Raw genomic sequence first — 57,671 nt, 5'->3', positions numbered from 1 at the left:
CGTTTTGAGAATGAGTATGATGCAACGCTGGTCGCTACCGGTACCCGTATCTCGAAAAAAGTCTATTGTGACAATGAGCGTCCTGAAATCCAAGGATATTGGGGTGCCATCGACTTTTTGGATAAAGTGAACCTCCAAGTTAAATACGACATCATGGTTCCCGAAGCCGATCAAAAACGTCATATGCTACCGGCGGATTTCGTTGATTTAACCGGTAAAACACTGGTGTGTGTCGGGGGCGGATTTACCTCTATGGACGTTGTCCGCTGTGCAATCCGTGCAAATGCCAAAAAAGTGGTGATGTTGTACCGTCGTGATGAAGCGACAATTATTAAAAATACGACGTATGAAGAGTATCACGAAGCGGTCGAAGAGGGTGTTGAATTTATTTTCCACTCTGCCGTTGCGGCGATGAAGGATGAGAATGATGTTCTCAAATCATTGATCGTTGATCGTTTTGAACTGGTTCCCGATCCGAACGGCGGACGTCCGACATTGGAAAAAGTGGAAGGGGCAAGCTTTGAGATGGAGTGCGATTATCTCATCCCTGCCGTTTCTCAAAGTGCCGATTTGAAACTTCTCCCTGAAGAGTGGGAGATCGAGCGTACCTCATGGGCGACGATCAAAACGAATGGAAAAGATTATATGACCTCACGTAAAGGAATCTTTGCGGCGGGGGATTGTGAATACGGTCCGATGACGATTGTTAATGCCGTCGGTCAGGCCAAGCGTGCCGCATCGGTCATGTCACGCTATGTGCTAAGCGGTGAAATCACTCTAAGTGATGATGAGATTATGGAAGATCACCTCCGTAAACTCAAAGTCTATGATAAAAAAGAGAAAATTCAAGGGTGGCTTCCAGGCTTGCCGCGCCAACACAGTGAAGTGCTCACGGTGGATGAACGGCGCGATAACAATCGTGAAGTGAAATACGGTTTTACACAAGAAGAGGCACTCGCAGAGGCGGAACGCTGTATGCGTTGTTACTATATTGCGATGGTCGCACATTAAGGGGGGATGGATGATTAACTTTACGATTAACAATCAACCCGTAACGGCACAAAAAGGGGAGACTATTCTCCAAGCGGCACGGAAAGCTGGATTTTATATCCCGACGATGTGTTATTTGGAAAAAACAACCCCATGTGCATCATGTCGTTTGTGCGTGGTGGAAACCGATAAAACCGACGGACTGATTCTCAGCTGTCAAACTCCTCCGACCGAGGGGCTAGCCGTTACCATCGATTCGGATCGTTTAAAAACCGAACGAACGAATATTATGCGTCTTTATGATGTGAATCATCCGTTAGAGTGCGGCGTGTGTGACAAATCGGGTGCGTGTGATCTTCAAAATAAAACATTAGAGTTCGGCGTTTCGGCACAGCACTTCAGTGCGAAAGATCAGCTCCGCCACATCGAGCATTGGGGATTGATCAACTACGATCCCTCATTGTGTATTTTATGCGAAAAATGTGTCCACGTCTGTAATGAAATTATCGGTGACGATGCAATTACCCTTCAATTTGGGGGATACAAATCTTCCGTCATACCGAAAAACAGCGATGTTCTCGATTGTACGTTTTGCGGCGAATGCATCGCGGTATGTCCGGTGGGTGCATTGGTCAGTTCGGAATTTCAGTATAGTGCGAATGCATGGGAACTTTCTCAAGTACCTGCTACGTGTGTTCATTGTTCGGCAGGGTGTTCATTGAGCTATGAGGTAAAACACACCTCGACGAGCAACGGAGAAGATCGTATCTACCGTGTTACCAATGATTTTGAACACACGACCCTTTGCGGTGCGGGACGATTCGGTTTTGATTTCGATCACCAAGCCTCTAAAGACGAAGCGGAATTTGCAAAGGCAATCCATGCGATAAAGAGCGCCGAAGCGATTCGTTTCAGTTCACTCATTACCAACGAAGAGGCTTTGATTCTTCAACGCCTCAAAGAAAAAACGGGGCTTAAGCTCTACAACGAAGAAGCACGTGCGTATCAGAGTTTTATGGCGGCTTACAGTTCAATCAGCGGTAAGAGCGGATTCGGCGGAACTCTTGATGCCATTACCCAAAGCGACGGGATCATTGTTCTCGGTGGACGTATCAGCACCGATAATCCGGTCGTCCGTTATGCTGTAACGACGGCAGCACGTCATAGAGGTGCAAAAGTCGTTTATATGCATCCGCTTGAAGATGAACTGCTTCAAAACGTTGTAACCCAGTTTGTGAAATACGAAGTGGGAACTGAAGAGGGTGTCGTTGCCATGTTAGCTTCAACCCTCCTTGAGGGTGCAGATATCAGCGAAGAGAACCGTGAGTATTTCAAAGAACTTGACGAGGGGTATTTGTGCGCTGAGAGCAATGTCGGTGATGAAGAGTTTACGCGAATTGCCCAATCGATGAAGAGAGCGAAACGAAAAACTCTTGTGATCGGAAGCGATGTATTGAACCATAAACGCTCCTCCAATATTGCACGTCTTTGTGCCATGATTGAGACTTATACCGAGTTTTCGGTTGTGGTAATACCTACAAATGTCAATACCGTCGGTGTATCGCTTATCTGTGATTTGGATGTAGATAATGGCAACGGAAATGTTGTCGGTTACAATGCAGCGGGAAGCTACACGATAGGCTCATTCGGGGATGCGATGCTTCCGCTTGCAGCACTCAACAGCCAAGAGGGGACATTCGTCAGTATCAACTATCACGTATTGCCGACCAATGTAGCGGTAGCATTTAAGGGGTACACCCTCAACGACCTTGCAAATGCCCTCGGTGTTAAAGCAGAAAACACCATTGATTACACCATTGAACTGCCTCGTGAAAAAGGATTTGAGAGAAAATCATTCGATGATTTGGGTAATTTCTACAGTGTGTTGGGTGATGATAATCGAGGCTATATGCTCGAAAATTGTGATGTCGACACAAACGGTAAGCTCGAAGAGATTGCCGATTTACCGGAGTTTAACGGAACGGTTGTCTATCGCTGTAATCCGGTGAACCAGTTTAACAGTTATACGGCGCGCACTGAACAGCTTGAAAAAGATACAACTTTACGCGGTTCCGCACAGTTTGCCGCTGCTGCAAAAATCGGTGATGGTGATAAAATTCAAATTGAGTTTGCCGGTAAGACGCAAGAGAGGATTTTTAAACTCGATACTTCATTAAAAGGGACAGTAGCGTTGGTTCCGACATACGATGAAGAATTCGGTGCGCTAAGCGAACAATACCGTTTTGAAAAGGTGAAAATTATGAAGATGGGGAGTGGATCATGAATGAAATCACGATTACCATAGACGGTCGTAGTGTTCAGACGCAAGAGGGTGAATATATCCTCAATGCGGCGCGAGCCAACGGGATATTTATCCCTGCGATTTGCTATCTGACACGATGTTCACCGACATTGGCGTGTCGTATTTGTTTGGTTGAAGCCGATGGCAAGCAAGTCTATGCGTGTAATGCCAAAGCCAAAGAGGGGATGGATATTACGACCACCACACCGAATATTTTGGCAGAGCGCAGAGCCATTATGGAAGTTTACGATGTAAACCATCCTCTAGAGTGCGGCGTGTGCGACCAATCGGGTGAGTGCGAGCTTCAAAACTATACGCTTGAAGTGGGTGTTGATTCACAAACGTATTCGATCAAAGATACCCATAAACCGGCACAAGACTGGGGCTTAATCCACTATGATCCGGCTTTGTGTATTATGTGTGAGCGTTGTATTACCGTCTGTAAAGATATGATCGGGGATGCGGCACTCTCTACCGTTGCACGCGGCTCTGAGGCAATTGAGGCTGAATTTAAAGAGTCTATGCCTAAAGACGCCTACGCGATGTGGAACAAACTCAACAAATCGCTTATTGCTCCAAACGGCGGCGACAGACTTGATTGTACCAACTGCGGTGAGTGTACGTCAGTATGTCCGGTCGGGGCATTGGTGAGCAGTGATTATCAGTACACCTCCAATGCGTGGGAACATACCCAGATCCCTGCAACATGCGCCCATTGTTCGGCAGGGTGCCAGCTCAGCTACGATATCAAACATACCAGTATCACAGATCCTGAGAAGAAAATTTACCGTGTCAAAAATGAGTGGAACTATGTATCCCTCTGCGGTGCTGGGCGTTACGGATACGATTTCGAGAATCGCGATGTGGTTAAAAATGCGGCAGCCTTTGATGCAGCGATTGCAGCCTTTAAAAAAGCCGATACCATCGCATTTACTTCGACGATCACCAACGAAGAGGCATTGATTCTTCAACGTTTGAGCGATAAATACGGCTACAGATTGGTGAATAACGAAGCGCTGGCACTTAAAAAGTTTTTGAGCAGCTACAGCACGATCAGCGGAAAATCACTTTACGGCGGTGATTTGAAACAGGTTCACGAATCGGATTTCGTTGTCTCTATCGGAAGTGCACTCAAAACGGATAACCCGAATGCCCGTTTCGCGATGAACAATGCCCTCTCCATGAACAAAGGGGCAGGGTTGTATTTTCACCCGATTAACGATCCCGTTATCGCCGATATGTCTAAAAACGTGACGCAGTTTAACCATGCACCGATGATGGAAGAGGCGGCTTTGTATTTGATGCTCGATCTTTTCGGGGATAAAGCGGCAATGCCATCAAGTATCACCGAATATTTGGCAACGTTCCATTCGATGAAAACCGTTACGGTTGAAGAGACAGTGGATGAGAAAGTGACCGAAACGGTTGTCAAAAAAGTACTCAACGAAGAGAGCGGCATCGAAGAAGAGGTGAGCGAAGAGGTCACTAAAACCATCAAGAAAAAAATCTCAAAAGAGGTGGAAGTGGATGAAAATAGTCTCTTCGATCTCGTGAGCGCTCCGAGCGGATTTGCCGATACCCTTACCAAATATTTGGCGAAAAAAGAGATGTTTAGCCTGATGGTGGGACCTGATTTGTATACCCATCCACATTCTGAGAATTGTGCACGTCTTGTGGCATTGATTGAAAAATACACACCGTTTAGTGTCACAATGATCCCGAATCTCTCCAATACTCTCGGTGTTGCGATGATATGTGACCTTGAAAATACACGTGGAAGTTACACTATCGGTTACAACACAGCAGGTGATTTCACCCTCAGTGCAATGGGCGGCGGCGATTTGGATATGCCGTCTCTGAATCAGCAAGAGGGGACATTACTCAGCATCGATAAACGGGTGAATCCGACCAATGCCGCACTCGGTTACGGCGGATATGTTCTGAATGATTTAGCTAATGCTCTTGGCGTAAACTCGAAATTCACTGTTGATTATACGGCGCAGCTTCCTGAAAATAGAGGATTCAAGGCAATGGCATTTGATACCCTTCCGAACCATTTCACCAATACCGGCGAAGAGATTCGCGGATACCTGCTAGAGAATATCGCAGTACATGTCAGCGGAGATGAAAGCGTAACACCGTTTAATGCAGATTCGGCAATCACGGATAAAGTGGTTTACTTGGCAAATCCGGTACTCCAATTTTCACCGTTTACGGCAATGTCACACCAGCTTAAAGGCTCGGGTGGTTTATACGTATCTGCTTCAGCTATGGAAAGCAACGGATGGAATGAAGGAGACATGGTGAGGGTTAAAACCGCACGCGGTGAGCTAAGCGTTAGCGTTATCACAGACGGTAAAATCGAGGGAGACATTTCGTATCTTCCGACATTTGATACCGCTATCAATTCTGAGGCACTGTTTGACGGTTACCGTTTTACGTGCGTATCAATTCAAAAGGTGTAAAGCATGGATGTAGCATTCATTATAGAGACGATCGTTAAAATCGTTGTCATCTTGTTAATTTTCTCTGCGCTTGCGGGTCTTGGAACCTACTTTGAGCGTAAGGTGCTGGCGTTTATGCAACGCCGTCTTGGACCGATGCATGTTGGGCCGTTCGGTTTGCTTCAAGTTGCGGCGGATGGGATTAAACTCTTTACCAAAGAGGATATTATCCCTCAAAACGTTGTGAAGCCGATTTTTAAAATTGCTCCAGTTATTACAGCAGCAACGGCATTTATGGCCTCTGCTGCGATTCCGTTTTGGCCTCAGTTTACGGTATTCGGATACACAGTGCATCCGATTGTCGCTGATATCAATGTCGGTATCCTCTACGTTTTAGGGGTAATGGCCATCGGATTGTACGGACCGCTTCTTGGGGGTATGGCATCGGCGAACAAATGGTCGTTGATCTCTGCTGCCCGTAGTGCCGCCATCTTCATTTCGTATGAGGTTATTTCGGGATTATCGCTATTGGCACCCCTTATGATGGTGGGGTCATTGTCGTTAATTGACATTAATAACTACCAAGCGGGTGGAATCGGCAATTGGATCGTATGGTCACAACCGGTAGCGTTTATCCTTTTCTGGATTGCCGCTTTTGCTGAGACGGGACGTACACCGTTCCATCTTGTTGCGAACGACCACGAAATCATCGACGGTTTCGGTACGGAGTATTCGGGTATGCGTTGGGGACTTTTCTTCATCGGTGAATACGCCAATATGTTCTTCATCTCGTTTGTAATCGCCATCATTTTCTTGGGCGGTTTTGGTGACGGTACGATTGCCGGGGCTATTCAGCTTCTGTTAAAAGTAGCGTTTTTCTTTTTCTTTTTCCTATGGACACGCGCTGCATGGCCGGATGTCCGACCTGACCAATTGATGTGGTTGTGTTGGAAAGTATTAATGCCGATTGCGGTGATCAACATTGTGATCACCGGTATCGTGATGATGTTCTAAGGAGGTTGGGTTATGCATCATGAAGAACCATTTACGAATCGTAACGTGAGCGAGTCATCTGCTTACTATTACGTCGATATCGAAACCTATCCGACTGAAGGATGGGATAAATTTAAGCAGGTTGTTAAACGTACGTTCAACGGAGAACTCTTTGTAGGTCTTTGGGTTGTACTACGTGAGATGATTAAATTCGATATTCACACGCTTCAATACCCGCTTGAAAAACTCCCGATCGGGCCGCGTTACCGTGCGGTACACAAACTATTACGTTTGTGGGAATCGGGATATGAGCGTTGTATCGGATGCGGATTGTGCGAAAAAATTTGTATCTCCGATTGTATCCGTATGGACACCCGTATCGATGAGAACAGCCGTAAAGAGGTTACCGAGTACAGTATTAATCTCGGGCGTTGTATTTTTTGCGGCTACTGTGCCGAAGTATGTCCGGAACTCGCGATCGTTCATGGCGGACGTTACGAGAATGCTTCAGAACAACGTGCCCATTTCGTCATTAAAGACGATATGCTGACTCCGCTTGATCTTTTAAAAGCGGGTGAACAAGCAGAATACCCAGGCTTCGGAGCCATTATCCCAGGAAGCGACGCGTCGGTCAAAAAGACCCCGTTGGCGTATTAAGGAGTCAAAGTATGTTTGAAGCAATCGCTTTTTATCTGTTTGCGGCCCTCACAATCGTGATGTTTACTATCACCGTTATGACGAGCCAAGCGCTGTATGCGATTACCGCAATGGCGGCAGGGATGATTTTCATCTCCGCATTTTTCTTTATTTTGGGTGCCGACTTTTTGGGTGCGATCCAAATCATCGTCTATACCGGTGCGGTAATGGCGTTGTATGCCTTCGGTATGATGTTCTTCGATACAACGCGTGATGTTGTTGAAAAACGGACCAATCCTCAGATCGTTTTTGTTCTTGGGGTCTTGGCAGCAGTCATGGTAGTAGCAATTTTCGTTGCACCGATCGTATCCAATAATATTCAAGCCCTCTACCCGATCCAAGAAGGAGTCGGTAACTCACAAGCGGTAGGTATGGTTCTTTTTACAAAATACCTGGTTCCGTTTGAGCTTGCAGCCGTTATGTTGCTTGTTTCGATGATCGGCGGAATTATTTTAGCCGGTAAAAAAATGGACAAATCGTTAACCTTGATGGCAGAAGAAGATATCAGCACGATGGATGACGGTTTTGAACCACAAGCAGGGGGACACTAATGGAAATTACATTATCCCATTATCTTGTATTATCCACTATTTTATTTGCTATCGGTTTGGTCGGGGTTATGCGCCGTAAAAATCTTTTGATGCTCTTTTTTGCAACCGAAATTTTGCTTAATGCAACCAACATCGCATTTGCGGCGATCTCTCACTATATCGGCGATTTGAGCGGACAAATGTTTGCATTTTTCATTATTGCGATTGCGGCATCGGAAGTAGCGATCGGGTTGGGTCTCCTCATCGTATGGTACAAACGTACCGGTAAGATCGACCTAGATCAAATGAATTCAATGCGAGGATAGGCTATGGAACTTTATTTATATATTGCACTCTTTGCTCCGCTGGTAGGGTCGCTTTACGCTGCTCTTTTCGGTGGATCACCTAAATCGCAGCATGTCGGTATTGTGGCATCGGGATTACTCTTTACCTCGTTTGTGAGCAGTGCACTTTTGCTCTCTTACGTATTGGGCGGTCACACTGTTCATGTCGAGATGATGACATGGATAGCAACGGGGGATCTTTATATTCCGTTTGGATTTGTCGTTGATCAAGTGAGTGTTGTGATGATGATGGTCGTTACCATCGTCTCCACAGTTGTTCATATCTACTCTATCGGGTATATGGATCATGACAAAGGATTCAACCGTTTCTTCTCATGGCTTTCGGCATTCGTTTTCTCGATGATGGTACTCGTTATGAGTGACAACTTCGCAGGACTCTTTATCGGATGGGAAGGGGTCGGTCTTTGTTCATGGGGACTCATCGGTTTTTGGTATCACAAAGAGTCGGCGACATGGGCGGCAAACGAAGCGTTCATTATGAACCGTATCGCCGACCTTGGTATGTTGATCGGTATCTTCTTGTTGTACTGGAATACGGGTTCACTTCAATACGACGTCGTGTTTGCTGAAATCGGAAACCTTCCGTTAGTGGTTACAACGTGGATCGGTATTTTCCTCTTTATCGGTGCAATGGGTAAATCGGCGCAGTTTCCGCTCCATACATGGCTTGCCGATGCGATGGAAGGCCCAACACCTGTCTCTGCGTTGATTCACGCGGCGACGATGGTTACCGCTGGGGTTTATCTGGTCGTTCGTGCCAATCCGATTTATGATTTGATTCCTAATGTCGGGATCTTTATCGCAAGTCTCGGTGCATTTGTAGCATTGTTTGCCGCTTCTATGGCACTCGTAAATCGTGATATGAAACGTATCATTGCTTACTCTACCCTCTCGCAGCTGGGATATATGTTCGTAGCGGCTGGGCTGGGTGCGTACTGGGTAGCGTTATTTCACCTTATGGCGCACGCATTTTTCAAAGCACTCCTTTTCCTCGGTGCGGGTAACGTGATGCACGCGATGCACGATGAACTTGATCCGTTCAAAATGGGTGGCTTGCGCAAAGTGATGAAAGGGACGTTTATCATGATGACCCTTGCCTCCGTTGCATTAGCAGGTATCTATCCGTTTGCCGGATTCTTCTCAAAAGATCTGATCTTAGAGGTCGGGTTTGTTGAACACCATTATGTTATCTATACTGTCTTGTTGTTGACTGCCGGTCTGACGGCATTCTATTCATTCCGTCTTGTCGCGTTAATCTTCCACGGGGAAGAACGTTATAAACTTTTCGGTATTCATCCGCATGAGGCATACAAATTTATGTTGGTTGCGATGTCACCGCTTTTGGTATTGGCGATCATTGCCGGTTCATTTAAAATGACCTATTATCAATTGGTTACCTCATTGCTTCCATCGACTCAATACCATGTTCATGGTGAAATGACTTATTGGATTATGACGATCGGAACACAGTTGTTTGTAATTGCCGCTATTGTGTTTGCGTATAAAAAATACAGCAACTGGAACAGTGTTCCGGATGGCTCTTCCAAACTGGAAAATAGTTTTGGCTATAAACTACTCTGGAATCAATATTACATTCCAAAATTTTATGATGAAGTGTTTTCTAAACCGTATTTGGAACTCTCTAAAATCGCATGGAAACAGATCGATCTTAAAATCGTTGATGCAACGGTCGATGGAATCGCAAATATCATCTACAAAACGGGTGAGAATACACGCGATATCCAAAATGGAAATCTCTCCACGATGCTTCGTTGGATGGTTATCGGCTTAGTCGTTTTAATAACACTAGCCGTTGCCTTTACCGTCGGATACAACGCGGTTGGCGCTTAAGGAGTAATGATGATAGATCATATTTTAACACTTTTAATTTTCTTTCCGGCATTGGCTGCAATGCTCGGATTTGTCGTCACAAAGGACAGTATGAGAGCGTACGGAATTGCCGTAGCATTCATTGAATTTGTCCTCTCTTTGTGGTTGTGGTATGCGTACGATCCGATGATTTCGGGGATGCAGTTTATGGAGTCAATGCCGTTAATTCCGCAGTTTGGTATTAATTACCTCTTAGGTGTCGATGGTATTTCGCTTTTCATTATTATTCTTTCAACTTTTTTCACGTTGATCGGTATTGCGTCATTGACCGAAACACGCCGTATTAAAGATTTAATTATTACGTTGTTATTTCTTGAGATGACGATGGTCGGTGTATTCGCAGCACTTGATGCTATCGTGTTTTACGTATTTTGGGAACTCTCTCTTGTACCGATGCTCTATATCATCGGAGCATGGGGCGGGCCTCTTCGTATTTATGCGTCGATCAAATTTTTCCTTTACACCTTTACAGGTTCATTGGTTATGCTTGTTGGTATGCTCTTTATGGCCTATTTCTATTATCAAGCAACAGGACAGTGGAGCTTCTCGATCCTTGAGTGGTACCGTTTGATTTTGCCGGAAAATTTCCAGCTGTGGTTATTTGTAGCATTTTTCTTGGGCTTTGCGATCAAAGTTCCGATGTTCCCGTTCCATACCTGGTTACCGTACGCTCACGGACAGGCACCGACCATCGGTTCGGTTATTTTGGCGGCGATTTTGCTTAAAATGGGAACCTATGCATTTGTCCGTTTCTCATTGCCGTTGTTTCCGGATGCATCAGTGTTTTTCATGTTCCCGATCGCTATTATCGCTATCATCATGATTATTTATACGGCGATGGTAGCCTATGCGCAAGAGGATATTAAACAAGTCGTAGCGTATAGCTCCGTTTCTCACATGGGGGTTATTATCCTCGGAACGTTCGCTTTGAACGTTGAGGGTGTCAGCGGTTCGGTATTCCTGATGCTAGCACACGGTGTTGTATCGGGGGCGCTGTTCTTGCTTGTCGGCGTTATCTATGATCGCCGTCATACAAAATTAATGTCTGAATTCGGCGGGCTTGCATCGGTTATGCCGCGTTATGCGACGATTTTCGGAATTATGATGATGGCATCGGTTGGCTTGCCTCTTACGATCAATTTCGTCGGAGAATTTTTGTCTCTTTTAGGTTTTTATAAACAATCACACATGTTAACACTGACTGCCGGAGTCGCGATTATTGTCGGAGCTATTTATATGCTTGCGGCCTATAAAAAGATGTTCTTTGGCACCGTAATGAATGAAAAAAATAAAAATCTCAAAGATTTGAATAGAACAGAGTACTTAGGACTTATTCCTCTTGTTATTGTTGCTATTTGGTTAGGGGTTTATCCGAAACCGGTATTAGAGCCGATTAACAACAGTGTTGAATCGGTCATTCAGTTGATGCACGATAAAGCGCAAAGCCAAGAGGCAAAAGCGCGTATTCCTGATCTCTCAGGCAAAAATGAGATTATTCCAATGCAGGAGGCGCACTAATGTTGGAGCCGATTAATGTTTCACTAGCGTCGCTCAATTTAGCGACCTTAGCTCCGATGCTGATAGCCATCGTCGGTGCGTTGGCAATTTTGGTGATCGATATGGTGAAAGGGGGATTGCATAAATCATTATACGTGATGATCAGTCTCCTTTTCTTGCTCCTTGATTTGGGAGCATTGGTCGATTTTGCCGGTCTATTTATGAAAAACGGAACCGTATTAGGGTTCTTTGATGTCATGTTGATGGATGGGATCGCAATTTTGTCCCAAATTATCATCGTTGCGGGTTCGATGCTCTTCATCCCGTTGGCATTGACCTCTAAACGTTTCCATGAGTATAACTATCCGGAATATTTTGCTCTTTTCTTGTTTATGATTGCAGGGTTCCAATTTATGGTAGCTACCGATAACCTTATCTTGATCTTTGTCGGTCTTGAGACGGCATCATTGGCACTGTATACTCTTATCGCATTGCATAATCGTAAAAAATCGTTTGAAGCGGCAGTGAAGTATTTTACAATGGGTGCTTTAGCGGCAGGTTTTTATGCATTCGGATCGATGATTTTGTATGCGATCAGCGGCTCGGTTGAGATTAACCAAATTGCTACTGTATTGGCGGAAGATCATTACAGCAATATCGGTTATGTCCTTGTATCCATGGCGTTTATGATAGCGGCATTCGGATTTAAACTCTCTATGGTTCCGTTTCATACATGGACACCTGACGTGTATGAGGGCTCATCCGCAGCATTGGCCGGATATATGTCTATCGTTCCGAAAATCGCAGGATTTGTCGTCGCAATGAGGCTGTTTGAATTTTTGGTTCATAGCGGTGTCGTATGGCTCCAAGTGATCCTCTATATCGGTGTGGTTGTTACGATGACGGCATCCAATATTTGGGCATTGGTACAAACCGATGTTAAGCGTATGTTGGCTTACAGTTCGATCTCGCATGCCGGTTTTGTCATGGCCGCTATTTTGATCGGTACGACGCAAGCCAATACGGGACTTTTCTTGTATTGGGCTCTCTTTAGCTTTACCAATTTGGGAGCCTTTACGATGCTATGGGTCAACCGTCAAAAAAATCTTTTGCCGGGACAAAGTTCGGATCATCCGTATGAAAAATTCTCAGGTATGGTAAAAACAATGCCGATGGCTGCGGTCATGATGGCACTGTTTATGCTTTCACTTGCAGGGATTCCTCCTTTTGGTTTATTTTGGGGCAAAATATATATGATCGGTTCTGCCGTCAGTGCCGGTTATACGGTCTTAGCTCTCATTATGGCGCTTAACTCTGCAATCGCGGGATATTACTACCTTAAACTGATCGTTTTCATGTTTATGAAAGAGCCGATGGTGGGATACGATCAATTCTATTTTATGAATGCATCACTCTCCCTTAAAACCATTATCGGTATTGCGGCAGTCGGAACGATATTCGCCGTCTTTACTGTAAACCCTCTCTTGGAAGTTATTACGCTATTCGTGTATAATAGCGGTTATTAAAAGGAAAGAAAAAGGGGGAAGGCTTGAGATACTGGATCGCACTATCTCTTTGTCTTCCCCTGTTTGGCTTGGAACTATCCCTTCAAAGCGGTAAAGAGGAGGGAGAAAAGTTCAGTATTCTTCATCTCCGCCACACTGCCCCTTTTGTATGTCAGGCAACAAACAATGAATTCGGTGAGACACGTCGCGTTGATTGCCGTTTTTCAACTGCTCCAAAACAATCTTTATCCCCTATTGACAATGGACTTTTAAGCGTTAGTGCCTCTTCAACACCCAAAGGGTACACAATAACCATCATCCCTAAATCAAAGATGATGCTGGTGCCGGAAATGTTTGACCTCTCCAAAGAGTCGCAGACGTATCAAAGCGACGTGAAAAAAGCGCGACACTGGAATGTTGTCGGATATACTAAAACACTTCCACTGATGAATCTTTCTACCCCTTCTGCATTATCCATTAATTTTCCAGTTAAAGTGCAAAAAAACGTCCCACCTTATGTCGGCGGACTTGATTTAAAAGGGAACCCCATCAAAATTAGACGGGTACAGGATGTAACCGACTATATGGAGATGAAAAAAGCATATGCCGCAAATGATTATCATAAAGTGATCGATCGTGCAAAAAATACCCTTCAAGAGTATCCCAATACCGTCTTTAAAAATGAATTGATACTTTATCAAATCCGTTCCTACCATCAGCTTGGAGAATATGAAAAGCTTCTTGAATTATCTAAGAAATTTTTACGCGAATACTCTGCGGATACAAGTGTCGCCGAAGTATTGGCATACACGGCAAATGCCTATAGCAAAATAGGGCAAATACTTGATGCCGATTACTTTTTTGATCGACTTTTTGATGAGCAAATCGATAGTCCGTTTGCGGCACAGGGGATGATTTTTAAAGCCGAGCAGTCAGAGTCTTCCGGAGATTTGAAAAAAGCAATGATGTTTTATCAAAAAGCACTTGCATCGACATCGGATATGGCGGTTGCGTCCAAAGCGGCATTTAAATTGGCTCAACTTGAAATGCTCGAGGGTAATACCAAAAAGTCGGCAGAGTACATTGATAAGATAGCGACTGTTAATCCTAACTATTTCAGTGAAGTCTACGATCATGCAATGGAAATAGCAGATGCATTTGTGAATCGGAAGGATCCCAAAACGGCTGCCCGTATTACTGAAGCTTTATTGAACAATACCGATAAAAAATTGGATAAGCACCAATTACTATTGAAAAACCTTGGAATGCAACTGGCGAAAGCGGGCAAACGAAATGAAGCGCTCAAACGGTTTAATGAATACCTTGAAACCTATAAATACGGTGAATTTGTTGAAGAGATCCGACGGGCTAAAGACGGTTTGTTTTTTGAAGAGGGTGACAACAATACGACCAAAGAGATTAAAAAATACAACGATTTGATTGAACGCTACGGAAATGACAGTGTCGGACGAAAAGCGTTGTACAAAAAAGCGCAACTTTTATTAAAAGAGAAAAAATACAAAGAGATATTGGACATCGAGAGTGATCTTTATCGTTTGGATTCTGCTGAGTACCCTGAGACGAATGCCATTATTTCAAAAAGTGCGATCGGGTTAGAAAAAGTCCATTTAAAAGAGGGAAAATGTACGGAGGCTATGAAGCTTCAGAAGATGTATAAAATAAAACTTCTTCCCGAATGGGATGAGGCATTGTTTAATTGTGCCCTCAAAACAACCCAATATGAAAATGCCAAAAAAATAGCTCAAAGACATCTCAAATCAAAATCAATCCAAGAGCGTCAAGTTTGGCTTTTGCGCATGGTAAAAACACAATTTGGTCTTGGAGATTACAAGGGGGCGATCAAGGGTGGAAATGAGTTAATTACCCTCTTAGCTGCCGAAAAAAATCCACCTCTCAATGATATCTACCGTACTATGTTTGACGCCGCACAGAGAGTGGGAGACGGTGAGGGGATGATTCGTCATATCAAATCGATTGAAGCGTCCTACCCGAATGCTTTTAAAGATATTGAACGCTATACTCAAATGGTAAGCTTGGGTCTGAAACGTAAAGATGAAGCCCTCACACAGACCTATGCCCGCAAAGTTATGGTGTTGCAAGAGCGGACTAAAACCTATACCCAAAGCCCTTATATTGAGTTCACGTTGGCAGAATCGTATCAAAACTTAGGAAAAGACGGCGATGCATTAAAAGTGCTAAGAGCATTAAACGCTCGTAAAATGACCAATGAAAAACGTTCTCGTCAGCAGTATTTGATCGGAGCTATTGAGCAAAAATTGGGGAATAAACGCCAAGCCAGAGAGGCATTTAATGCCAGTATCAAAGCCGATCAAAACTCCGCGTGGGGCAAATTAGCTAAAGATGCATTAGCACTATTTTAAAAGAGTGATCGCAGCCTTGTAGAGTTCATCTGCTGTACCGCTTGCACTCAATTCAAACTGATGGGCATTAAAGGTTTGTTGCCGTTTGGCCAACTGAGCGGTATGGGTTGCAATGTGCTCAATCAGCTCCGATTTTGTAACTTTAGCGTCTAAATACTCTAACGTCTCGATAATTCCAATCGCTTTCATGCTGTTGGGACTTCTTCCATAAAGTCGTTCCAACTCGGCTACTTCATCGATCAAACCGGAATCTGCCATTTTTTGCGTTCGCATCGAAATACGTTGGCGTAAAATATCGCGATCAACGTGTAAATTGAGTATCGGACACTCTGCGATAATGGGAGTGGGGGGATTATTTCTAAACCATTCAGATGGGGCAACACCGGCTTCGAGATAGATGAGGAGCATTTTTTCGATTCGATAAGCATCTGTCGGAGCGATTTTATCCATCGTGATCGGATCAATACCATTCAAAAGACGATAGCATTTATCCAAATCATGGAGCATGTTCTTTGTTTGATAAAGGGTATCGGGAGAATAATTTGGAATTGGCGAGAGCCCTTCAATCATACTTTTGAGATAAAAACTGCTTCCGCCGACAATAATAATATTTTTGTCTTCAGCTAAAGCTTTTTCACGAAGGCGGCGGTATTCGTCGATAAAGGTTATGACACTAGCGTTCTCATCCGGACGGAGCCGATCGATCCCAAAATGCTCTAGGGAAGCGAGTTCGGTTTTAGAAGGTTTAGCAGAGGCTATGTCGATCTCCTGATAGATACTGAGTGAATCAATTGATAATATAAGGGCATTATTCTCTAGTGCAAGGGTTAAAGCGAGATCGCTTTTTCCGGAAGCAGTGGAACCGATGAGTGCAATTTGTTTCATTAGCGTTATTATACCCGCACCCTTAAAGAGTTTTTACGATAAAATAAAGAGATTATGATTGAAAAGGGCTTGTGTGAAACGATTGGCGAGAAGATTACAAAATTTCAATGAGCTGGTGATGTTTCAGCACAGCGTCTTTTCCCTCCCTTTTATTTTTATTGCGATGATTGTTGCGTCCAATGGATGGTTCGGGTTTAAACTCCTTATTTTAGGAGCGTTAGCGGCGATCAGCGCCCGCAACGCTGCCATGGGATTTAATCGTTACGTCGATCGCGCTTTCGATATTCATAACCCCCGCACGGCAGGACGACCGAGTGTCGATGGCCGTTTAGATGGCTCTTCCATCGCCATTTTTACTGCGGTCAATGCGTTAGTATTTATGGCCGTTGCCTATTTTATCAACGATCTGGCATTTTATCTGAGTCTCCCTGTTCTTGTTGTACTCCTCAGCTATTCGTATTTCAAGCGGTTTAGTTCAATGGCACATATTGTTTTGGGGATATCGTTGGGTCTTGCACCGATGGCAGGGGCAATAGCGGTATTGGGGGCTGTGCCGTTATGGTCACTGCTGCTCAGTATCGGAGTTGTGTTTTGGGTAGCGGGATTTGATCTGCTTTATTCGCTGCAAGATATGGAGTTTGATAAAATAAACGGGCTCCACTCTATCCCCTCTCGATTTGGTGCTAGAGCGACGCTCAAAATTTCGTTGCTGTTTCATATGCTAACTATTTTGTTTTGGGGATGGTTTGTAAACGAGGCGGGACTGGGGATATTCGCTAGTGCTGCCGTTGTGTTTTCAGCCCTGATGCTGACGTATGAGCACTATTTGGTACGACGTGATTTTACAAAAATTGATCGGGCATTTTTTACGGTGAACGGCTATTTGGGATTTGTTTTTATAGGATTGATTATTTTAGATAAGGTGAGTCTATGAGTGATGTACGATTGATTGAAGCTCCGTTGGATATCGGATTTGAAATAGAAAATGTTAATTCGGTCGAATTTGAGCGAGAATATATTCAATTAAGTGAAGCGGACAATGATGCAATCGCCCAGTGGCTCCGAAATGCAAAAGGGAAAGGGGAGATGGGCGATAGCGATGGAATTGTCGTCCAATTGCTGGTAGAACTTTATCGTAAAATTGATCGCTTAGAGCAGGCATTGCTTCACACCGCCCCGAAGAGAATTCCGCTGTCAAATAACGCTAAGATAGGACGAATAGGGTATGAGTATTTTGAGCTTCTTGAACCGCAATTGGTAAGTGGGACCTATTACTATGGGCGACTTGAAATGCCGGTTCATCCTATGAGAGAAGCGGGATTTTATTTTGAGGCCCAAAGTCCTACATTAGCTAAAATTGTCCGGATGCATCAGAAAGATATCAATGAATGGGGAATCTATATGATGGCACGTGAGCGGGCAATCATTCGTCACCTAAAGGGGTATGAATGAATTATACCATTGAGATAGCACTTATTGCTCTGGCGGTTATGGTTGTGGGGCTTATCTACTATGTTATTACGAAAGAGGGGGAAGTCTCCTCTCAAATCCGTTCTATTGCAAAAGCGGTCGATGATCTGCACCGTGAGCTTTTTGTAATGGACAAACGGCTGAAGCAAGAGCTGGAAATCATTACATCACTTCAAGAGAGTGTTCCTCGTGAACAAACATCACTCCACGCCGAACTCGGTCGTGAGGTTAATGAACTTTCTGTCCCGATTTTGGAATCGTTGACCCATATTGAAGAGAGCTTTAGCGGGTACAAGGAAAAAACGGAAAATCGTTTGCGCTACCTCGAAGAGCGGATACGAAATCTATCTCTTCCCACCTCGATCAGCGGGCTAGATGATGAGAAAGTCATTAGCCGTTACAATCAGGGGATAGAAATCGATACAATCGCCAAAGAACTTCGTTTATCGAAAGCAGAAGTAGAATTCGTCCTTAAAATTAACCAACTCAGATAGTTATAAGCTTTATCAGCTATAATTTCGTTCTCTTTAAAAGATGCGTCCGTAGCTCAGCTGGATAGAGCACCGGTTTGCGGTACCGGCGGTCAGGGATTCGAATTCCTTCGGGCGCACCATCTTTCAAAATTCCTCATTTCTACATTCATCCGTTAAATCAACTAAACTAATAGAAAAATTTTATCTATTAACAAACAACTAAACTATTTCAAGGTAAAGTTTAAAACCATTACTTATTACACTAGGACAAAGTATGTCGGATATAGAAATAGCTCAAAATGCCAAAATGAAACCTATTGTAAATTTGGTAAAAGAGAGCTATGGAATTCCTTTTGAACACTTAGACCCGTATGGGCACTATAAAGCGAAGCTCTCTTTAGAATATGTTGACACTCTTTCTCATCAGGTAGAAGAGGGGAAGCTAATCCTCGTTTCCGCTATCAGCCCGACTCCGGCAGGAGAAGGAAAAACTACTACTACCGTGGGACTTGGCGATGCCATGAACCGTTTGGGTAAAAAAACGATTATATGTTTGCGTGAACCTTCTTTGGGCCCATGTTTCGGCTTAAAAGGTGGGGCGGCAGGAGGCGGATACTCCCAAGTTGTTCCTATGGAAGATATTAACCTTCATTTTACAGGTGATTTTCATGCTATAGCTGTAGCACACAACCTGTTAGCTGCGATGATTGATAACCACATCCATCACGGTAATGCTTTAGGGATAGATTCACGTCGTATCAAATGGAAGCGTGTCGTTGATATGAATGATCGTGCATTGCGTGAAATTACGATAGGGCATGGAGGCTCTTCAAACGGTTATTTACGTGAAGACGGCTTTGATATTGTTGTAGCTTCTGAAGTGATGGCAATTTTGTGCTTGGCTGTCAATCGGGCAGATTTAAAAGAGCGTTTAGGACGCATTATAATTGCCTATAAATCGGATAAATCAACTCCGATATATGCCAGCGATTTAAAAGCACATGGCGCGATGGCAGCCGTTTTAAAAGATGCCATTAAACCGAATCTGGTACAAACCTTGGAAAATAATATCGCTATTGTACATGGCGGACCATTTGCTAATATCGCACATGGGTGCAACTCTGTTATCGCCACTAAAACAGCTTTAAAACTGGCGGACTATGTGGTAACGGAAGCAGGATTCGGAGCAGATTTAGGGGCGGAAAAATTTTTGAATATTAAATGCCGTAGTGCAAAGTTAGCCCCTTCGGCTGTAGTATTGGTCGCTACGATTCGTGCCTTGAAATTTCATGGCGGTATTGAACTAGATCATCTGAATCAAGAAAATTTAGGAGCATTAGAGGCTGGATTTGCAAATTTGGAACGTCATATATCCAATATAAAGATTCACTATGGATTGCCGGCTGTCGTGTGTGTTAACCACTTTACCTTTGATTCAGATGCTGAAACTGCTCTATTGCAAGAGAAATGTGAATCGTTGGGTGTTAAATGTATTGTTTCCAAACACTGGGCTGAGGGAGGAAAAGGTGCCGAAGCGTTGGCACAAGAAGTATTGGATGTCGTCGATAATTATTCGGAAGGGTTTAATTATTTATACGATAATGCATTGCCTTTATGGGATAAAATCAAAACGGTTGCTACTAAAATATATGGCGCTGAAGGTATAACGGCCAGTGCGAGTATTCGCAATGAAATTGAAAGGCTTCAGCAGCATTATGGAGAGTTACCTATTTGTATGGCAAAAACGCAAATGTCGTTTTCTACAGATGCTAGTTTAAGAGGGGCACCTGAAGGGCATACAGTTGAAATAAGCGGCATTAAGCTGGAAAACGGTGCAGGGTTTATCGTTGCAATTGCCGGTAATATGATGACGATGCCGGGTTTACCGAAAGTGCCGACGGCAGAATATATTGATATTGATAATGATGGGGTTATTACCGGACTTTTCTAAAACAAATCCATTTTAGATATACCCTTTCACTTTTCCCCATAACAATCCAAGATACTCATGAAATGCATTTTCAGATATTGCCAACCCCGATGTTGATGGAAATTGCCATAACGATTCTTCTTTTTTAACTTTAAAATCTGTCGGAGCTTCTGTAACATTGATACCGTTTTGTCTAAACAGTAATGATGCACGTACCATATGCGATGCGGATGTCACTAATATAAGAGGTTTTTTCCCTACGATTTTTTTGACGGCGATCGCTTCATCCTGTGTATCTTTCGGTGACTCTAGAATCATAATATCTTTAGGATCAACTCCCAATGCCATAGCCATTTGAGCATTTTTACGAGCATTACTGATTGGATCATCGCCTCCGTATCCGCTGAAAATAAGTTTCATATTCGGATAACTTTTATAAAGTATGACCCCCTCATTGATACGTGCGAGAGATACAAGAGCTAGCTCGGAGGAGAGAGGGAGATTCGGATTTGTGGTATGACCGTTTCCCAAAACATGGATGTAGTGAGGATGAACAGAAGTTAAGTTTACTTTCGGATAAGCGTTTTCGAGCGGTTGTAGTAACAGTGCTGAAAAAGGGGGATAGGATAAAAGGGTTATCCAAGCAAAAGCAAAGAGGAAAAATTTTTTGGCTCGGGAGTAATACCCTCGGTACCAAAGATAGATTCCGATCCCTATTGCTATAAAAAAGAGAGGAAAAGGCATAAGAACGGAGGATATAGCCTTTTTAATTACAAACATGCAGTCTGCTCTGCAGATTATGCTTTATTTTTGCGTGCGGTAATCTCACCCAAAAAGCTTTCTAAATCGTATTTAACACGGTATTGCGGTGTCAAAATATGAACGAGAATATCTCCTAAATCGATAGCGACCCAATCACCGCTCTCATCAACATATAAAAATTGCTCATCAGGCTTAAGCCCTTTTTTAAGGTGATCAAGGAGTGCTATCGTATGGCGCTCTCCCAAAGATGATGCGAGAATAACGTAATCGGCGAAATAATCACCGCCTTGAAGATCGAATACTTCGATAGCTTCAGCTTTATTTTGATCGAGAATTGCACTGATCTTTTCAATTCGTGGGTTCACTGGTGTTCCTTGTAGTATGTAATAATTTTTTTTTCGATGTTCGGTTCCAATCCTAAAGAGGAGAAAGAGGTGCGAATATCGGTTGAACTGATCGGTACGTCGATATTGAGCCGAATCATGTTCTGAGGGATTTCTCGACCCTCGCGCGTCGCGACGACCCAATGGACCATCGCGTTTAATTCATAAAAGCAGTGCCATGAAGACAACTTTTCAAGATTATCTGCTCCAATGATGAGGTAAAGTTCATCACACACAGGTGCATAATGTTTGACCGTTTCAATCGTGTAGACACTGCGCTGCTGTGCGATTTCAAAATCGCTGATCTCAACTTTTTCATAGGGGCTGAAAATTTCCCTCAGCCACTCATACCGTATCGTCCCCTCTACAGCGGCAAAAGGTTTGAATGGATTGCGCGATGCAGGGACGATTATAAGCTTATCAATGCTCAAAACTTCTAAAGCTTTCAATACCACAGCAACGTGTCCGGCATGCGGCGGATCGAAAGTTCCGCCATAGAGTGCAAGCTTCATAAGCCTTAACTTCTTTTAATCGAAATTATAACCGATTTTTGGTAAAATAGCCCCTTATATTTGTGGTTAGGATTAGGTAATGGCGTTGAAGATTGCACTAAACGGGTTTGGACGTATCGGACGTTGTGTTACCCGTCTCATCGCTATGCGTAATGATGTCGAACTTGTCGCTATTAATGACATGGCATCGATGGATATGATTCTTTATCTGTTGCAAAATGATTCTGTACATGGTTCGTTCACGGTTGATGCCGCAATAATAGATAATGAGTATCTCCAAATCGGAAAAAATAAAGTTCGTGTATTGTGTGAAAAAGATCCTGAAAATGTCAATTTCGGTGTACTAGGGGCAGATGTTGTTTTTGAGTGCAGTGGCCTATTCTTGAGTGGAGCGGCGACAAAACACCATCTCGAAAAAGGGGTTAAAAAGGTCATTCTTTCCGCTCCGACACAAGATAGCGCAATACCGACGTTTGTACTTGGGGTTAATGAGCATTTGTATGAAGGTCAGGATATACTCTCGAATGCTTCATGTACGACGAACTGCTTAGGACCGATTGCCCGAATCTTGGATGAAGCGTTCGGAATCGAAAAAGGGTTGATGACAACTATTCATGCGTATACAAACGGACAAGCGATTATTGATTCTGCACACGGCAGTGATATGCGCCGCTCACGAGCGGCAGCACTGAATATGATCCCTACCACGACCGGTGCGGCAAAAGCGATTAGTCTTGTTCTGCCCAATCTGGAAGGGAAGCTACACGGGCAAAGTGTTCGTGTCCCGACTCCGGATGTATCTATGGTTGATTTAAATGTTTTAGTAAGTCGATCCACCACTAAAGAGGAACTGAGTCGTCTTTTTAAATCGTATGCAAAGAAGGAAATGAAAGGGATTTTGGAAGTGGATGAGCGTTATCGTGTTTCTCAAGATTTTGTCGGATCACCGTACAGTGCCACAGTGGCGGACGATTTGATTCAAGTTATCGATGGAAATATGATTAAAGTTATGGCGTGGTACGATAACGAATGGGGTTATTCCAATCGTCTTATCGAAATGGCATTGTATATCAGTCAAAAATAAATTTATCAATCTTACAGTAAGAGGAAAAAATGGAATTATTGAATATTAAAGAGTGTGACATTTACGGTAAAAAGGTATTTATCCGATGTGATTTTAATGTCCCGATGGATGACTACGGCAATATTACCGATGATCGTCGTATCCGTTCGGCACTTTCAACTATCAGTTATTGTTTGGATCAAAAGTGTGCGATTATTTTAGCATCCCATTTCGGTCGTCCAAAAGGGGAACCGGATGAGAAATATTCTCTTTCTCCTATTGCAAGACGGCTTCATCAACTTCTAAAAATTGATATTCAAATGGCAGAGGATGTTGTCGGTGAGAGCGCGAAGAAACTCTCTTCCGAACTCAAAGGGGGAGAAATCTTATTGTTGGAGAACCTCCGCTTTGAAAAAGGGGAGACGAAAAACGATCCGGAACTCAGCACACTCTTGGCTCACATGGCAGAAGTTTACATTAACGATGCATTTGGGGTGAGTCACCGTGCGCATGCTTCAGTCGAGGGGATTACGGAACATTTTGATCAAGCTCATAAGGCTGCGGGATTCTTACTCCAAAAAGAGATTCAATTTTTCGGAACCTTGTTGGAAAACCCTACTCGGCCGTTTGCGGCAATTGTCGGAGGATCGAAAGTTTCCGGTAAACTTGAAGCACTGATCAACTTGTTACCGAAAGTTGATAAAGTGCTGATTGGCGGAGGGATGGCATTTACGTTTCTCAAAGCATTAGGTCACGATGTCGGAAACTCGTTGGTGGAAGATGATTTACTGGGTGAAGCAATCAATATTATGGATGAAGCGAAGCGGTTAGGGGTGAAATTCTACCTTCCCGTCGATGTGGTTGCCGCTGAGAAATTTGCACCGGATGCTATGAGCCGCCTGTGCAGTATCCAAGAAATTCCATCGGGCTGGATGGGCTTGGATATCGGGCCGGCAACGGTGAGATTGTATCGTCAGATTTTAGCTGATGTACAAACGATTCTTTGGAATGGTCCGATGGGGGTTTACGAGATGGATCGCTTTGCACGCGGATCCAATAAAATCGCCCATTTTGTAGCCGATTCCTATGCAACTACCGTAGTGGGCGGCGGTGACACCGCGGATTTGGTTCAGCGTATCGGCCTTGATGAAGAGATTACGTTTATCTCTACCGGCGGCGGAGCATCTTTGGAGTTGTTGGAAGGAAAAATTCTTCCGGGTGTTAAACCGTTGTTGAAATAAAAAATGAGAGCTTAGAAGGAGTTCGTTGTGATAGTGTGTGCCAACTTTAAAGCGAATAAAACGCGTCAAGAGACACGTGCCTATATGGCAGTCGTGGAGTCATTTGTCAGTGCGAACGATATCTCGGATACGATCATTGTATTTCCTCCGTTTACGGCATTGGAAGACCTTTCCCGTAATATACTGATTGGAGTACAAAACGGCTATCCCGTCATAAACGGTGCGTATACCGGAGAGATTGCCTTAGAGCAGCTCGAAGAGTTTGGAATCAAAACGATCCTTATCGGACACAGTGAACGCCGTCATATACTCGGTGAGACGCAAGAGCAGATAGCGGCAAAATTTCGTTTCTTTGCCGAGCAGGGGTTTGCGATCGTTTATTGTGTCGGTGAACCTCTTGAGATTCGTGAAGAGGGGAATGCGTCATTAATGGCGTATATCGAAAAACAATTTGTGGGTATTGATCTGAATTATCCTGATCTCATCCTTGCGTATGAACCGGTATGGGCTATCGGCACGGGGCTGACTCCGACAAATGGCGACATTGAACTCTTGCATGGAGCACTTCGGGCAAAAACGTCCGCACCTCTTTTATACGGGGGAAGCGTAAAAGTAGAAAACGCCGGCGAAATCATGGCATTGGAGAATGTAGACGGTGTTCTTGTCGGCTCAGCTGCACTCAGTGCCAACGATTTTTGCGAGATGATCGCACAAGCAGCAGAATTAAACACAGAAAAAGGGGAATAATAGATGTTAATGCAAGGTAAAAAGGGGTTGATCGTCGGATTGGCCAACGATAAATCGATCGCATACGGGATTGCGCAAGCACTTCATGCTCAAGGGGCGCAAATGGCGTTTACCTATCTTAACGAAGCGTTGCAAAAGCGTGTAGAGCCTATTGCTGCGGGTTTTAATAACTCTCCCGTTTACAAACTCGATGTATCGGATGAGGCAGATATGGCCTCTATCGCTGAAAAAGTACGTGCCGATTTCGGAGAAATTGATTTTCTTGTCCATTCGGTTGCCTTTGCACCGAAAGAGGCATTAACGGAAGGCTTTATGAAAACGTCTAAAAGTGCGTTCCAAATTGCCATGGATATCTCGGTCTACTCGTTGATCGATTTGACGAACCGTTTGGAGAGTGTTTTAGCTCCGGGTGCATCTATTATCACCCTCAGTTACCTCGGAGGACCGAAATACATCCCGAATTATAATGTTATGGGTGTTGCGAAAGCGGCGCTAGAGTCAACCGTCCGTTATATGGCGGTAGAACTGGGTGCACTCAAAGGCCAACGCGTTAATGCTATCAGTGCTGGACCGATTAAAACTTTGGCTGCGAGCGGTATCGGTGATTTTAAACAAATTCTCAATTGGAATGAGTCCAATGCGCCATTACGTAAAAATGTGACGATCGAAGAGGTTGGTAATTCTGCAATGTATCTTCTCAGTGATTTATCAAGCGGTGTGAGCGGTGAAGTTCATTACGTCGATGCGGGCTATAACATTATGGGAATGGCGGCAGTTGAGAAAAACAGTGAAGGAAAAAGCGTTTTCGTCTGGGATGAAAGAAATTAATTGACTATTCCGCACATTGCGGAATAACCATGTTACGAAACGTTACTTACCAACAACAGGAAGAGTCCCCATCATTTCGATATGGGAAGGTGCTTTCGGCTTCCCTTCCATCATCTTCGCTTTACTTTCATGATAGACTTTCCACTTATCCGCATATTTTTGCAATGTAAAAGATTCATTACTATCAGTTTCAGGCACTTCAACCATTGTGGTAGTCGTTACAACAGTTCCATCCGGAGCCGTTGTTTTAGTTTCAACAGGGACAATTTTCGTCATAGGTGTCCACTCTTCCTTGAGCCAGCTGTCAAGGGAATGCTGCATTGCACCACCCTCGCTCGCGGCAGTTGTACTAGGTGAAATAGAATGTAATGAACTATTTTGAGAAGGGGCTACCCCTTCACGATTAGCACAACCGGAGAGGATTAAAAGTGAAGCTGTAGCCGTGACAAGAAGAGATACTTGGGACATGTGAGAATCCTTTGAGTTATTTGATAAAATAATACTAAATTGAACTATACCATAAAGAGGCTCAGATTTATGAGGATTATTCATTTTAAAAATCTTACAAAAATGTCATACTCCGTAAAATAGGGATTTTTAATCGGTAAATAGAAAGTAAACAAAATATTTTTTTTACAGCTATGTTTAAGAATAGCGGCGTTACAATTAACTCCGACGAAACAAAACATAAGGTCAAGCTTAACCTAAGGAGAATCAATGAAGTTAGTTAAAATGAGTCTTGCAGCAGCAGTGTTGCTCGGAGCGAGCGCATTTGCGTTAGACAATGTAAAAGTAAATGGTGACGCTAAAGTTTATTACAATACAAGTAACTTGGATCAAGTTACACCGGCAAGCGATAGCATGTTCGGTAAAGATAATAGTGCGGCAGATACTGCACTTCGTCTTGGTGTAACAGGTGATTTGCTTAAAGGTGTATCATTCGGTGTAACCGGCTATGCGGTTAGTACTCTTGGTTTAGAAAATAACATGGTAGCAAATACTTGGACATCTGGGCACACTAACGGTGTAGAAGATAACTCATGGATTAGTGAACTTTGGTTGGCGGGAACAATCGGTAAAACTACGGCTAAACTTGGTCGCATGGAACTTGATACTCCGTTAGCGTTTTCTGAAAAATGGTCAGTTGCAGCAAATACATTTGATGCAGCGGTATTGATCAACCAAGATCTTCCTGATACTACTTTGGTAGCTGCTTGGGTTGGAAAAGGGAACGGTGTTAACCACTTGGCGCCATTGGCTGGATTAGGTGAAGTAGCTGCAACGAAAGATAACGGCTCGGCTGTAGGTCTTGATGCTTATATGGCTACAGGTGCTAAATACAGTACATTCGGTGAAGCAGGAGCATACGCAGTTGCGGCTGTCAATAACTCATTCAAACCTCTTACTGCACAAGCATGGTATTACAATGTATCAAGTGTAGCGGATGCTTATTGGTTGCAAGCGGATATTAATTGTGAGTTAGTTAAAGGTGTAAAAATCGGTGCTCAACTTGCGAAGATCGATCCTAAGGGTGTAGTTAACGGTATCGTTCCTAATGCTAAAGATTCTGATGCTTATGCGTTCAAACTTGGATACGAAGGTGTTCAAAACTTGAAAGTATCAGTAGCTTATTCTGATGTTGATGAAGACGGTGTATTGAACATCGCAAATACTGCAACGAATAACCTTGTTGCTGGACAATCTAAATTGTACACAGAAGCATGGTGGAACTATGGGTATGTTGGTGCTCCGGGTGCAACATCATGGAATGTAACGGCTGAGTACGATGCCGGTTTCGCAAAACTAGGTACATACTATACAAATGTTTCAGTTGATAACACTGGCAACGCTGTTATTGCTACATTAAGAAGTTTAGGTGCAAGTAGAGCTGATAATACTAATATGACTGAAGTCGCAGTTACTGCTTCTAAATCTTTCGGTCCTTTGGATGCAACTTTGGCATATATCTCTACAGATGCTGATGATCAAAATACAAATGTAAATGCTGACGGTTCACGTTACGATTCAGTTCAAGCATACTTAACTCTTAACTTCTAAGAGTTTTTACTTCTCACCCCTTTGGGGTGAACTCTCTTTTTATTTTCCCCTTACACTTTCGCTATAATCATTCACATGAAATATTTTCTCAAATCATTGCTTTACACGTTTTTAATGCTTTTTCTGATCTCTCTCCTCTCGTTTGGGGCGATTCATATGGCACCGAACAGTTTTATGGGAGGGGAACTCAATCCCAATATGACTCCTGAAGCGATTGCACAATTACAAGCAATCTATGGATTGAATAAACCGCTATTACAGCAATATAGTGATTGGGTAGGTAATTTAATTACACTCAATTTCGGTATTTCATTTGTCAGCGGTGCACAGGTTTCTGAAGTCGTGGCAGATCGTCTGCCTGTAACGCTGTGGATGAATATCATTGCCATGGTACTAACATTTGTGTTATCACTATGGATGGGGATCAAAGCGGCACTTTCCCATGGGAAAAAAGCGGATACCTTTTTGAGCCAGCTTGCATTGCTTAGTTTTGCGATGCCGTCATATTATCTGGCACTGGTTGTGATGATGATTCTCAGCGTTATGTTAGGATGGTTTCCTATATCAGGGATGCATTCGTTGGAGCCACCGGAGGGAGTTGGGTATTATCTCGATATGGCGTGGCATTTAACACTTCCGATAGCTGTAATGGTCTTTGTCGGTATCGGGAGTTTAGTACTGTATGTGCGCTCACTAACCCTTGAAATCCTCAAAAGTGACTATATCTATTTTGCCCGCTCTCGCGGTATAGAGGAGAAGAAAATAATCCGCCGTTATATTCTCCCGAATCTTTTGCCGCCGATTGTAACGATGTTGGGGTTATCGTTGCCGGGGCTAATCGGTGGGTCGGTGATATTGGAATCGATATTTGGGATCGAGGGGATGGGGCAACTGTTTTATCTATCGGCAATGAGTCGGGATTATCCGGTAATTATGGGGATTTTGATGATGAGTGCGTTTTTAACGCTGATCGGCAATCAGATTGCCGATGCGGTGTTGTTAAAGCTTAATCCGTTTGTGAAACGTTAATTTCCAAATAATGCTTCGAGTGAGCTAAGCCCCTCTTTTTTCTCTTCCCCAGCTTTTTCACCCATTTGAGTACTTCCGCCCACTTCGTTTAGCTCGATAGTATAACCCGTCAACATCGATGCAAGACGGATATTGATGCCGCTTTTACCGATTGCTTTAGACTTTTGATCGCTTGGGAGGGTAACAACTGCTTTTTTCTCTTCCCCTTCATCTTCGGTGATGACGACGGCACTGATGATAGCAGGGCTCATTGCACGAGAGATAAACAGCTCAGGGGATGAGCTGTATTCGACACAGTCGATATTTTCTCCGCAAAGTTCTTCACTTACCGCATTAATACGGACACCGCGTACACCGACGGTCGCTCCAATAGGATCGATTTGAGGACGGTTGGTATAGAGGGCAATTTTAGCGCGCTCACCCGGGATACGGGCACATTTTTCGATGACCACGATACCGTCTTTGATCTCTGGTACTTCAAGTGCCAAAAGTTCTTCAAGGAATTTAGGAGAGGTACGGGAAAGTTCCATAGAGATACCGTTGGCTTTATCGACGTGGACACGGCGAACGATTGCACTGACGACATCACCGACTTTAAATTTTTCCCCTTTAATACGGCTTTTCATCGGCAGTGTTGCGCGAATTTCATCAATCTCGATGGTCGTATTTTGATCGTTGTCGACCCGGGTAACTCGGCCGGAGACGATTTGGTTGATCTTACTTTTATATTTGTCGTAGAGTTCATTTTCTACGAGGCGTTGAATATGAAATTCAATCTCTCGGTGCAAGGTAGCGAACGCACTTCTTCCATAGCTTTCGATGTCATGCTCCATTTGAAGCTGATCGCCGATCTCAGCTTCTTCGTCAATCTCCAAAGCGCTCGTGATACCCATATAGGCACCGGCTTCTTCCCCTTCAATTTCAGGAGCATCATCGGCAACGACAGTAATGATTTGGCGTAATTTGACGGTTTTAGTACGATCATCAATATCCGCTTCAAAAGCGAAAGTAGGGTTAATAATACGTTTGGCGGTTTGAATAAAAGAGGTTTTAATCGCCTCTTGAACACGATCGGTGTTAAGCCCTTTTTCGTTAGCAATTGAGTCAATAATGTCTAAAATATTTTCCATAGGACTATCCTCTTTTAGGTGGTAACTCATAAAAAATTGGTTGGTTGGGAAAGCTTTTTTATGAAGGATATGTATTATACATAAATTTCTCTTAATAGGATATTTATCATATCACCGCTATAATCCCCCTAATATCAAGAACTCTATAAAAGGGAAAAGCAATGGAACTCAAACTCGCCCGTAGCGAACACGACACAAAACCGCGTAAAATCGACCTCAAAAAAATCACCGAAATGGTAGAAAAAAGTAACTCTTCTATCCTCTATTTTGATCGTGAGAATTCACACAAAGATCTTCTTGCACTTCAAGATCATTTTGAAGGAGAAGGGAAAAGTTTTTACATGCGTGAAGTAAAATTCGGACTTTCAGCGAATGAATATATGTACGAGGTACATATCCTCTAATGTCTAAAAAACTCTTTATTGAGACGCTCGGATGTGCCATGAACGTGCGTGATTCCGAGCACATGATCGCAGAGCTAAATGCCCATGAGGGGTATGAGCTTACCGATGATGCGAGCTCTGCCGATCTAATCCTCATTAACACCTGCTCGGTTCGTGAAAAACCGGTACATAAACTCTTTTCCGAACTCGGTGTCTTTAACAAGCTCAAAAAAGCAGATGCCAAAATCGGTGTGTGTGGATGTACGGCGTCCCATTTGGGGAAAGAGATCATCAAGCGCGCTCCGTATGTTAATTTTGTTCTCGGTGCCCGTAATGTTTCTAAAATCGCCTCTGTACTTCATCGCGATAAAGCGGTCGAAATTGAGATCGATTACGATGAATCACAGTTTGCTTTTAAAGATTTTCGCAGCAGTCCGTATAAAGCCTATATCAATATCTCTATTGGATGTGATAAGCAGTGTACCTTTTGTATTGTCCCGAAAACCCGTGGGGATGAGATATCGATTCCTCCCGATCTGATTGTTGCCGAAGCGCGTAAAGCGGTCGAGAACGGAGCTAAAGAGGTTTTTTTACTCGGTCAAAATGTCAACAACTACGGTCGGCGTTTGTCGGGGGGGAATGAAAAGATCAACTTTACCGAGCTGCTTCGTCGTGTGAGTGCGGTGGAGGGGTTGGCACGTATCCGATTTACCTCTCCCCATCCGCTGCACATGGATGATGAGTTTATTGAAGAGTTTGCCGCTAACCCCAAAATCTGTAAATCGATGCATATGCCGCTGCAAAGCGGCTCTGATCCGATTTTAAAAGCGATGAAGCGCGGTTATAGCAAAGAGTGGTTTTTAAATCGTGCACGAAAATTGCGGGAGTTGGCGCCGGATGTCAGTATTAGTACCGATATCATTGTTGCCTTTCCCGGTGAGAGCGATGCGGATTTTGAAGATACGATGGATGTTCTCAATCAAGTTCGTTTCGAGCAGCTGTTTAGCTTTAAATACTCTCCGCGTCCATTGACTGAGGCTGAAAAACTCGAAGAGGTTGATTCTGAAATAGGTTCGGAACGACTTAACAGACTTCAAGCACGACATGATCAGATACTCGATGAGATGAAATCGGTCAACTTAGGTAAGGTTGTTGAGGTATATTTCGAAGAGCTGCGCGAGGGTGGACATGTTGCAGGCCGCAGTGATAATAACCTTTCCGTAAAAGTAAAAGGGTCTGAAGAGTGGCTGGGTAAAATCGCTAAAGTAAAAATAACGGAGGTTTCTCGTAACGTCCAGTATGGAGAGATCATTGCGTAAAGAACTTCTTCGCACGTTAGCGTTGTGGTTTATCCCCCCTATCGGAACACTTCTGATTCGTCTGATTTATCTCACGAATGCAAAGCGGTTTCATCTTCCTCAAACCATCCCTGCAGAACCCGTTATTTTTGCGTTTTGGCATGGAGATTTGCTAATGCAACCGTATCTCTACTACCAATTCCGCAAAAATCCTAAAGCGAATGTTCTAATATCTGACCATTTTGACGGTCAAATTATCGCGAGTATAATGCGATACTTTAAGCTCGGAACGATTCATGGCTCCACCACACGCGGCGGGGCAAAAGTTCTCATTCAGGGGCTTAAATCCCTTAATGAGGGGTATGATATCGGAATAACTCCCGATGGTCCGAAGGGTCCTCGTCATGAGATGAGTGACGGAGTCGTGATTATGGCGCAAAAACGGCATACCAAAGTTATTGTCTACAGCTGTGTTCCTTCAAAATTTTGGCAATTACCCAGTTGGGATCGTTTTACCGTTCCCAAACCGTTTGGAACCCTTCATTTCTATGCATCCGAACCGATTGATTTGGATGGTTTGGAGATGGAAGCGGCTAAAGCCCTTATCAAATCCAAGCTTATGGAACATACCCTCTAGGGTGGCGTAGGATGTCTGAACTCTATAATGCTAAAGAAGCATTTTTAAAGTATCTTGATTCTATCCGAGGCTACTCCCCTCTGACGATACGCAGTTATAACGATGCAATCGATGAGATGATCAGGCATGCCGAAATCGAGATCCATCATGGCGATATTCTCCTCAATCTTATGCCGCTTCGTCTTAAAATCGCTTCGTTAAAAGCCAAAACTATCGCCGCTAAACTCAGTGCTATACGTAGTTTTATAAAATATCTCCGTGACAACGGGACGAGCGTTGAACTCCGAGGGGATGAGAGTATTAAGATCCCGAAAACCCTCCCAAAACCGATTACGCATGAGCAAATTTCCCATGCATTGCAATACGCTGAGCCGCAGGCAGCATTGGCAATCACACTCCTGTATACAATGGGACTTCGTATTTCAGAACTCACCCATTTGCGGCTTCAGGATATGGGCGAAGGATGGTCTCGTGTTCGGGGGAAAGGATCAAAAGAGAGAGATATTCCGATGATAGAGAGCATTAGCGCTATGGTACTTGCTTATCAGCGCACCAACCCCTCACGAGAGTATATTTTTGAGGCCAAAGGTGAAAAATTAAGCGAAAATAGTCTAAGATATACCATTATTAAGGCATTTGCAAAGGTTGGACTCAAAGTGACCCCACATCAATTGCGTCATACCTATGCAACCGAATTGTTAAACAATGGGGCGCGAATTGCCGATGTTAGCGAATTATTGGGACATGCTAGCATGTCTACGACACAGATTTATACTAAGCTGGGAAATGCATTGAAAATGGATCATTATCGTCAATCGCATCCATTATGCCATCCTCATGAGGACTCTAAGTGATAGAACGGTTTTACCGAAAAATTTTCATCGCTATTGTACAAGACGGAGGATCTCACGACGTACGGGTTGTGGCGCAAAAGCAAAAAAAACTCCTATACAAAGAGAATAGACGATTTGAAGGGACATCTTCGTATGAAGATATGGTCTCCTTTTTGCGTAAATATATCGATGAATCTCCCTTATATTATGTAGCGTTGCTAAACCCTGAACCTAAACAAGGGGCATTAGTAGGGTGTTCACAACATATTGCTGATGATATGGAAGAGATCATCGGCACAAAAACACTTTGTCGTAACGGAAAGTGGCTTTTGTACAGTTCACAAAGAGAGCTTGATGCTCTAGAGCATCAGTATCGTACCCTAGGGCTTGATTTTATTTTTTCACCTTTTTCCATTTTGGAACATTTTTTTGCAGATAAGATCAAAGGGGGATTCGCCCTCTATGCATTGGCGCAAAAAGACTCATTCAGTATTGTATTGTTTGAAGAGGGGAAACTTGAATATGCTCATCACTATACTATGACAGAAAAAAGCGGGATGGGCATTGAGGATGAGAGCAATACCGCCGGATTTGCGGTAGGCATTAAAGAAGAGGAAGAGATTGAGAGAGGGATAAGTCTTGATGACATAGAGTCTCTTGATGATTTGGATATCCTAGAAGAGCTGGATGATTTGAGCGATATAGAGGACTTGGATACTCTCGAAGAGATTGCAGAATTCAGTGAAGATGAACTGACATATGAGGAAAAAAGGATCACTTCTTCTCATGGGAATGACATTAAATCTGAGATGGATCGGTTCAATAATGACTATCGTCGATTTGAGTTGATTCAGCGCACTTTGATACGGTTTTATGGGGGAGAACATTGCCGTAATCGTTTTGTAGAGACCGTTTATATTGCAGATGCTTATGGGAGCGGAAGTGAACTCAAGCGTTACCTCGAAGAAGAACTCTTTCTAAATGTACTCATTCGGCATATTGATGTCGCAGATGAAGTGATAGCACTCTCAATGGTGGAAGAGGAGGGGCTGTGAAGCACAGTTTTATTACGCCCCGGACAAAACGTTTAATCAGCGGTGAACTGCGTTTAGTCCTTTTCTTTTTCACAGTAACGATTGCTATGGTTGTAGGAACGTATATCTTTTTAGGGTATAAAACGTATGATTTTGCCCATGAGCGTACAATGGTAGCGCAAAAAGAAAAAGGGTTAAACCGTTCAATTAGTCAGATGGAAGAGCAGATTAAAACCATAGAGGCCGAGGCAAAAATTGCTGAGCAAGTGACAACCGATAATACGGTAATGAAAGAGAGTATACGTAATCTCTTTGATCTCGTTCCCGAAGATATTACCCTCTCTCGCGCTGAGTTGGAATCAAGGTCTTTGATTTTATATGGTACTACCCCCAATAAAGATACCTATGAGTATATGCTTCATGCACCGTTACGGTCCATTTTTCATCGTACCTATACAAGTTTTTATCCGATTGAAAACGGGTGGTACCGATTCGTTTCAACAAATTATCTCGATGATGAGACTGTTGAAGAGGTAGAAGAATGAATCGTCAGACACTGTTCGTAGTGATACTCTCACTTTTGTTATTAATAGGTGTGGTTGCTTTTTCATTTTTATTTTTAATCCCAAAAGGGAAAGAATACCGGACGCTGCGCCTAGAGAGTAAAAAAGAGTTTCAGCAGTTAGAATTGGCTCAAAATCGGTACGACAATACGCATAATCGCCTCAAAGATCTTCAGTCACTGCATCGCAGTACAATAGGGGCTTTTGATAAAACATTTAATCCCGATCGGTTTGAACGTCTCTATAAAAAAGAGTTTACCGACCTTTATTTGACAGAGGTGAGTGAATTTGAGAGCAATGGAACGTTTAAAGTGTATGAAGTCAATGCAACATCCAAAATTACGTCACCGCAAAGTTTTTATAACTTCTTAGAAAACATCAATAAAAGTGAATGGATTATCGGAGTTAATTTCCCGATCCATTTTGAGAGAGACGGGGATAAAATTCGTTCAAGCTTTACGATGAAAGTACACAATAAGCCCTCTGAAAAAGAGATGCCGATGAAAGAGCACATGAAGAAAGAACCTGAGTCAAAAGCTAAAGAAGTTGTACCTAAAACGCCTGAAGTAATATCACCTTTTGAGCCACTAAAAGCTGAGGCGTCATCTCAGCATTAAACTTTAGAGACTATTTCATCTCTTTAGCACGGGCATAGGCGGCATGAATCGCTTCCATGCACCCTTCTCTCACTTTTCCTTTTTCCAGTGCTCCGTATCCGGCGGCGGTTGTCCCTCCCGGACTCATCACATTATCTTTCAAAATGGCGGGATGGGTTGTTTGGATCAGTTTTCCAAACCCTTCAAATAACCCGCGCATTAAAACCATCGCGTCATCACGTTTTAACCCCTCCCGTACCGCACCGTCACAAAGTGCTTCGGCAACGAGGGCGAGATAAGCCGGACCGCTTCCGGCAAGCGCCGTAGCAATATCAAGCTCTTTTTCACTATTAAGCCAAAGAGTTTTTCCGATAGTTTCAAAAAGGGCAATAGCATTGTCAGCGATAGAATGATCCCCGACCAAAGAGGTCATAGAGGCACCAGCTTCGGCGGCAAGATTAGGCATAGCACGACAGTAATGGAAAGCTTCAATCGTCTTGAGCGCTTCCAAAGAGGTTCCGGCAAGAACAGAATATAAAACGTCGGCTTTTCCTTTCAGAAGTGGTGCGACTTCATTCAGATTTGCAGGCTTGACACAAAGAATAACTTTTTTATCTTTTATCGAAGCATTGGCATAGAGGGTTTTAGTGATGGAAATATTTAATGCGGTCTCAAAATTATCCATTGAGGCTTGTGTTCGTCCGATCACTTCGATAGTATGGGTTTTGCATAGCCCTTTAGCAAGAGCAAGAGCCATTTTTCCGTTTCCGACAAAAGTGATGGACTTAGACATCACTCATACCCTTAAGGTAGGTTCTAACCGGTTCGGCAATACCGAAATCAGAACGGTTATCGACAATGATTTGTGCCATCGTCTGGTTATCGGTATTGAAAATCAAAGGGGCAACAAAATTGATAGTTGATTTTTCGATCGGTGTTTGAAGAATCATAATGTTGTAAATTAGAAGATTGCTTTCCGGAGTAATTCCCATTAATGCTTGAAGAGAAGAGGGAATATCAAAGGAGTACTCGCGAAGGGCAAAAGGGTTTATCAGTGTGAAAGATGGCCCCTCGCCTATACTTTCTAGACGCAAAAAAATTTCATCGATTTTTTGGAGTTCCATCTTGGAAACTGCTTCAAAACCAAGCAGGGGAAGTTTTAAATCAAACTGCATAACTACCTTCTTTTATCATTAGTGATCTGATTTTAACACATCAAACTAAAAAGTTTCAACCTCTTGCAGGGGTCTTTAATCTCTTTACGGTAAAATAGCTCATAATTTCAAAATAGTGTAGGTTTTTTCAATGATTAGAACATGGTTAATCGCAATAACGGCACTCATTCTTCTAAGCGGATGCGGGAAAGATCTTGAAGAGTTTAATAAACCCGCGGAATATTGGTATGAAAAGATGGTGAGTGCTGTCTCTAACGGAAATTTGGAAAAAGCGGACAGTTATTTTAGCTCACTCCAAAGCGAACATATCAGTTCACCTTTTTTAGCTGAAGCGACTATGATTATGGCACAAGCCCATATGGCACATGAAGAGTATTTATTAGCGGAACATTTTTTGGATGAGTATATCCGCCGATACGCTACCCCTGCAGGGCGTGAATATGCTGAATTTCTAAAGATTAAAGCCAAGTTTTTAGCCCTTCCGAATCCGGGACGTGATCAAGGTCTGATCGATGATACCCTTCGCGGGGTTGATGCCTTTAAAGGAAATTACCCTTATTCTACCTATTTGCCGTTGGTTCACTCAATGGAGACACAATTACAGCTTGCCCGTGGAGTGCTAAACGAGCAAATCGCACAACTGTATGAGCGTTTGGGCAAGCCTAAAGGGGCCGGTTATTATCGCGCTATCGCCCCTGTTACGTGGATCGATTCGAAAGAAGTTGTACATGCCGAAGTTCCATGGTATCGAGAGATGTTTGAGGGAGACGGTAGCAGCAGCTGGTACGATTTTATGATTCCTCAAACACGCAGTGTTATTTCAATGGACGATAACGAAAGTAAATAAACATAGGATTTTTTTCAATGCAACTTAGTAATTACAGCTCTTTTCCGACCAATTTACCGGTGATTGCGGAGGATGAGCTTTTTTTATACCCGTTTATGATCTCTCCCCTCTTTTTAAATGATGAAAAAAATATTGCCGCTGCAGCCGAAGCGATAGAGAATAATTCACTTGTAATCGTTTGCCCCGTAAAACCTGAGCATGAAGGGGAACGTGAAAGCGATTCGATCTATGATGCCGGCGTTATCGGTTCTATTATGCGTAAAGTTGTTTTACCCGATGGTCGAATCAAGGTACTGTTTCAAGGCCTTGCTCGCGGGCACATTACGGAGATGGTGCATGATAACCCGTTGCGCGCTCATGTCGATTTGATCTCATCGTTGGCGGTGAATGAGCTGAAAATGGATGCGATTTTAGAAGTGTTGCGTGAAAAAGTGCGTGCCCTCTCTCAGGTAAGCAACTATTTCCCCCCTGATCTTCTTCGCACCATTGAAGAAAACCATGAATACAACCGTATTGTCGATTTGATTTGTAGCTCGATCAAGATCAAAAAAGAGAATGCTTACAAGCTCTTTATCGAGCGTGACCCTGAAAAACGGTTTTTGATGCTTATAGATGAGCTGATCGAAGAGACTGAAGCGAATAAACTCCAAAAAGAGATCCGCTCGAAAGTCCACTCCCGCATTGAGAAAGTGAATAAAGAGTATTTTCTCAAAGAGCAGCTCAAACAGATTCAAAAAGAGCTGGGAACCGATACCCACCGTGATGAAGAGATTGAGGAGTTCCGCAAAAAACTCGATGCTAAAAAAGATAAAATGCATCCCGATGCCTACAAAGAGATCAACAAGCAACTCGAGCGTTTCGCACGAATGCATCCCGACAGCGCCGATGCGGGGATGATCCAAACGTATCTCGAATGGGTGCTTGAGATTCCTTACGGCGAAGAGGCGAAAAAAGCGCTCAACATTCACGACGTCGAGAATCAGCTGAACAAAGACCACTTCTCTCTTAAAAAACCGAAAGAGCGTATTTTGGAGTTTTTCTCGGTCAAAGAGCTCCTTGAACTTCGCGGTATTGCCGACAAAGAGGGACGTGGAGCAATCCTTTGTTTTGCGGGCCCTCCGGGTGTGGGTAAAACGTCGTTAGCCAACTCTATTGCAACTGCGCTCAAACGTCCACTTGTGCGGATCGCATTGGGTGGGTTGGAAGATGTAAACGAACTGCGTGGACACCGCCGTACCTATATCGGTGCGATGCCAGGACGTATCGTGCAGGGGGTGATCGAAGCGAAAAAGATGAATCCCGTCATCGTTCTCGATGAGATTGACAAGGTCGCAAAATCGCATCGGGGTGATCCGACGGCGGTATTGTTGGAGATTCTCGATCCTGAACAAAATACCCATTTCAGAGACTATTATCTCAACTTTAACCTTGACCTGTCCAAAGCGATTTTCATCGCGACGGCGAACGATGTAGGGCAGATTCCGGGACCGTTGCGCGATCGTATGGAGTTTATTTCGGTCAGCAGTTATACGCCGCAAGAGAAATTTCAGATCGCAAAACAGTATCTGATCCCCCAAGAGTTGAAAAAACACGGTCTTAAAACGGCGGAGCTCTCTATCTCTAAAACGGCATTAGCCGAAGTGATTGAGAAGCATACGCGGGAAGCGGGAGTTCGTAACCTTCGTCGACGTGTCGCCGATATCGTCCGTAAAGCGGCTAAAAAAATTCTCGAAGAACCGACTACCCAAAAAGTGACGGTGAGTTTGAAAAATCTCAAAGATTTCTTGGAAAAAACGATATTTGAAATTGATCGAACCGATCACATAGATCGTATCGGTGTGGTTAACGGGTTGGCGTGGACAGCAGTGGGTGGAGATGTTCTCAAGATTGAAGCGATCCGTATCAACGGAAAAGGGGTATTACAGCTCACGGGAAGTTTGGGGGATGTGATGAAAGAGTCTGCCCGCATCGCCCTCTCCGTCGTCAAAACTCTGATCGATGAGGGAAAAATCAGTGTCGATCATTCGATTATCCCTCTAAGTCCTGCTGAGAGAGAAAGTGATATCCCACTCGATGCAAGCGAAGTGTATAAACGCTTTGACTTGCACATCCATGTTCCTGATGGGGCTACCCCTAAAGACGGCCCGAGTGCGGGGATCGCGATGTCAACGGTCATCGCTTCGATACTCACAAATAAAAAAGTGCGTGCCGATATCGCGATGACGGGTGAAGTATCGCTCACGGGAAATGTTCTCCCTATCGGCGGGCTGAAAGAGAAGCTGATTGCGGCGCATCGAGCGGGGATGAAACTTGCCCTTATTCCACAGAAAAACTACGATCGTGATTTGAGCGATATTCCCGATGAGGTAAAAGCGGCGATAGAGATCGTCGGTGTCAGTCGAATCGAAGAGGTGTTAAATCGTCTTTTAATCGACGGATAACTTCGAATGCCCTCGGGGCACCATAAAGGTAGCCCCGCAACTTAACCCCTATTTTTAATGCTCTGCACTTTTCACGAAATCCTTTATCCATCACGACAGTATGTTCATAAGGGGCGATAAAAGTATACTTTTTCTCTATGGAGAGGGCAAAGCGTCGCGCAATGATATGTTCTCCCCCTTTTTTAAGTGCCTCTTTATCGTGCTGCGTGAGGAGAATGCCACGCGATTTGAAAAAGCGATCGATTCCGTACAGGAGTGAGCGGAATGTGTGCGGGTTGTGTGCGTAGGAGAGCTCTTCCGCCGATAGGAAATCCATCGGTTCAATCAACGACTCATTATCCTCTTCAAGATAGCGAAAACTGCGACGGATGGCATCTCGATAATCACGCATCATCGGCGCACTGTAGCGATGGCGGAAAAAGTTGCGGGTGTATCGCTCATCGGCATTGCTTTCATCGATATGGTGAGGGATATTATGTGTATGAAGATACGCTTCGATAGAGTCGCGATCCCATTCCAAAAGAGGGCGCAGTATCTCGATATCATCACGCCGGTCGTGTGAGCGAATCCCAAGCATCTCAGGAAGACCTGACCCTCGGCACATTTGCATCATCAGCCACTCTAACCGGTCGTTGAGCTGATGGGCGGTGAGGAGATAGCGGTAGGAGTGCTTTTTCATCAGATAGCCGAAAAATTTGTACCGCTCTTCGCGGGCGCGGTGTTCAAAATTGACTCCTCCCAATCGGCAGGAGTGGATATAGTATTGCAAATTGTATTTTTGTGCGAGAGCAATTGCACTTTGCTCCTCAGCATCGCTGGACTCGCGGGTGTGGTAGTTGACATGGGCAATGTCAAACGTAATATTATGTTCAAGTAGAAGATGGAAGAGGGCGGTTGAATCGACCCCGCCAGAAAAGGCGAGGAGAACTCTCTCCTCTTTTAGAAGATCAAGATGGAGGAGTTCAGACATTTCCCGTTACGGTCGCCAAAGGGCGTGTTTGTGCAAGTTCAGTGATACGGGCACGGTAGATTTTACCGAAACTGAGCTCACCCTCTATTTCGCGGTCGTTGACGTAAATTTCGCCGTCCACATCGGGTGCCCAGTTGAGGGCCCGTGCGCTTAGGAGGAATTCGTGTTCGTCACTCTCACCGTCTATGATGAGAGAAATTTCTTGAGTAACGAGTTTTTGTAGACTTTCCACTTCGACGTTAGAAGCGATTTTCCCCAATTTTTTGGCACGGGCGTTGATCACTTTGGGAGCGATTTTTTCATCCATTGTATACGCACTCGTCCCCTCTTCGTCGGAGTAGCTGAAAACGTTGAGGCGATCAAACCCGAAACTCTCTGCAAATTCCGCCATCTCATCGAACATAGCCTCAGACTCTTGCGGATGACCGACGATGAAGCTGGTACGGATAAAGGGGTTAGGGAGTGCTTTCATTGCATTGAGGAGTTCGAGGGTTTTGGCTTTTCCAAACCCTCGCTTCATGATACGGAGCATATCGTCGTTGATGTGTTGGATCGGCATATCGAAATAGTTATGGAACACTTTCGAATCTCCGATTGTTTTGATCAGTTTCAATGTTGTGGTCGAAGGGTAGAGATACAAAATCCGAGCGCTTTTTACCCCATCGATCAATTCGATCCGTTTAATGAGGTGAATAAGGCCGTCTTGCGTATTTTGATCCCGCAGATACGAACTAGAGTCTTGGGATACGAAACTGAAATCATAATACCCTTTGGCAACCAACCCTTCGACCTCGCGGGCGATACTCTCTAAATCACGCGAATGGAGTTTCCCTTTGAACGAGGGGATGGCGCAGAAACTGCACACTTGATTGCACCCCTCGGAGAGTTTGACATAAGCATGGTAGGTTGATCCCGTTACGACCCGCTCGGCACCGTCGATCAGATAGACCTCAGGGGTAAAACGGCTTTGTTTGGCGGCAAGGAGTTCATCGATTTTGTCGTAATCGCCGACACCGGTGAAAATATCGACCTCTTTGAGTTCTTTGGAAAGTTCCTCTTTGTATCGCTCAGAAAGACACCCCGCCATTACCAGAACCGAATCACGTTTGCGCCCTGCGTCGAGATTGAAAATAGTGTTGAGTGACTCTTGTTTTGCCGCATCGATGAACCCGCAGGTATTGACGATGATAACGTCTGCTTCATCACTTGCATCGGTCATTTCAAAATCTTTGAGCCGTCCGAGCATCACCTCGGTATCGACGAGATTTTTGGTACAACCGAGTGAAACGATATGAAGCTTTTTAGACATTCTATCCCTTTGGAAAAATATAAACGTATTATATCCAAGAGAGAATTTGATACACTTTCAACATGAGATATATAATCGTCCTTTTAGCTTTAATCCCGTTGATGTTCATGGGTATCCTCTTTCTTTACGGATCGGGGATCGTGTGGTTTGATGAAGTGGTCGTATGGGGCGAAAATGCTTTTTCTTCTTCTCTCCCCATTGTGAAAAATAAACTCTACTTTTTCTCCAAAATTGCAGGAATAAGTGCATTATGGCTCCTTATCCTCGCTTTTTGGGTTCAGCCTCTGCGTACCTATATCCGTTTTGATCTGGTGGAGTTTAAAAAACTGCTCGGGGGTTTTGCTGTAGGATACGCAGCACTGCATCTGCTTTTCTTTATCGCGTCACACCAATTTGCCCTTGGGTATATCGGAAAATTGTTTTTTACCCATCTCTTTTTAACCGTCGGTTTGGGTGCGTTGCTGGTACTCTCCATCGCTCCGCACGTCAAAGCGTGGTACAAGATTCTTTACATTGGAGTCGTTCTGGTTATTATCCACCTTTTGCTTGGTTACCGCACGTTAGAAACAGCTCATATTATCGCTATTTCATTGCTGGCTCTGGGCTTGGCACTTCGACTGATTAAGCGTTAAATGAAACACTACGATGTGCTTATCCTTGGAGCAGGGGCGGGCGGGCTTATGTGCGCCGCACAGGTACGCCAAAACAGTTCCCTCTCTGTCGCGATTATCGAGGGAAATACCCGACCTGCGCTGAAACTCAAAGCTTCGGGCGGAGGCAAATGTAACCTTACCAACGTAGAGGTCGATGAGAGTCACTTTCTCGGAGATGAAAACCTTGTCAAACAAGCGTTATCGGTATTTGGACAAAAAGCACTTTTGGACTATTTCAAAGCAGGCGGATTGCGACCGGTAATCCGTAAAGAGCGCTATTATTTCTGTCCGAAAAGCTCCGATGAGATTATCACTATTTTGATGGGAAAAACAAGCGGATGCGATCTCCTTTTGGGATATAAAATCCTTTCCGTAGAGGGGCAAAATCCGTTCGTGGTAACTACCGATAAGGGGAAGTTTACCGCCGAAAAAGTGGTTGTGGCAACAGGTGGGGCAAGTTATAAAGAGCTTGGTGCGAGTGATATAGGATTGAAAATCGCTCAAAGCTACAGGATAAAAACCGTACCGTTTTCCCCTGCATTGGTGGGACTGACACTGCAACCTAAAGAGTTTTGGATGAAAGAACTTAGCGGAATCAGTTTCCCTGCCCGAATTCATGTCGCGGGGAAAACGTTGGATGAGGATTTGCTCTTTGCCCACAAAGGGATTAGCGGTCTCGTTGTCCTCTCCGCGTCGCTTTACTGGCATAAAGGTGAAATTGTGATCGATTTTCTCCCCGATTTTGATGTGAACATCCTTAAAAAAGAGAAAAAGAGTATCTCTACGGCAATCCCCCTGCCTAAACGGTTTATGAAAGCTTTTTTAGAAGCAATAGGGCTGGAAGACAAAGGGTGCAACCGTTTGAATCCGCAGGAATTCGAAAAGCTTTTGAGTATCCGTCACTATGCCATGGCACCCTCAGGGACATTTGGTTTAGCCAAAGCCGAAGCGTGTCGCGGCGGAGTCGCATGCGAAGAACTCAATCCTCTTACAATGGAGGCGTATACCGTTCCCAATCTTTATTTTATCGGTGAAACGGTGGACGTGACGGGGGAACTTGGGGGATATAACTTCCAGTGGGCGTTTAGCTCAGCGGTGATGTGTTCAAAAACCATTATGCTATAATCGTATCAAATACTATAGTCCTAAGGTATGAGATGAAACGTCAACGTGTCATTATTGTCGGCGGCGGGTATGCGGGGGTAAAAGCACTCCAAACTCTTGCCTCCTCAAATCTATGTGATATAGTTCTGATCGATCAGCACCCGTACCATTATCTCCAAACCGAAGCGTATGAACTGATTGCCAATGAGTGCTCGATGACCCGTGTCACGATCGATTTGGTCGCTTTATGTCTGAGTTACGGTGAACATGTGACGTTTATCAAAGATACTGTGCGTGAGATCGATTTTGAGAACAAATGTGCCAGCGGGCAAAACTCGTGCCATCCCTATGATTATCTTCTCCTCTGTAGCGGTAGCCGAACGGCGTATAATAGTGCTACTCCGGGGCTACGTGAACACTCCCATGGGGTTAAAACTCTCCCCAGTGCTCTCTCTTTTAAACATCAGTTTGAACAACGCCTTTATGCACGTATGGAGAGCGAGGGGGGATGGTGCAGTGAACCTTTTAACGTCGTTATCGGCGGTGGCGGATTGAGCGGTGTCGAGATTGCCGCCGAGATGGCAAACTATATCCGTGTATTTCATAAAGATAACACCCTTACTTGCGATAATATCCATATTTTTTTAATTATTCCGCACCAGAGCGTTTTGGAGGGGATGGAGCCGTATCTGATTAAAAAAGCGACACAGAGGCTCACGCAGCTCGGGGTAAAAATCATCAATCACTCTCGTATCACCTCGGTTGAAGAACATACTGTAATGCTGAACAATGATAAGAGTCTTTGTTTTGATTTTATGATTTTTACGGGAGGGATAGTTGCTTCAACATTGACATCGACAATCAATGTTTCTAAAAATAAAAAGTCGCAGCTTATTGTCGATGAGTATTTACGTGTCGGGATGTATGATAAGGTATTTGCGGCAGGCGATATTGCCGAGCTTCGAGAATTTGATGGAGAATTACTTCCCCCTACAGCCCAGAGTGCCGAGCAAAGCGGCATCTTTGCGGCAGAAAATATTCTTGCATCGATTGAGAATCGTGAGATGAGACGTGCCAAAATACGGATGGAGGGGATGATGGTGGCACTAGGGGGAAATTACGCCGCCATTTCTCTCTTTGGAGTGATTCGAATCAGCGGTCTTTTGGGGTATTGGGTGAAAAGAATAATTATGCGAGGATACCGATATCTCCTTCATCGTCAATGTACAAAAGGGATGGAGTATCTCTCTAAAACTAAACCCCAATGTCACACGGGATTTTAATTTTTTCTCAGTACAATTACACCAATTAACATCGAGGAATATCCTATGATCCTTTTAGCCGGACCGTGTGTCATCGAAAGTGAAGAGTCGATTTTTAAAATCGCCAAAAGCTTAGAGCGTTACCAAAATGACCCGCGCTTTGATTTTTATTTCAAATCGAGTTTTGATAAAGCTAACCGTACGTCACTCGATAGTTATCGCGGACCGGGAATCGAAGAGGGACTTCGGATCTTGCAAAAGGTCAAAGACGATTTCGGCTATAAAATCGTCACCGATGTCCATGAGAGCTATCAAGTTCCCATCGCAGCGGAAGTGGTCGATATGCTTCAAATCCCCGCTTTTTTATGCCGTCAAACCGATTTGCTCGTAGCAGCGGCTAAAACCGACAAGATCGTTAACATCAAAAAAGGGCAGTTTATGACCCCTGCCGATATGCGTTTTTCGGTGGCGAAAGTACTTAAAACGCGCGGGTGTGATGAGGTTAGCTACGAAGCTTCCCAAAAACACGGCGTTTTGTTGTGTGAGCGGGGTTCATCCTTTGGATACGGCAACCTCGTCGTTGATATGCGCTCCCTCGTCATTATGCGCGAATACGCTCCCGTTATTTTCGATGCGACCCACTCGGTACAGATGCCGGGTAATGGTACAGGTAAAACAGGTGGAGACAGCTCGATGGTCCCTCACCTCGCACGCGCCGCGGCAGCCGTCGGAGTGGACGGATTTTTCTTCGAAACACACTTTGATCCTATTTGCGCTTTGAGTGACGGACCAAATATGCTAAAATTAGAACAATTAGAAGCGTTAAGCGAAACGCTGTTGAAAATTGACTCACTTAAAGGAAATTGAAAATGAAACTTATCGAAGGACAACTTCGTGTTCGCACGGACAAAAGAGTAGCGATCGTTAGTACACGCTGGAACCACTTTATCGTTGATCGTCTCGTAGAAGGGGCAAAAGATGCCTATGCACGTCACGGCGGAAACGCGGATGAGTTGACTCACGTTTTGGCACCGGGTGCGTTTGAACTTCCTATGGTAATTGAGCAGCTTCTCAGCAGTGGTAAATACGATGCGGTATGTGCATTGGGTGCGGTCATTCGCGGCTCAACTCCTCATTTCGATTATGTCTCTGCTGAAGCGACCAAAGGGATTGCAACGGTAAGCTTGAAACATAAAAAACCGGTTTCATTCGGTCTTTTGACGACCGATACCATCGAGCAGGCGATTGAACGTGCAGGAACCAAAGCAGGGAACAAAGGGTTCGAAGCGATGACCGTTGTTATCGAGATGCTTGATCTGTACGCTGAGATCGGCGCATAATGGCGACACGTCATCAAGCCCGCATGGCGGTTGTGAGTTTATTGTACGCATACGATTTAGGAAATCAGACAATCTCTGATTTTAGTGATGAGATTCTCGAAGAGAAAAAGATCCGTAACAAACAGCGTGATTTTGCCCTTGATTTGTTCAAAGGGGTAACGGACCATTTGGAAGAGGTAGACGAAGCAATCATTAAACACCTCAAAGATTGGGATTTCGACCGTTTGGGATCGATTGAGCGCGCCACGCTCCGTCTTGGCGGATATGAGATTATGTTCGGAGAACTCGATTCGGCTGTTATCATCAACGAAGCAATCGAAGTTGCAAAAGCATTCGGAAGCGAGCAATCACCGAAGTTTATTAACGGCGTTCTTGACGCTATTTCGCGAGATAAATAGGTCATTATGCGTCTTAGTAAAGAACAAGCCTTAGAACTTATCCGTCATGCTGACCTCAAAGAACTGGGGAAAATGGCGACGGCTCGAAAAAAAGAGCTCCATCCTGAGGGGATCACGACCTTTGTCGTAGACCGTAATATCAACTACACCAACGTTTGTTGGGTTGATTGTAAGTTCTGCGCTTTCTACCGTCACGGTAAAGATGAAGATGCCTATGTCCTCACCTTTGAAGAGATCGACCAAAAAATCGATGAACTCCTTGAGATCGGCGGGACACAGATTTTGTTCCAAGGGGGTGTTCACCCGAAACTCAAAATCGAATGGTACGAGGATTTGGTGGAACATATTCACACCAAATATCCGACGATCACCATCCACGGCTTCTCTTCGATTGAGCTTGATTTTATCGCTAAAGTTTCCCATATCTCGATTCAAGAGTGTTTGAGCCGTTTGAAAGCCAAAGGGCTCGCATCGATTCCGGGTGCAGGGGCTGAGATTCTCAGTGACCGTGTACGCGATATTATCGCTCCGAAAAAAATGGATTCGTTAGAGTGGGTGGATGTACACCGCCAAGCGCATAAACTCGGTATTATGTCAACAGCGACGATGATGTACGGGACGGTCGAGACCGATGAAGAGATTATCGAGCATTGGAATCTCATCCGTGATCTTCAGGACGAAACACACGGCTTTAGAGCCTTTATTATGTGGTCGTTTCAGGGGCAGAATACCCAGCTGATGGAAGAGCATCCCGAGATTGAAAAACAATCATCCAACCGTTATCTTAGACTGTTAGCGGTATCTCGTCTCTTTTTAGATAATTTCCCCAATATCCAAAGTTCTTGGGTGACCCAAGGGCCTTACATCGGTCAGATGGCATTGCTGTTCGGGGCAAACGATTTGGGCTCTACCATGATGGAAGAGAACGTTGTCCGCAGTGCGGGGGCAGGGTTTAGGATGGCAAAAGATGAGATGGTACATTTGATCCGTGATATCGGAGAAATACCGGCAATTCGTAATACGGCGTATGAGATTTTGGAAAAATTTGAGTGACACGTTTATTTTTAGCGATTTTACTATTAGGGCAAGCACTTATGGCAAGCACATTGGATTTTATAGAAGTTAAAGGGGTAAAAATCCCTTTTATTTTCGAAGAGGATAAACGTCTTCCGATCGTCTCTATGCAGGTTGTCTTCACCCATAGTGGCAGTATTGATGAGGGGAAATCTTTTGGTTTGGCGCGGCTCAGCGGCAAAATGTTGAATGAAGGGTCACTAAGACGCGGTTCCGTCGGTTTTGCCGATGCCCTTGACGCACGTGCTATACAGCTCAGCAGCAATGCGGGGAATGAGACGTTCGTTATCGAACTAGGATCTCTCAAAGAGGAGTTCGATACAGGACTCTCCCTTTTAAACGAACAGTTGCGAGAGCCTAACTTTACCGACAAATCACTCGAAAAAGTAAAAACAATGGCACTCAGCGATATCGCCCGTAAAGAGGCTGACTTCGATACGGTTGCCTCTGAAGAGCTTAAAGCGGTTCTTTTTGAAGGGACACCGATGGCGGTGCCTAATATCGGGACTAAAAAGAGCATTAAAGCGATTAATCTGAGTGATATTGAAACGTTTAAAAAAGATCATTTAATCCTTAACAATGCCCTTATCGTTATGGGAGGCGATATTTCTATCACTGAGGCAAAAGCGAAAGTGCAATCTCTCCTGAGTCTATTAGAAGCGGGTAAAATAGGGAAAGAGCGCCATTACGAGCCGCGAAAAGAGCCAAAAGAATCGATCCTAAAGCGTCCTCAGACGGAGCAGGCTTATCTCTATTTCGGTGCCCCATTTGCTATGAATGAGGGTGATCCGGAGTTTTTTAAAGCCCGTGTCGCCATGTTTATCCTCGGCTCCAGCGGATTTGGAAGCCGATTGATGGAGGAGATTCGAGTGAAGCGTGGACTTGCTTACTCCGCTTATTCCCGTCTCTCGGTTGCGAAAACTAATACCTATTTCAGCGGTTATTTGCAAACCAAACTTGAATCGCAGGATGAAGCTAAAAAAACAGTGGTTGAAGTAATCGATACTTTTGTTCGAGGCGGTGTCACCCAAAATGAGCTTGATCAAGCGCGTAAATTTTTGCTCGGTTCTGAGCCGTTGCGTGTCGAAACTCTCTCTCAGCGTTTGGGTCGAACATTCAGCGAATATTATCAGGGCAAACCGCTCGGATCGAGTGCGCAGGAATTGGAGATGATTCGTACCCTTACCCTAGAGGATGTGAACGATTTTATCAAACGCCACGGCGAAATTCGCGATCTTAGCTATGCTATCGTTACCAAGTGAGGAGGGTGAAAAGTTTCACCGTTTAGGGATTGGAAGTATCACCGCTCTCTCCCTCCTCACCCCTACCTCGTTCGAAGATCGTCGTTTAAGCAGTGAGCTACTCCATAACTCCGCCTGTGTTATCGATGCGACGGTAGAGCACGTTGTACGCACTCCTAAAACCCTCAAAATCACCTTTTTTGCACATAATCTAGAGAGTGTGATTGAGGGGGTAATATTTCATCCCAAGCCCTATATGATTCATCAATTCCCCCGTGGAGAGCGTGCTTTTTTCAGCGGCAAGGCGCAGTGGGAGTTGGGAAAATGGACGATAGTCCATCCGATGAAGATCAGTGCCGTCGGCTCCCTCGTTCCGATTTATAAAACGCCGCTTCGTGCCGATGTGATGCGCCGCTTAGTTGAAAAAAATATTACCGTTGAAAATATTATTGCAGACGGACTTCCCGAAAAGATAGCCCGTGAACTTTATGCAATCCATTTTCCCGATCTTCCAAAGCCTCTGAATGAACAGCAATATCACGCCCTTAAATTTGCCGAACTTTTTGAGTATATGCGTCGTCTCCGTCTTAAACGCCGTTTTCATAAAACCTCCTATCGTGCTTCAGGTGATGTTCATGCGTGGATAAAAACCCTTCCGTTCGAATTGACGGAGGATCAAAAAAAAGCGATTGGCGAGATTGAGAGTGATCTCAGAGGGCAATATGGCTCTCGACGGATGATTGTGGGGGATGTCGGATCGGGGAAAACGATGGTGATTTTAGCCTCTGTTATTTTGATGCGTCCTTATCGCTCCATTTTGATGGCACCGACGACGATCCTTGCGGCTCAGCTCTATGAAGAGGCGCAAAAATTTCTCCCCAATTTACGAATAGCATTGGTGACCAATGCAACAAAAAAGGGCTCTTTGGAAGAGTATGATTTCATCATCGGAACCCATGCATTGCTTCATCGAAGCCTCCCTGAAGCGGGACTCGTTATGGTGGATGAACAGCACCGTTTCGGAACGGCACAGCGCCATTCCTTAACGAAACTTACCGAGAATGATACCTCTCCACACTATCTCCAATTCTCCGCCACCCCGATTCCCCGTACACAGGCGATGATCGATTCGGCCCATATTGATGTGAGTCTGATCGTCCAAACCCCTTTTACCAAAAATATCACAACTCGCATCATCGGTAAAAGTGATTTTACAAAATTATTAGATCGTATTCGCTTTGAGATTTTACAAAAGCATCAAGTCCTTATTGTCTATCCGCTGGTAGAGCAAAGCGAGAGCATCGATTACCAAAGCATCGAGGAAGCGCGAGGGTACTGGGAAAAAAATTTCGAGAATGTCTACGTCACCCACGGCAAAGACAAAGAGAAAGAGGCGGTATTGATGGAGTTTCGCGAAAAGGGGAGTATTCTCCTTGCGACCACCGTCGTCGAAGTAGGGATCTCTCTCCCGCGACTCTCCACAGTCGTGATCGTCGGAGCGGAACGGTTGGGTCTCTCGACACTCCATCAGCTGCGCGGTCGGGTGAGCCGTACGGGGTTGCAGGGGTATTGTTATCTCTATACGAATAAAAGCGGTAAAAATGAGCGTTTAGAGTCGTTTAGCAGTTGTACCAGCGGATTTGAGATAGCGGCACTCGATCTGAAATTTCGCTCAAGCGGTGATTTATTAGAGGGGAGTATCCAAAGCGGTAAAAAATTTCGGTGGGCGGATATCGGTGAAGATGAAGAAGTTGTAAGAGAGGTCAAGAATTATCTTGACCTTCAAAAAGGTTAATATAACCCGAAACGTCCGTCACCGCGTTTGTAAAGGACACGCATTTTCCCGTCATTGTCATAAAATACTTCAAAAACTTTGGTACTCTCTTTGAGTTTTTCTACCACTTCGGCAACCTCTTGAGGTTTGTAGAGAACCAATTCTGTCGGAACAATCTCATCTTCCATCGCTTCATTGGCAGCGTGCAAATCGATAGTGTGCGAGGCTGCTAGTTTTGCTTCATTGAGCCCTTCATTTTTATGATCAGAAATGCGGTCATGAAGACGGCGAAGTGCTTTTTGGGCACGGTCGATAGCGATGTCGATAGCGGCGTAGAGATCATCGTCACGTTGGGTGATTACAATAGTGTTTTTTCCGGCAACGTTGATCGTAAATTCGATCGTCACCCCTTTTTTGCGTTCGTTCGAGCTGGCAACGGCATTAACGCTGATAAGGTCGAGATGGTATTTAGATAGTGTATCGATAGAGTGCATCAGATGATCTTTAATGGCATCGCTGAGCTCGATATGGCGTCCGACGAGAGAGATATTCATAGTTGTCCCACCTTAGTGTTATATTGAGGAAAGTTTGATTATAACACACAAAAAACAAACGTCAAGAAGTTTTATAAAAAGAGAATCGATACACGATCAATAATTATTAACGCATTTTAATCGCCATTTAATCTGCATAGCACTACAATCAAAAGATAGCGTCTCCTCGCATAAAAGCTTTAGTAAAGAGGGACAATGGTCGATAGTAATCGATTAGATAAATTGGGTATATGGATGAGTGCTACCGAGCCCCGCTTTTGTGTCCCTTAAAATCCTAAGGAGGATGAGATGAAAATAAATAAACTTTTTTTACGATGGATAGCGGTTTTTGGAATGGTGATGGTTATGAGTCCATCAGGATGGTGCTCTGATGCGTGTAGTAATACTACAGATCATAGTTTCACCGTATCTGGAGTGGATTCAAATTATACAGATTCATATTCTGGGAATCAGTTTGATAATGGCGATAATGAATACTATTACTTTAATATTCCATCCGCTGGTACTTTAACCTTTACCCGAGATGCTGATAATGACGTAGCATATAAATATCATTTATCTAGTTGTCCTGATAATAGTACGGGCACAGTACTAAATAATAATAATACTATAACTTTTACAGGTGCAACTGATTTTAATATGCGTATTAAAAGCACTGCAAATAATCAGGTATATGCATTTAGTTTCAATTTTGTTCCCAATGCAACTGCAGTTAATGATTCATATATTACTGGCAAAAATAGTGTATTAAGTGAAAATATATTAACTAATGATATGGGAGATTCATTAAGTGTAATAACAAATACGGCTCCATCGCATGGAGTACTTGCTTTGGATGCAAATGGATCTTTTACGTATACACCGGAAGTCGATTATCTTGGAAATGATTCGTTTACTTACACAATTCAGGATGGATTTGCTCATACCTCCACGGGAACGGTGAATATAATAGTTAAACTTCCTGAGATAGGTTGGGAACAAGTAGTTTATCAAACAAGTGAAAATACGACTCTCCCTTATGGTGGAGTATCACAAATGCCTATGAAAATATCATTGGATACTGTGGTAGAGTACCCGATTAGTGTAATGTACACTACGTATGATTTAACTGCTATTGGGGATAGTGATTACCGTATTGCAGGAGGAAGTGTAACAATTCCAGCAGGACAAACAGAAGTCACTGTTAATATGGATATTTATCACGATGAAATAATTGAATTGACAGAAAGCTTTAGAGTAACTCTTTCGAATCCGACTGGAAGCGGGGGGGTTTCACTAAAAGCAGGATATGATATTGCAACAGCCAGTATTATGGAACAATTAACAGCTCCTATGTGTTACAACGATACATTTAGTACGGAATTAGACGAAAAATGGCGGACACTTTATAGTAACGGAACCTTTACCCCGCAAATTAACAGTGGACATCTCAAACTCACTCCGGGTAAAAAAAATATTGCTACAGCCGTTACAAAGGACTATGAGTTTCCTTCTCAAGGGAATTTAATAATTGTAGAATTTACCCATTATGCATATGGAGGATGTTTTGAAGAAAGTCCTGCTGAAGCAGGATTAGGTACCTATGGTGCGGATGGGGTTGTCGCCGTATTGTATGATTCAGCAGTGGGAGCATCCCCAACACCTGGCGCATATGGAGGATCAATGGGATATGCTCAGGGACATGGAAATCCTGGGTTTCAAGGTGGTTGGCTTGGTCTTGGCTTGGATGAATATGGGAACTTTGCTAATCCTACAGAAGATCGTGTTGGTGGTCCTGGATTTCATACGAATGCTGCAGTCATTCGTGGAGATGGTAGTGGTATGTCCGGATATGAATTCTTACAAGAAGCGTATCCTTTAACAACGCCTATTGCACCGGAAGTTGACTATACAAATCCGGCTAAATTACCGGGTGATAAATTTCGTTTGACTGTGGATGCTCGTGATAATGCTCACTTGTACATCCGTCTTGAACGAGACACTGGATCAGGATATGTTACGATTATCAATGGATTTGATGCTAAAAATCCAGTTTATAATCAAACTACTACTCCTGCATTGGTCCGTTTTGCATTAACCTCAGGAACTGGGGGTGGGTGTAATGCTCATGAAATTGATGATTTGACAGTTTGGGGACGATGTACTCCTTATAATCCAATTCCACCAACTCCACCAAGCAACACAGGAGCAGTTGATGTAGTCGATAATTATCCAACCAATGGGTACACAGCTCGGACAGGATTAAAAACAAAAATAACATCAAAAACAGATGCTAATCACTTTTTAGATGCAGTTTGGTTAGGGACGGGAGGGGGCTCGAGTGCAATTCCTTATTATACTGCTGGTAACAATGATGTAGTTGATATGCCAGTACTTTTTTATGTTTCTGATATTAATACAACCGATGATAATGGATCATGTACAGCTGAGCGTTATCAAATTATTGGGAATAATGGGCAACCTTTGATATCTACTTTTTCTGCAGGGGACACGTATGCAAGAACAACATCGACATACACAATACAAGCACAAGCTAAAAAACATTCTAAAATAGTTCCGAAATATATTAATTTTTATGGAATGAATCTAATAGATCCTTCGATTACCTGTTTGGTAAATAGCTCTAATAGCGGTAATATTGAAGGAATGCCACAATGTGTAAATAGTGGAAGTCAGTATTTACAAGCATTTGGACAAGCAGCTGTTGATAGATGTCGAGGAACATTAAATGGCGCTCCTTGTGAACCTGCCAATCATGGTATTGGAACGGGTGTATATGCTCATAATTATGGATGTTATCAATGTACTTTGGACGCTTTAGGGACAAAAGGATGTTCATCGGATGCATATGCGATAAGACCAAATAAATTTACAATCACATCGAATTCTTCCCATTGGCCTGATCTATTAACTTCTGCATCTGACTACAATATAACATTACAGGCATTGACATTTCAAAATGGATTAACGAATGATTATAATGTTACAAATGCCCGTAATATTTTAGAATTGAATACTAGTGCAAGATACTATCCTAATAATGTACTAGATACAACAAATGGACTAGTTGGATTCTTTTCAATGGGAACAGGTGATTTTAATATGAGTAATGGAATCTCTGTTAAAAGTGGAATAGTATCTAATGAAGTAATGCCAGTAAATTTTTCAGATGTAGGAAAAATGACATTACAAGTCATAGATAAAGTTTGGTCTGCAATTGATAATGATGATTCACAACTAAATTGTAATGGAACTTTTATATGTGGAAACACTAATGCAACTTATATCCCCTCTACTTTTAATATTTCTACTTTGAGGCTCAGTAATAACAATGGGAATCCGGGTACTTTTACGTATCTTGCGCGAATCGGGGATGATGAAGCTACATTAAAAATGATGTCAGGCCGTTTTGATTTAAATGTAAGTGCTCAAAATAACAATGGAGCGATCACTCGAAATTTCAGACAAGGGGCATGGGAAAAAAGTGTAACCATCACTCCTATTGTGTTTGATAATCTTCATGGTGATGCAAATGAAACAGTTATTAACAATTTAGCCATAGGGTTTGGAAGCGGGGGCGATGAAAATGGTACAAAATATTTAGCATGGAATGAAACTAATAGTAGTTTAATGCTTCGATTTAATTTTAATAAATCACCAACTATAACAGTGAATCCATTCAGCGTCAATGGAAATGAAACAAATGTATCAATTATTTCATTTTATACGGGTACTGCTCCTATTGGAGATAGAAATGTTTCTGGTTCTCGTATAGAAAATGCTGATCAAAATGTTACTTTTGTTTACGGGCGTATCGTTCCACGCGATGTACGGGTATTTGGAAATGTCGGTTTTACTGCAAACGCTTGGTATGAAGTATTTAACACCCCGACATTAGCTGGAACGGGCTTAGCACCTAGTCGTAATTCATCGCAATGGTTTATCAATATACTGCATAACGATAATAACGACGGAGACGGGAATATTACCCGAATACAAAATAACAGTAATGGTACGGTAACGACTGTTAATATGTGGAGTAATGAGGTCAACGGAATGGAGACATATACCCTTGGTCCTATTGCTCCAACTTATAGCGGTAAAGCTCATATCAATACTGATCCGTGGTTATGGTATGGTATCAATGCCCTCGAGTATAGTGATCCATCTAATCCTAATCTCGACTGCCAAACCCATCCATGTTTCAATATTAATGTTGTCCCGAATATTGGAACAGCGGGCAGTTCTACCAATACCAAAATACTCGGAAGCGATAAAGCTAATAAAGGGACATCAAGAGGAACGGGAGTAACCTATGATTACACTCCGGCAACACGATAATGAGAGGTTCTAAAATGCGCTTAGCTATGGCGATGATCGAGCTTATATTTGCCATAGTCATTATAGCCATCAGCGTCATCACCATTCCCTCTATGATGAATGTAGCCGATAATGCCTCCAAAGGGATGATTATCGATGAGGATATTCTCAAGCGGATGATGGGGGAGATCACCAAGGTCTCTCAAGCACGATGGGATCGAAACTCGACCGCTCCCGATTTTGGTTCACTTCAGATTGCTGGAGATATTGATTTGCCTTGTAATGTTGACCCTCTTAGAGGAGCAGGAACATACCGTGCAAATCCTGATTCAAGTATGGCCTGTTCTGCTAATGCTCCGATGATGGCAGTAGCTGCGGTAAATGGAAATTTGAATTTGACTCAAGGGATAGAGCAACTTCATAACAACCCCTATAATTTAGAAATAAATGCAACAGGGGCTAATAATACAATCTATACGATTCAGATTGAGTATCGAGTGAATTATGTTGCTGCTACAATATCTGCTATTAATGCAGGAATGGCAACGGCAACATGGACATTGGGGTCATCGGCAAATATGAACCCTTTTAATGCTGGGACACAAACTCATCTCAAACAAATTGTCGTTCGAACTCATAACCCTGCTAATCCTGATGTCGATATGACATTGACTTTTTTTAAATCCAATGTTGGGAAGTTCTCCGAATGAAGCCTATAAATAATCGCAAAGCTTTTACTATGATAGAGCTTTTGTTTGTCATGGTTATTATGGGAATAGTCGGGGGATTGGCACTGGAAGTTTTGCGGCAATATTATGATGGAATTTATCGAACGGGTGAGTATTCCAAACGAGTTGCTCAAGCGGATCACATCCTTGAGCAGGTATCCAAATATTTTGAAAATGGAATCTCCGCTTCGATTATCCGTTTGGATCAAAATAATGTGTCATTTGGTAGTCAATGTGATGGTATCCCTGTAACAGGAGATGAAAAGAACGATTATACGATTGCTTTTGTTGCGGTGGATAATGATGGGTTGAGAGGATTTTGGAATGCAGGGTTAGGGCGTTGGCTTTCGGGGTGGACAAGCGATGTTTTGAGTGTCGGAAATACGTTGATTTCGGCGGATGCTAACTATACCTCTATCAATCCGGGGAATTCCTTGGTGGGTGCAGCTATTTTTCGGAGTGATGGTATGGGAGAGGGAGCAGATGAATGTCATCGGTTTGGTTGGGATCTGACAGGTGCAGCTAATGTTGAAAATCATGTTTATGCAACAATACAGTCAGTGGATTCCGATACAGCCCTTACCCTTGATAAAGTGTTAAGTATCAGCGGGCAGGCAAGTCGGGCGTATGTGATGCGGACAGCCTATGCATTTCGAGCAAAGAACGGTCTGTTTAATATGTACACGGGATTTGAACCGTGGAATAATGAACAGTATAGTGGAGCTACTGCACGACTTTTAGCCGATAAAGTGACACACTTTACTATTTTGTATGACAATAGTAATACTGTAATGAACTCGAATGTCGGTAATATTTATACCCTCAAAATCTGTCTGCAAGGGCTAGATGAGAATTTAAGTGATTCGAATCTTTCCGCAAATCAAATTTGCCGTGAAAGGATGGTACATGTCCGTTACTAAACGCAAAGGGTTTGCCATGATTCTGGCGATTTTTGTCGTTGTTATGGTTGCTTTAGGGGGAGCCTTGCTTTTATCCAATGCCGCCAAAGGGA

54 protein-coding genes and 1 tRNA gene (2 of these 55 cut by a window edge) are annotated in these 57,671 nt (G+C 43.6%); 44 read left to right on the top strand and 11 right to left on the bottom strand.

From position 1 onward, the window contains the following. The 11 genes in view from Q8O20_RS02090 to Q8O20_RS02040 are tightly spaced (at most 23 nt apart) and all read left to right on the top strand, a layout consistent with a single transcriptional unit that may run on beyond the window. On the top strand, positions 1-1,011 hold the final stretch of the coding sequence (locus Q8O20_RS02090) for an FAD-dependent oxidoreductase (RefSeq protein ID WP_305529792.1). It extends 1,026 nt beyond the left edge of the window; 1,011 of the gene's 2,037 nt are visible here — the last part of the coding sequence; its start codon lies beyond the left edge, outside the window; the stop codon is at positions 1,009-1,011. A gap of 10 nt (positions 1,012-1,021) precedes the next feature. Beyond that, positions 1,022-3,274: a 2Fe-2S iron-sulfur cluster-binding protein gene (locus tag Q8O20_RS02085; RefSeq protein WP_305529791.1), complete on the top strand. Its 2,253-nt coding sequence runs from the start codon at positions 1,022-1,024 to the stop codon at positions 3,272-3,274. After that, on the top strand, positions 3,271-5,757 hold the full coding sequence (locus tag Q8O20_RS02080) for an NADH-quinone oxidoreductase subunit G (protein WP_305529789.1): 2,487 nt from the start codon (positions 3,271-3,273) through the stop codon (positions 5,755-5,757). The genes Q8O20_RS02085 and Q8O20_RS02080 overlap by 4 nt, the downstream gene beginning before the upstream one ends. A gap of 3 nt (positions 5,758-5,760) precedes the next feature. Beyond that, complete coding sequence (gene nuoH, locus Q8O20_RS02075) at positions 5,761-6,750, top strand: NADH-quinone oxidoreductase subunit NuoH (protein WP_305529788.1); 990 nt, start codon at positions 5,761-5,763, stop codon at positions 6,748-6,750. A 12-nt stretch (positions 6,751-6,762) separates the two neighbouring features. Continuing rightward, a complete protein-coding gene (nuoI, locus tag Q8O20_RS02070; protein ID WP_304738097.1) occupies positions 6,763-7,386 on the top strand; it encodes an NADH-quinone oxidoreductase subunit NuoI in 624 nt (207 codons plus the stop codon). Positions 7,387-7,397: 11 nt separating this feature from the next. Then, the gene (locus tag Q8O20_RS02065; RefSeq protein ID WP_304738093.1) at positions 7,398-7,976 is read left to right on the top strand and encodes an NADH-quinone oxidoreductase subunit J; all 579 of its coding nucleotides are present in this window, start codon (positions 7,398-7,400) and stop codon (positions 7,974-7,976) included. Beyond that, positions 7,976-8,281 carry an NADH-quinone oxidoreductase subunit NuoK gene (nuoK, locus tag Q8O20_RS02060; RefSeq protein WP_304738090.1) on the top strand — a complete coding sequence of 102 codons (306 nt, stop codon included), beginning with the start codon at positions 7,976-7,978 and terminating at the stop codon, positions 8,279-8,281. The genes Q8O20_RS02065 and nuoK overlap by 1 nt, the downstream gene beginning before the upstream one ends. A gap of 3 nt (positions 8,282-8,284) precedes the next feature. After that, entirely contained in the window at positions 8,285-10,171 is a 1,887-nt protein-coding gene (gene nuoL, locus Q8O20_RS02055; RefSeq protein WP_304738088.1) for an NADH-quinone oxidoreductase subunit L, read from the top strand. A 9-nt stretch (positions 10,172-10,180) separates the two neighbouring features. Further along, positions 10,181-11,728 (top strand): NADH-quinone oxidoreductase subunit M, encoded by a 1,548-nt coding sequence (locus tag Q8O20_RS02050; RefSeq protein WP_304738085.1) that lies wholly within the window; start codon positions 10,181-10,183, stop codon positions 11,726-11,728. Next, a complete protein-coding gene (gene nuoN, locus Q8O20_RS02045; RefSeq protein ID WP_305529787.1) occupies positions 11,728-13,233 on the top strand; it encodes an NADH-quinone oxidoreductase subunit NuoN in 1,506 nt (501 codons plus the stop codon). Before Q8O20_RS02050 ends, nuoN begins: the two co-directional genes overlap by 1 nt. Positions 13,234-13,256: 23 nt before the next feature. Further along, positions 13,257-15,614: a hypothetical protein gene (locus tag Q8O20_RS02040; RefSeq protein WP_305529786.1), complete on the top strand. Its 2,358-nt coding sequence runs from the start codon at positions 13,257-13,259 to the stop codon at positions 15,612-15,614. Here the strand turns inward: Q8O20_RS02040 and miaA are convergent. Next, positions 15,606-16,499, bottom strand: a complete 894-nt coding sequence (gene miaA, locus Q8O20_RS02035) for a tRNA (adenosine(37)-N6)-dimethylallyltransferase MiaA (protein WP_305529785.1) — start codon at positions 16,497-16,499, stop codon at positions 15,606-15,608. The two genes, Q8O20_RS02040 and miaA, sit on opposite strands and share 9 nt — an antisense overlap. Positions 16,500-16,572: 73 nt before the next feature. On the opposite strand from miaA, the gene mqnP reads away from it, so the two are divergent. The 5 genes from mqnP to Q8O20_RS02010 all read left to right on the top strand — a co-directional run bounded on the left by mqnP (position 16,573) and on the right by Q8O20_RS02010 (position 20,393). Continuing rightward, on the top strand, positions 16,573-17,433 hold the full coding sequence (mqnP, locus tag Q8O20_RS02030) for a menaquinone biosynthesis prenyltransferase MqnP (RefSeq protein ID WP_305529784.1): 861 nt from the start codon (positions 16,573-16,575) through the stop codon (positions 17,431-17,433). After that, entirely contained in the window at positions 17,430-17,951 is a 522-nt protein-coding gene (locus Q8O20_RS02025) for a hypothetical protein (RefSeq protein WP_304738070.1), read from the top strand. The genes mqnP and Q8O20_RS02025 overlap by 4 nt, the downstream gene beginning before the upstream one ends. Next, positions 17,948-18,463, top strand: coding sequence for a hypothetical protein (locus Q8O20_RS02020; protein ID WP_305529781.1), 516 nt, complete (start codon positions 17,948-17,950; stop codon positions 18,461-18,463). Before Q8O20_RS02025 ends, Q8O20_RS02020 begins: the two co-directional genes overlap by 4 nt. Positions 18,464-18,505: 42 nt before the next feature. Then, a tRNA-Arg gene (locus tag Q8O20_RS02015) sits at positions 18,506-18,582 on the top strand. 134 nt (positions 18,583-18,716) lie between these two features. After that, positions 18,717-20,393, top strand: coding sequence for a formate--tetrahydrofolate ligase (locus Q8O20_RS02010; RefSeq protein ID WP_305529779.1), 1,677 nt, complete (start codon positions 18,717-18,719; stop codon positions 20,391-20,393). Positions 20,394-20,405: 12 nt separating this feature from the next. On the opposite strand, the gene Q8O20_RS02005 is transcribed toward Q8O20_RS02010, so the two are convergent. The 3 genes from Q8O20_RS02005 to nadD are packed head-to-tail and all read right to left on the bottom strand — an operon-like array spanning position 20,406 to position 22,029. After that, positions 20,406-21,116, bottom strand: a complete 711-nt coding sequence (locus Q8O20_RS02005; protein WP_305529777.1) for an ElyC/SanA/YdcF family protein — start codon at positions 21,114-21,116, stop codon at positions 20,406-20,408. Between the two features lie 53 nt (positions 21,117-21,169). Beyond that, positions 21,170-21,499, bottom strand: a complete 330-nt coding sequence (gene rsfS / locus Q8O20_RS02000) for a ribosome silencing factor (protein WP_305529776.1) — start codon at positions 21,497-21,499, stop codon at positions 21,170-21,172. Then, positions 21,496-22,029 carry a nicotinate (nicotinamide) nucleotide adenylyltransferase gene (gene nadD / locus Q8O20_RS01995; protein ID WP_305529775.1) on the bottom strand — a complete coding sequence of 178 codons (534 nt, stop codon included), beginning with the start codon at positions 22,027-22,029 and terminating at the stop codon, positions 21,496-21,498. The genes rsfS and nadD overlap by 4 nt, the downstream gene beginning before the upstream one ends. Before the next feature lie 79 nt (positions 22,030-22,108). Between nadD and gap the strand changes: the two genes are divergently transcribed. From gap to fabI, 4 genes are read left to right on the top strand one after another with little or no spacing between them, the layout of a single operon-like run. After that, complete coding sequence (gene gap, locus Q8O20_RS01990) at positions 22,109-23,113, top strand: type I glyceraldehyde-3-phosphate dehydrogenase (protein ID WP_305529774.1); 1,005 nt, start codon at positions 22,109-22,111, stop codon at positions 23,111-23,113. 29 nt (positions 23,114-23,142) lie between these two features. After that, on the top strand, positions 23,143-24,333 hold the full coding sequence (gene pgk, locus Q8O20_RS01985; RefSeq protein ID WP_304738046.1) for a phosphoglycerate kinase: 1,191 nt from the start codon (positions 23,143-23,145) through the stop codon (positions 24,331-24,333). A 27-nt stretch (positions 24,334-24,360) separates the two neighbouring features. Then, positions 24,361-25,080: a triose-phosphate isomerase gene (locus tag Q8O20_RS01980; RefSeq protein ID WP_305529773.1), complete on the top strand. Its 720-nt coding sequence runs from the start codon at positions 24,361-24,363 to the stop codon at positions 25,078-25,080. Between the two features lie 3 nt (positions 25,081-25,083). Continuing rightward, the gene (fabI, locus tag Q8O20_RS01975; RefSeq protein WP_304738040.1) at positions 25,084-25,908 is read left to right on the top strand and encodes an enoyl-ACP reductase FabI; all 825 of its coding nucleotides are present in this window, start codon (positions 25,084-25,086) and stop codon (positions 25,906-25,908) included. Between the two features lie 42 nt (positions 25,909-25,950). Here the strand turns inward: fabI and Q8O20_RS01970 are convergent, their stop codons facing one another. After that, positions 25,951-26,376: a hypothetical protein gene (locus tag Q8O20_RS01970; RefSeq protein ID WP_305529772.1), complete on the bottom strand. Its 426-nt coding sequence runs from the start codon at positions 26,374-26,376 to the stop codon at positions 25,951-25,953. A 249-nt stretch (positions 26,377-26,625) separates the two neighbouring features. Here Q8O20_RS01970 and Q8O20_RS01965 point away from each other — a divergent pair, with 249 nt between their 5' ends. Beyond that, positions 26,626-27,966, top strand: coding sequence for a hypothetical protein (locus Q8O20_RS01965; RefSeq protein WP_305529771.1), 1,341 nt, complete (start codon positions 26,626-26,628; stop codon positions 27,964-27,966). A gap of 75 nt (positions 27,967-28,041) precedes the next feature. Further along, a complete protein-coding gene (locus Q8O20_RS01960; protein ID WP_305529770.1) occupies positions 28,042-28,995 on the top strand; it encodes an ABC transporter permease in 954 nt (317 codons plus the stop codon). Here Q8O20_RS01960 and nusA read toward each other — a convergent pair. Continuing rightward, the gene (gene nusA, locus Q8O20_RS01955) at positions 28,992-30,125 is read right to left on the bottom strand and encodes a transcription termination factor NusA (RefSeq protein WP_304738028.1); all 1,134 of its coding nucleotides are present in this window, start codon (positions 30,123-30,125) and stop codon (positions 28,992-28,994) included. The genes Q8O20_RS01960 and nusA overlap by 4 nt on opposite strands. Positions 30,126-30,286: 161 nt before the next feature. Between nusA and Q8O20_RS01950 the strand changes: the two genes are divergently transcribed. The 7 genes from Q8O20_RS01950 to Q8O20_RS01920 are packed head-to-tail and all read left to right on the top strand — an operon-like array spanning position 30,287 to position 35,490. Continuing rightward, a complete protein-coding gene (locus tag Q8O20_RS01950) occupies positions 30,287-30,529 on the top strand; it encodes an HP0268 family nuclease (RefSeq protein ID WP_015652698.1) in 243 nt (80 codons plus the stop codon). After that, positions 30,529-31,827 (top strand): tRNA (N6-isopentenyl adenosine(37)-C2)-methylthiotransferase MiaB, encoded by a 1,299-nt coding sequence (miaB, locus tag Q8O20_RS01945; protein ID WP_305529769.1) that lies wholly within the window; start codon positions 30,529-30,531, stop codon positions 31,825-31,827. Before Q8O20_RS01950 ends, miaB begins: the two co-directional genes overlap by 1 nt. Further along, entirely contained in the window at positions 31,820-32,443 is a 624-nt protein-coding gene (locus Q8O20_RS01940; protein ID WP_305529768.1) for a lysophospholipid acyltransferase family protein, read from the top strand. The genes miaB and Q8O20_RS01940 overlap by 8 nt, the downstream gene beginning before the upstream one ends. An 11-nt stretch (positions 32,444-32,454) precedes the next feature. Beyond that, complete coding sequence (locus Q8O20_RS01935; RefSeq protein WP_305529767.1) at positions 32,455-33,297, top strand: tyrosine-type recombinase/integrase; 843 nt, start codon at positions 32,455-32,457, stop codon at positions 33,295-33,297. Then, a complete protein-coding gene (locus tag Q8O20_RS01930) occupies positions 33,294-34,331 on the top strand; it encodes a hypothetical protein (RefSeq protein ID WP_304738010.1) in 1,038 nt (345 codons plus the stop codon). The genes Q8O20_RS01935 and Q8O20_RS01930 overlap by 4 nt, the downstream gene beginning before the upstream one ends. Then, positions 34,328-34,855, top strand: coding sequence for a hypothetical protein (locus Q8O20_RS01925; RefSeq protein WP_305529766.1), 528 nt, complete (start codon positions 34,328-34,330; stop codon positions 34,853-34,855). Before Q8O20_RS01930 ends, Q8O20_RS01925 begins: the two co-directional genes overlap by 4 nt. Beyond that, the gene (locus tag Q8O20_RS01920) at positions 34,852-35,490 is read left to right on the top strand and encodes a hypothetical protein (RefSeq protein WP_304738005.1); all 639 of its coding nucleotides are present in this window, start codon (positions 34,852-34,854) and stop codon (positions 35,488-35,490) included. Before Q8O20_RS01925 ends, Q8O20_RS01920 begins: the two co-directional genes overlap by 4 nt. Before the next feature lie 10 nt (positions 35,491-35,500). Here Q8O20_RS01920 and Q8O20_RS01915 read toward each other — a convergent pair whose 3' ends face one another. Beyond that, positions 35,501-36,262, bottom strand: a complete 762-nt coding sequence (locus Q8O20_RS01915) for a pyrroline-5-carboxylate reductase (RefSeq protein WP_305529765.1) — start codon at positions 36,260-36,262, stop codon at positions 35,501-35,503. Continuing rightward, the gene (gene fliW, locus Q8O20_RS01910) at positions 36,255-36,644 is read right to left on the bottom strand and encodes a flagellar assembly protein FliW (RefSeq protein WP_304737998.1); all 390 of its coding nucleotides are present in this window, start codon (positions 36,642-36,644) and stop codon (positions 36,255-36,257) included. Before fliW ends, Q8O20_RS01915 begins: the two co-directional genes overlap by 8 nt. Before the next feature lie 130 nt (positions 36,645-36,774). Here fliW and Q8O20_RS01905 point away from each other — a divergent pair, with 130 nt between their 5' ends. Both Q8O20_RS01905 and lon read left to right on the top strand, forming a co-directional pair. Then, positions 36,775-37,491, top strand: a complete 717-nt coding sequence (locus Q8O20_RS01905; RefSeq protein ID WP_305529764.1) for an outer membrane protein assembly factor BamD — start codon at positions 36,775-36,777, stop codon at positions 37,489-37,491. A 17-nt stretch (positions 37,492-37,508) separates the two neighbouring features. Continuing rightward, entirely contained in the window at positions 37,509-39,932 is a 2,424-nt protein-coding gene (gene lon / locus Q8O20_RS01900) for an endopeptidase La (RefSeq protein ID WP_305529763.1), read from the top strand. On the opposite strand, the gene tilS is transcribed toward lon, so the two are convergent. Together tilS and rimO are read right to left on the bottom strand one after the other, a co-directional pair. Beyond that, positions 39,886-40,902: a tRNA lysidine(34) synthetase TilS gene (gene tilS / locus Q8O20_RS01895; protein ID WP_305529762.1), complete on the bottom strand. Its 1,017-nt coding sequence runs from the start codon at positions 40,900-40,902 to the stop codon at positions 39,886-39,888. The genes lon and tilS overlap by 47 nt on opposite strands. Beyond that, positions 40,895-42,211, bottom strand: a complete 1,317-nt coding sequence (gene rimO / locus Q8O20_RS01890) for a 30S ribosomal protein S12 methylthiotransferase RimO (RefSeq protein WP_305529761.1) — start codon at positions 42,209-42,211, stop codon at positions 40,895-40,897. Before rimO ends, tilS begins: the two co-directional genes overlap by 8 nt. Positions 42,212-42,273: 62 nt before the next feature. On the opposite strand from rimO, the gene Q8O20_RS01885 reads away from it, so the two are divergent. From Q8O20_RS01885 to recG, 9 genes are read left to right on the top strand one after another with little or no spacing between them, the layout of a single operon-like run. After that, a complete protein-coding gene (locus Q8O20_RS01885; protein ID WP_305529760.1) occupies positions 42,274-42,843 on the top strand; it encodes a hypothetical protein in 570 nt (189 codons plus the stop codon). After that, a complete protein-coding gene (locus Q8O20_RS01880) occupies positions 42,844-43,989 on the top strand; it encodes an aminoacetone oxidase family FAD-binding enzyme (RefSeq protein ID WP_305529759.1) in 1,146 nt (381 codons plus the stop codon). A 32-nt stretch (positions 43,990-44,021) separates the two neighbouring features. Continuing rightward, a complete protein-coding gene (locus Q8O20_RS01875) occupies positions 44,022-45,251 on the top strand; it encodes an NAD(P)/FAD-dependent oxidoreductase (RefSeq protein WP_305529758.1) in 1,230 nt (409 codons plus the stop codon). 45 nt (positions 45,252-45,296) lie between these two features. After that, positions 45,297-46,097 carry a 3-deoxy-8-phosphooctulonate synthase gene (gene kdsA, locus Q8O20_RS01870; protein ID WP_305529757.1) on the top strand — a complete coding sequence of 267 codons (801 nt, stop codon included), beginning with the start codon at positions 45,297-45,299 and terminating at the stop codon, positions 46,095-46,097. Between the two features lie 2 nt (positions 46,098-46,099). Then, positions 46,100-46,570 (top strand): 6,7-dimethyl-8-ribityllumazine synthase, encoded by a 471-nt coding sequence (gene ribH, locus Q8O20_RS01865; RefSeq protein WP_294893601.1) that lies wholly within the window; start codon positions 46,100-46,102, stop codon positions 46,568-46,570. After that, entirely contained in the window at positions 46,570-46,968 is a 399-nt protein-coding gene (nusB, locus tag Q8O20_RS01860) for a transcription antitermination factor NusB (protein WP_305529756.1), read from the top strand. Before ribH ends, nusB begins: the two co-directional genes overlap by 1 nt. A 6-nt stretch (positions 46,969-46,974) precedes the next feature. Then, entirely contained in the window at positions 46,975-48,021 is a 1,047-nt protein-coding gene (locus Q8O20_RS01855) for a dehypoxanthine futalosine cyclase (RefSeq protein WP_305529755.1), read from the top strand. A 41-nt stretch (positions 48,022-48,062) separates the two neighbouring features. Further along, positions 48,063-49,304 (top strand): pitrilysin family protein, encoded by a 1,242-nt coding sequence (locus Q8O20_RS01850; protein ID WP_305529754.1) that lies wholly within the window; start codon positions 48,063-48,065, stop codon positions 49,302-49,304. Further along, positions 49,285-51,078 (top strand): ATP-dependent DNA helicase RecG, encoded by a 1,794-nt coding sequence (gene recG / locus Q8O20_RS01845; RefSeq protein WP_305529753.1) that lies wholly within the window; start codon positions 49,285-49,287, stop codon positions 51,076-51,078. Before Q8O20_RS01850 ends, recG begins: the two co-directional genes overlap by 20 nt. Here recG and hpf read toward each other — a convergent pair. Then, positions 51,075-51,611, bottom strand: coding sequence for a ribosome hibernation-promoting factor, HPF/YfiA family (hpf, locus tag Q8O20_RS01840; protein WP_304739962.1), 537 nt, complete (start codon positions 51,609-51,611; stop codon positions 51,075-51,077). The genes recG and hpf overlap by 4 nt on opposite strands. Before the next feature lie 288 nt (positions 51,612-51,899). On the opposite strand from hpf, the gene Q8O20_RS01835 reads away from it, so the two are divergent. The 4 genes in view from Q8O20_RS01835 to Q8O20_RS01820 are tightly spaced (each overlapping or abutting the next) and all read left to right on the top strand, a layout consistent with a single transcriptional unit that may run on beyond the window. Next, positions 51,900-55,952, top strand: a complete 4,053-nt coding sequence (locus tag Q8O20_RS01835; protein WP_305529752.1) for an Ig-like domain-containing protein — start codon at positions 51,900-51,902, stop codon at positions 55,950-55,952. Continuing rightward, a complete protein-coding gene (locus Q8O20_RS01830) occupies positions 55,952-56,641 on the top strand; it encodes a hypothetical protein (protein WP_305529751.1) in 690 nt (229 codons plus the stop codon). Before Q8O20_RS01835 ends, Q8O20_RS01830 begins: the two co-directional genes overlap by 1 nt. Next, positions 56,638-57,579, top strand: a complete 942-nt coding sequence (locus Q8O20_RS01825; RefSeq protein WP_305529750.1) for a type II secretion system protein — start codon at positions 56,638-56,640, stop codon at positions 57,577-57,579. Before Q8O20_RS01830 ends, Q8O20_RS01825 begins: the two co-directional genes overlap by 4 nt. Next, on the top strand, positions 57,566-57,671 hold the start of the coding sequence (locus Q8O20_RS01820; RefSeq protein ID WP_305529749.1) for a type II secretion system protein. The gene runs 341 nt beyond the window's last position; only the first 106 of its 447 coding nucleotides appear in the window; it begins with the start codon at positions 57,566-57,568; its stop codon lies beyond the right edge, outside the window. The genes Q8O20_RS01825 and Q8O20_RS01820 overlap by 14 nt, the downstream gene beginning before the upstream one ends.

Source organism: Sulfuricurvum sp. (assembly GCF_030691015.1).
In the GTDB taxonomy this organism is placed as follows: domain Bacteria; phylum Campylobacterota; class Campylobacteria; order Campylobacterales; family Sulfurimonadaceae; genus Sulfuricurvum.
This window is presented reverse-complemented; position numbering and strand designations above follow the sequence as displayed.

What these genes read in the sequence shown, in the direction of transcription:
- Q8O20_RS02080 (WP_305529789.1), top strand. Translation starts at nt 3,271, where the DNA reads ATGAATGAAATCACGATTACCATAGACGGTCGTAGTGTTCAGACGCAA.
- Q8O20_RS01965 (WP_305529771.1), top strand. Translation starts at nt 26,626, where the DNA reads ATGAAGTTAGTTAAAATGAGTCTTGCAGCAGCAGTGTTGCTCGGAGCG.
- miaB (WP_305529769.1), top strand. Translation starts at nt 30,529, where the DNA reads ATGTCTAAAAAACTCTTTATTGAGACGCTCGGATGTGCCATGAACGTG.
- Q8O20_RS01920 (WP_304738005.1), top strand. Translation starts at nt 34,852, where the DNA reads ATGAATCGTCAGACACTGTTCGTAGTGATACTCTCACTTTTGTTATTA.
- rimO (WP_305529761.1), bottom strand. Translation starts at nt 42,211, where the DNA reads ATGTCTAAAAAGCTTCATATCGTTTCACTCGGTTGTACCAAAAATCTC.
- miaA (WP_305529785.1), bottom strand. Translation starts at nt 16,499, where the DNA reads ATGAAACAAATTGCACTCATCGGTTCCACTGCTTCCGGAAAAAGCGAT.
- Q8O20_RS01875 (WP_305529758.1), top strand. Translation starts at nt 44,022, where the DNA reads ATGAAACGTCAACGTGTCATTATTGTCGGCGGCGGGTATGCGGGGGTA.
- nusB (WP_305529756.1), top strand. Translation starts at nt 46,570, where the DNA reads ATGGCGACACGTCATCAAGCCCGCATGGCGGTTGTGAGTTTATTGTAC.
- Q8O20_RS02020 (WP_305529781.1), top strand. Translation starts at nt 17,948, where the DNA reads ATGAATTATACCATTGAGATAGCACTTATTGCTCTGGCGGTTATGGTT.
- nadD (WP_305529775.1), bottom strand. Translation starts at nt 22,029, where the DNA reads ATGAAGCTTGCACTCTATGGCGGAACTTTCGATCCGCCGCATGCCGGA.
- Q8O20_RS01970 (WP_305529772.1), bottom strand. Translation starts at nt 26,376, where the DNA reads ATGTCCCAAGTATCTCTTCTTGTCACGGCTACAGCTTCACTTTTAATC.
- lon (WP_305529763.1), top strand. Translation starts at nt 37,509, where the DNA reads ATGCAACTTAGTAATTACAGCTCTTTTCCGACCAATTTACCGGTGATT.
- ribH (WP_294893601.1), top strand. Translation starts at nt 46,100, where the DNA reads ATGAAACTTATCGAAGGACAACTTCGTGTTCGCACGGACAAAAGAGTA.
- Q8O20_RS02010 (WP_305529779.1), top strand. Translation starts at nt 18,717, where the DNA reads ATGTCGGATATAGAAATAGCTCAAAATGCCAAAATGAAACCTATTGTA.
- nuoI (WP_304738097.1), top strand. Translation starts at nt 6,763, where the DNA reads ATGCATCATGAAGAACCATTTACGAATCGTAACGTGAGCGAGTCATCT.
- nuoH (WP_305529788.1), top strand. Translation starts at nt 5,761, where the DNA reads ATGGATGTAGCATTCATTATAGAGACGATCGTTAAAATCGTTGTCATC.
- nuoL (WP_304738088.1), top strand. Translation starts at nt 8,285, where the DNA reads ATGGAACTTTATTTATATATTGCACTCTTTGCTCCGCTGGTAGGGTCG.
- Q8O20_RS01915 (WP_305529765.1), bottom strand. Translation starts at nt 36,262, where the DNA reads ATGTCTAAGTCCATCACTTTTGTCGGAAACGGAAAAATGGCTCTTGCT.
- tilS (WP_305529762.1), bottom strand. Translation starts at nt 40,902, where the DNA reads ATGTCTGAACTCCTCCATCTTGATCTTCTAAAAGAGGAGAGAGTTCTC.
- fliW (WP_304737998.1), bottom strand. Translation starts at nt 36,644, where the DNA reads ATGCAGTTTGATTTAAAACTTCCCCTGCTTGGTTTTGAAGCAGTTTCC.
- recG (WP_305529753.1), top strand. Translation starts at nt 49,285, where the DNA reads ATGCTATCGTTACCAAGTGAGGAGGGTGAAAAGTTTCACCGTTTAGGG.
- Q8O20_RS01855 (WP_305529755.1), top strand. Translation starts at nt 46,975, where the DNA reads ATGCGTCTTAGTAAAGAACAAGCCTTAGAACTTATCCGTCATGCTGAC.
- Q8O20_RS02065 (WP_304738093.1), top strand. Translation starts at nt 7,398, where the DNA reads ATGTTTGAAGCAATCGCTTTTTATCTGTTTGCGGCCCTCACAATCGTG.
- Q8O20_RS01880 (WP_305529759.1), top strand. Translation starts at nt 42,844, where the DNA reads ATGAAACACTACGATGTGCTTATCCTTGGAGCAGGGGCGGGCGGGCTT.
- Q8O20_RS01885 (WP_305529760.1), top strand. Translation starts at nt 42,274, where the DNA reads ATGAGATATATAATCGTCCTTTTAGCTTTAATCCCGTTGATGTTCATG.
- gap (WP_305529774.1), top strand. Translation starts at nt 22,109, where the DNA reads ATGGCGTTGAAGATTGCACTAAACGGGTTTGGACGTATCGGACGTTGT.
- Q8O20_RS02050 (WP_304738085.1), top strand. Translation starts at nt 10,181, where the DNA reads ATGATAGATCATATTTTAACACTTTTAATTTTCTTTCCGGCATTGGCT.
- Q8O20_RS01935 (WP_305529767.1), top strand. Translation starts at nt 32,455, where the DNA reads ATGTCTGAACTCTATAATGCTAAAGAAGCATTTTTAAAGTATCTTGAT.
- nuoN (WP_305529787.1), top strand. Translation starts at nt 11,728, where the DNA reads ATGTTGGAGCCGATTAATGTTTCACTAGCGTCGCTCAATTTAGCGACC.
- Q8O20_RS02085 (WP_305529791.1), top strand. Translation starts at nt 1,022, where the DNA reads ATGATTAACTTTACGATTAACAATCAACCCGTAACGGCACAAAAAGGG.
- kdsA (WP_305529757.1), top strand. Translation starts at nt 45,297, where the DNA reads ATGATCCTTTTAGCCGGACCGTGTGTCATCGAAAGTGAAGAGTCGATT.
- Q8O20_RS01830 (WP_305529751.1), top strand. Translation starts at nt 55,952, where the DNA reads ATGAGAGGTTCTAAAATGCGCTTAGCTATGGCGATGATCGAGCTTATA.
- hpf (WP_304739962.1), bottom strand. Translation starts at nt 51,611, where the DNA reads ATGAATATCTCTCTCGTCGGACGCCATATCGAGCTCAGCGATGCCATT.
- Q8O20_RS01850 (WP_305529754.1), top strand. Translation starts at nt 48,063, where the DNA reads ATGGCAAGCACATTGGATTTTATAGAAGTTAAAGGGGTAAAAATCCCT.
- Q8O20_RS01960 (WP_305529770.1), top strand. Translation starts at nt 28,042, where the DNA reads ATGAAATATTTTCTCAAATCATTGCTTTACACGTTTTTAATGCTTTTT.
- Q8O20_RS01950 (WP_015652698.1), top strand. Translation starts at nt 30,287, where the DNA reads ATGGAACTCAAACTCGCCCGTAGCGAACACGACACAAAACCGCGTAAA.
- Q8O20_RS01835 (WP_305529752.1), top strand. Translation starts at nt 51,900, where the DNA reads ATGAAAATAAATAAACTTTTTTTACGATGGATAGCGGTTTTTGGAATG.
- Q8O20_RS02025 (WP_304738070.1), top strand. Translation starts at nt 17,430, where the DNA reads ATGAGTGATGTACGATTGATTGAAGCTCCGTTGGATATCGGATTTGAA.
- nuoK (WP_304738090.1), top strand. Translation starts at nt 7,976, where the DNA reads ATGGAAATTACATTATCCCATTATCTTGTATTATCCACTATTTTATTT.
- nusA (WP_304738028.1), bottom strand. Translation starts at nt 30,125, where the DNA reads ATGGAAAATATTTTAGACATTATTGACTCAATTGCTAACGAAAAAGGG.
- fabI (WP_304738040.1), top strand. Translation starts at nt 25,084, where the DNA reads ATGTTAATGCAAGGTAAAAAGGGGTTGATCGTCGGATTGGCCAACGAT.
- Q8O20_RS02005 (WP_305529777.1), bottom strand. Translation starts at nt 21,116, where the DNA reads ATGCCTTTTCCTCTCTTTTTTATAGCAATAGGGATCGGAATCTATCTT.
- Q8O20_RS01905 (WP_305529764.1), top strand. Translation starts at nt 36,775, where the DNA reads ATGATTAGAACATGGTTAATCGCAATAACGGCACTCATTCTTCTAAGC.
- Q8O20_RS01825 (WP_305529750.1), top strand. Translation starts at nt 56,638, where the DNA reads ATGAAGCCTATAAATAATCGCAAAGCTTTTACTATGATAGAGCTTTTG.
- pgk (WP_304738046.1), top strand. Translation starts at nt 23,143, where the DNA reads ATGGAATTATTGAATATTAAAGAGTGTGACATTTACGGTAAAAAGGTA.